Genomic DNA, 43,093 nt, shown 5'->3' with positions numbered 1-43,093 from the left:
ATAGTTTTGCGCTGCTCTCATGGCATATCGACCCATGCTTCCACAACCACCTATTGCAAGTATTTTCATAATTTACTCCAAGCCTTATTCACTTTATTATCAGGTAATAAATAACTCAACAATTTTTAATATGGAAAAAGATATAGATATCATTATTTATGGTGCCACTGGGTTTACTGGAAAGCTTTGCGTTAAATATTTTCAATCACTAGATACAACAGTCACCTGGGCAATGGCTGGCAGGAACTTAACAAAACTGAAAAAAGTTGCAGAAGATAATCAAACAAAAGTAGAAATTTTAATTGCTGATTCTGATGATGAAAGTGCGTTAGATGATTTAACCGCAAGAGCAAAAGTAATCTTGTCTACAACTGGACCCTTTCATAGATATGGATCTAAGTTGGTGGCATCTTGCATCAAAAACCATGCTCATTATGTAGATATTACTGGTGAAAATTTTTGGGTTAAGGGTTTGATAGAGAAGCATCATGCAGAGGCATTAGCAAAAGGTATCAGGATAATTCCATCATGTGGGTTTGATTCTATACCATCAGATTTGGGAACTTTCTTTTCAGCTAAAGCTATTGGAAAACCAATTAAAAGAATCGAATCATTCCATTCATATAAGGGAGGAGCATCAGGGGGAACGCTTGAAACAATGTTCTCAATGGGAGAATTAGATCTTGGAGATGATCTTACAGACCCATTCCTGCTTAACCCTAATGACTCTTATTCAAATGAACAAAAGCAGCTCAGTGGTGACAGAGTGGGAATTGCAAAAAAGCCTGAAATTAAAGCATGGTCAGGGCCATTTATTATGGCCGCTGCAAATACGAGAGTGGTAAGAAGAACTGAAGCGCTGTTGGCTTTGAGACAGGAATCTTATGGCACTAACTTCACTTACCAAGAACATGCATTTCATAGATCTTGGTTTAGCGCATTTAAATCACTGATACTTACCGGAATTTCTGTTTTAGTTTTAATGTCCCCTTTAAAAAAATTAGTTAAACCATTTTTACCTAAGCCGGGAGAAGGGCCTTCAGAAGCTGTCCAAGAAAACGGTTGGTTTGATTGTAAATTTATCGTTGAAACAGAAGATGGGCTGAAATCAGTTTTTACTATGCATGGTAAGGGTGATCCAGGATACAAAGTTACTTCAAAGCTAGTCTCAGAGTGCGCACTTTGCTTGATTGAAGATGCAGATAGTCTTCCTGGTGGATCTCATTACGGTGGAGTCTTAACCTCAGCGTCTGGACTTGGGCAGCCACTCATATCACGATTAATAAAAGCTGGCATCTCTTTTGAAAGCTCGCTTTCATAGATATCTAATTATTTCTTATAGCGTTCGTACCATTCAGTTAAATAGCCATATGTTCTAAACCAATTAGATGGTTTAGAACTTGTTCCATGCCATTCTTCATTCATTCTAATTAAAGCTGTATCAACTCCCGCTTCTTTTAGTGCAACATACATCTCTTCAGTTTGAGGCATAGGTGTTCTAATATCGAGAACGCCGGTCATAAACAATGTTGGTGTATTAATAAATCCAGTTCTCATGATTGGTGATCTATCAAGCCAGTTCAAAGGATCTTCCCAGAAAGGTTTGTCAAACCATTCAAATGTCCATGCGGGAATATCAGTAGTCCCAACCATAGATATCCAATTTGTCACTGGGCATAAGGAGGCAGCAGCTGCAAACCTGTCATCATGCCCAACTACCCATGCGGTTAATACGCCGCCGCCACTGCAGCCCTGAACATACATTCTAGATGTATCAATAATACCTTTGTCTGTAATATAGTCGACTCCTGCAAGTAAATCTGATAAGTCGCCAGCACCGGGATAATCGTTATCAATTACATTTGCAAACTCAGTGCCATAGCCAGTACTGCCTCTTGGGTTAGTAAATAAAACAACATATCCATCACTTGCAAATTGATGCCATGAATAATTAAAAGCTGGTCTATACATTGCGTGTGGACCCCCATGAATAATCAAAATCAAGGGATATGTTTTATTTTCATCAAAATCTGGGGGAGTTATATACCAACCCTGAATTGGAGTTCCATCTGGAGCTTGGTAATTAACCTCATGGGTTTTCCCCAAATTATATTCACCTAAGATCAGCTCATTAAATTCTGTCAGTCTAGTTAATCGACTATTCATTATTGAGGCAATTTCACCAGGTCTATTAGGCGTTGCATGAGTGCCATATAAAATATCTTTATGCACTGAGCTAAGAAAAAATTGATCAGTGAAACCAGAAATAACCTCTGTAAGATTTAAATTATCTATATCAAGTTTCATTACTTTTGATGAGCCTCTTGCATCTAAATCAAAAACCAGTTGATTTCCTGGCAGCCAAAATAAATTTTTAGGCGATGAACTTATATTTTTTGTAGATTGTTTATTTTTTCCGGAACTTATATCGTGAACATACACATCATGAGCCACTGAAGAATAATCTTTAGATGGATGACCTATAAAAGCAATTTTCTTTCCATCAATAGATGCCTTGGGCTTCATAAATACGCCTTTTTGATCAGAAATTTTTTCAAGTTTTTTATTTTGAACATTTAACAGAAAGACTGAAGTCTGCTTCCATGGTGTTTGTAAATCATCGAGGGAATTGTTGCCTGTAAATAATATTTGAGAATTATTTAGCCAGTGCAAATCATCTATATAGTCTAAACCCCAGTCTGAGACCTTAATTGCAGCGCCGCCACTAGAATCAACCAAAAATAAATGATTTTCACCGCTTTCTAATTCTCCAATTCTATCTGCACGCCAATGCATGGTTGTTACAACAGTTGGTTCTTCCGTCCACTCATATTCCTCGCCATCAACTTTCCCAGGTATATCAATGATCCAATTATCTTCATATTCCTGAAAAGCTGAGAAAGAAAAAAATTCTCCGTTTGGTGAACATGAAAAGTCTTTTACATTGTGACCAAAATTAGTAATTTTTGATTCAGATTCATTAATTAAATTTTTAACATATATTTGAGATGTGTCGTTCTCATCCTCCTTTACATAAGCAATTTTTTTACTTCCGGGGGACCACTTAAGATTAGAACCCTCTACAAAAAACCTCTTGTTAGAACCATCTTTGTTCATAATCCAATGTTCAGTTATGCGCTTATCATTTTTTTTATCAATAAATTTTTTTGTAAAAATTACATATGTTCCATCTGGGCTAATAAGTGGATTTGAAACGGACTGAATATCCCAATAACTTTCTTGAGTAAGACCACCCCCCATTACTAATATTGAAAACAGTAGGCTGATTGATATAAATGTTTTACGCATAATTTTTTACCCCTTAATTACCTAGGCTATACAAAAATACACTAAAGTTAAACCTAATGAGGGAAACTCAATTTTTTTAGATATAAATTTTCGGGGTAAAATAAAGAAAATTAAATATTCTTCCCTTAAATGCTAAGAACACTTCTATTAATTATTTTTTCATTGAATGCTTTTTCACAACCATTAAGTGATCCAAATACTTGGAGAGGTGTCACTGATCAGGTGATGGGAGGCGTCTCAGATCTTATTATCCAACATGAAGATGGAGTCTTTTATATGTCTGGGAATGTATCCACTGAAAACAATGGCGGCTTTGTAAGGCTCTCTAACTCAATCAAACTTTTAAGCAATGAAGTCCAAGGAATTAAATTTAAAGCTAAGGGCAACAATGAAACGTATGAAATTCATGTCACCCTCAAGGGTCTCAAAATACCACCATGGTCTTATTTCAGTAAATCATTTGAAGTAAATGATAGTTGGCAACAATACGAAATCTTTTTTAGCGATTTAAAATTAGCCACCGGTTTTACAGCTGCATCTTTGAAGGCAAAAAATATAAAAGACTTAAGTATTGCCGGTTATGGGCGAGACTTTAAAGTTGATTTAGCGATCAAAGACATAACTTTGTTTTAAAAATCACCTATTTATTTTTTTTACGTAACTCCTCAAGATAGTTTTCATAGTCTTCCCAATCATGAGGTGTGCCAGCCCTTGGCTTGCTAATATTACTGGCTCGTTCAAGGGCTTTAGTTGATAACTTATTGCGTTTTTCCTCTAATATTTTTTTAAAAAATTCTTTGATCGTGTCTTTCATCTATTCAGGATTTTTATCATTTTTTTCATAAATCTCTTTATATTTTTAGCAGCATCTCTTTCATTTGAAGACTCTATTATTTCTAATTGCGAATAACCATCCCAGAAAGTAATTATATATAAGTAAGTATCCTCTTTTATTTCCAATGATGCAGAATCAAAATTATCATCATCGATGACCTGAATTTTTATCTCATGATCCTGAAAATTGATTTTGATATTTTGGAAATCAGAAAAATATGATTTAAATAAATTCTCTATTCGTTGGTTAAATGTATAAATTTTCATTGATTAGACCAGAAGTAAGTCATTTACTTCTGGCAAAAGAATTAGCATCTATTAGTCACTAGAGACAGAGTCTCTGAGATCTTTAATCTTCTCCAGGCTAATTTTATCCTTAAGACTCATGACAAATGCTGCAATTGACAATACTAATATAGCCCCAGCTTCACCTAAGACAACTAAAGCTTCCATTTCTTTGCTTTGCATCACTATCAATCTACACAGAGCAGTAATGGCAATAATAATTGGAAGGGTAACCGGGATTCTATTTGTGCTATAAAAGGCTCCCACCATACCAATGATTTCTACATATATAAATAGCATAAAAAGATCAGGCAATGTAATTTCCTGAGCTACTACCATATCAAAAATATACATAGCAGAAGCAATACAGGTTGCTATCCCAATTATGGCTAAGAGCAGTTTTTCACTAGCAATTGTTGTCCAGTGCAAACTTTTTGTGAATTTAGAGTTTTTATCCATAAAATAATCATACCAAATGAATAGTAATTGAAATAATTTTTTTACTTATGGGTTAAAAATTTATTGTAGTAATTATAATAAGTTAAAATCAAAAATAAATTATCGAACTAAATTTAAAATGATACTTACTAATCAAAACAGAATTGAGGACTTTACCCGTCAAGGATGGTGGGGAGATGATACTTTGTATTCTCTTTTTCTCGATGCTCTAGACAAATGCAGTGCTCAAGAGGCCTTAGTAGATCCAAAAAATCGGCAAACAATTACTGGTGATGCTCCAAAAAGACTCACTTTTCAAGAAGTTAACGAAACCGTTGAAAGATATGCAAGTATATTTTTTGAACAAGGTCTAAGGAAAGATGACATTGCAATAATACAGCTCCCAAATGTTGTGGAGTTGCCAATGGTTTATTTGGCTTTGTCAAAACTTGGCGTAATCTCTTCACCAATTCCAATGCAATATGGCGCTTATGAGATTGAAGCTATTATTGAAGAGGTATCACCTCAAGCTTATATTACTATTCAATCTTTTAATGGAAATGCTCACGCTGAAAAATTCTCTTCGATATTTGTAAAAGGTGAAAAAAAGTTTTCTTTAGGTAAGGTTAATTCCTTTCTTAATATTGATAATTCTTACCCTGATAGTAACTCACACGAACTCCAGCAGTCTTATACCAATGAAAATCCTTGTTCAGCCAATGATATTTTTACAATTTGCTGGACTTCTGGAACCACCGGAACACCTAAAGGAGTTCCGCGAAGTCATAATCTTTGGCTGCCAATGGCTAAAGCTGCTGCTTTCGTATCAGAAACCAAGGAGGGAGATACTTTATTGAATCCATTTCCTATGATTAATATGGCAAGTATCGGAGGATTTTTATTTAATTGGCTGCTCTGTAAGGGGAAGCTTGTTCAACACCATCCATTTGACTTAAACACTTTCCTTGATCAAATTTCTACTGAAAATGTTAAATATACAATTGCTCCTCCGGCAATAATGAATATGCTTTTGAATAATCCAGTCATTCTTGATCAAAATGATTTGAGCAGCTTGAGATGTATTGGTTGTGGTGGAGCCCCATTATCTGAATGGATGGTTGAAACTTTTCAAAATAAATATAACTTAACTGTTCAAAATATTTTTGGATCAAACGAGGGTGCAACATTGCTGAGCTCTCGAAATGAAATTGATGATCCTCATTTACGAGCTCAATATTTTCCACGTTTCGGGGTAAAGGGTCTTGATTGGAGCAATCCAGTCTCAAAAATTATTAAAACTAAACTAGTGGATGTCGAGACCAATGAAGAAATCCATGAGCCAGAAAAACCTGGAGAATTATTAATATCTGGAGCAACTGTATTTGATGGTTACTGGAATGCACCTGAAGCAAATGCTGAAGTATTTGATGAGGATGGTTTTTTTAAAACCGGTGATTTATTTGAAATTTCACCTCAGGATACTCAAAAAAAATATTACAAATTTTGCGGGAGATGTAAGGATCTTATTATTCGAGGAGGAATGAATATTTCTCCAGAGGAACTTGATAACCTTCTTAGCTCTCATCCAAAAATGTTAGAGGTTGCTGTGACTGGCTATGATGATGAGATTTTGGGAGAGAAAGTGGGCGTAGTTGCAGTTCTTGCTGAGGGTGAAACGATAACTTTGAATGAGATCATAGAATTTTTAACAGACAAGAAGATTGCTAAGTTTAAAATGCCAGAGGACTTAAGAACTGTAAATACATTGCCAAAAAATCCAGTTGGAAAAGTTATCAGGCGCGAGCTAAAGGATCTTTTTAATTAGTTGGATCCAACCACAAAACTTACCACTGTCGTTGCGCTTCCACCAATATTGAGTGTAGAAATATTTTTTGCGTTCTCGATTTGATATTCCCCAGCACTATTAGTGCATTGTTTATAACAATCCAGAAGCATTCTAACGCCTGTTGCACCGACTGGATGACCTAAACCAATTAATCCTCCACTTGCATTAATTGGAATTTTCCCACCAATTTCAATATCACCAGACTCAATTGCTTTCCAGCTTTCACCTGGTTTTGTGATACCAAAATGATCTATGGCCATGTATTCTGTTGAAGTGAAACAGTCATGAGTCTCAATGCCGTCAATATCACTAACTCCCCTCATGTTTGCTCTCGAGAAGGCATCATCAATTGCCTTTTTAACATGCGGAAAGACATAATCTTTATTTTTACTAAAATCAATTTTTTCTTGATATGTAATTGGACCTGTTTGATGCCCCCAACCTTTAATGAATGGAATTGAATCAAGCTTGATTGATCTAGCTTCCGCATACTCTCTGGCTTTTTTCTCACTTGCTAGAAAGATAATCGCAGCTCCATCAGTGACTTGACCGCAGTCCATCTTCCTTGTTCTCCCCTCAATAACTGGGTTTGCAGAATCCAATCTAGTAAAAGTATCTGATTCAAAAGTCCATCCTCTAGTTTGTGAGTTAGGGTTTTTTTTAGCATTGCTAAAGTTTAATTCTGAAATTTTCGATAGATGATCTTCATTGATTCCATATCTTTTATCATATTCATTGGTAAGTTCGCTGAACATATGTGGCCAAGGATATTGAACGCCTTGGCATTCAAAACCTGATCGCATGGCAGGGCCTCCAATATTTTGAGCTGCCTGTTCTCCTGGAACATTCCGCATTTGTTCAATTCCTAACACTGCAGCTAGCTCGTATCTACCTGATTCAATTTCTGCACATGCTGCAAGAGTTGCAATACTGCCTGACGCACAGGCTGCCTCATGTCTTGAGGAAGGTAGTCCAAAAAAATCTGGGTGCGAAGAAACAAAAAAACCACCTAAATGACCTTGGTTGCAAAATAATTCAGCAGTGAAATTGCCTACATGGGCAACATCAATATCTTTTGGCTCTAAATCAACAGATGTTAATCCTTGATGAATCGTTTGTTGGAATACATCTAAAAGATCTAATTTATTTCTATGCCAATTTTGGGCAAAGTCAGATTGATAGCCCCCTAAAATATATACGCGTTTTTCCATTCTTCAATTATATGCATGATCTAGCTTTATTGACAAGAAAAAAACAAGTGGGTATAAATTGAAACTTGTACTAAATTTAAGTAAAACTTTTAAAAACATTTATATGCAAACAGATAAGTTAATTGATCAATTACGATTACCAATTATTGTTGCCCCCATGTTTTTAGTCTCAGGCCCCGAATTGGTTATTGCTAGTAGCAATTCAGGGTTAATTGGATCTTTCCCTGGTCCAAATGCTAGAACTACTGAGCAGCTTGAGCAATGGATGGGGCTAATTAATAACTCAACTTCTAATCCCTGGGCCTTTAATATGATTACTCATAAGACATATGATCGATTTGATGAGGAGTTAGAGTTGATCAAGCGGTTTCAACCGAAGATTATTATTACCGCACTCGGCAGTCCAGAGAAAGTGATAGAGGAAGTTCATGGGTACGGAGGCATAGTTATTGCTGATGTAAATAATATTGACTTTGCACGACGATGTTCTGATATGAAAGTTGATGGGATGGCCCTTATATGCCATGGAGCTGGAGGGCATACTGGGAATTTATCGCCCTTTGCATTTAGCTCATATGTTAGAGAGTTTTTTGACGGCATCATAGTTTTAGCTGGTTCAATTTCAACTGGGAGTCATATAAAAGCCACTAAATTATTAAATGCAGACCTATGTTATATGGGAACAAGGTTTATCTCAGCAACCGAAAGTAATGCAGTTGATGAATATAAAGCAATGGTAATTAATTCAAATTGTAATGATTTGAGAATGACTAATTTTTTTACAGGAGCCCAAGCTTATTACCTTAAAGATAGTATTATTAAAAATAATTTCGACCCTGATAATCTTGAGTCAAATCCAGATGGTTTTAATGTGTCTTCCTCGCAAGATAAGATCAAAGCATGGAAAGATATTTGGTCAGCTGGACAAGGTGTTGGTTTCATTAAAAAAATAGAAAGCGTAGAATCTATAGTAAAAGAACTTGAAGCAGAGTTCTTAGAGGAGTAGAGCATGAAAATTAAAAAAACGAATACTATCAAATCAACAATTAAAACGCATGATCATCCTTACCTTAAAGATGCTTGGGTCCCTAATTATGATGAATATCAAGTTACAGATCTTCAAGCTCTAGGTGATATCCCTGAGGATATAGAAGGGGCTTACTTTAGAAATACAGAAAACCAGGTTCATGAACCCATTGGGCGTTTTCATCCTTTTGATGGTGATGGAATGATTCATTCAATTAACTTTGATAATGGCAAGGCAAACTATGTCAATAAATTTGTTCGAACAGAAGGCTTTTTAGTTGAAGAAGAAATGGGAAAATCAATGTGGGCAGGTCTTATGGAAAGAACTGGATCATCCTCGCTTCCAGGTTGGGGAGCTCAAGGCGGAATTAAGGATTCCTCGTCTACTGACATTACGGTTCATGGAGGAGAAGCGCTATCAACTTTCTACCAATGTGGAGAAGGTTATCAATTAGATCCATATACACTGGAGACTGAAAACAAAGCATCATGGGTCCCTGCAGGAGGTTTATCAGCTCATCCAAAAGTTGATTTAGCCACGGGAGAGTTATTATTTTTTAATTACTCTAAGCAAGCCCCATTTTTAAATTATGGAGTGGTTGATCAGCATCAAAATCTAAAACATTTTATTCCTGTTGAATTGCCTGGTCCGAGGCTTCCTCATGATATGGCTTTTAGTAAAAATTATTCAATTATTAATGACTTACCTCTTTTTTGGGATCAGGAAATGTTAAAAAAGGGTTTGCATGCTACTAGATTGCATGACTTACCATCAAGGTTTGCGATCATCCCAAGATACGGAAACCCAGATGAAATAAAGTGGTTTGAAGCTGAGCCCACTTATGTGTTGCATTGGAATAATGCATATGAAGTAGGTGATGAATTAATCCTGGAAGGGTATTTTCAAGAACATCCTTGGCCAGAAAATTACGTTGATGCTCCTCCAGGTTTGGAGCGAATGATGGCTTTTTTAGATTTTTATTTGTTAAAGCCTAGACTTCATCGATGGAAATTTAATCTAAAAACAGGGGTCACGACTGAAGAAGATATTGATGAGGAAACAATAGAATTTGGAGTAATTAATCAACATGTTGCAGGGATTGAGCATAGATACACTTACAGCATGATACCGACTAAAGGCCATTTTACCTTTGACGGCATTAAAAAGCATGACCATCAAAGTAAATCTTTTAGCAAGTATATTTTTGAAGGCCATGTTTTCATAAGCGAGGTTAGTTTTGCTCCTAGAACAGGCGCTCAAGATGAAGATGATGGTTATTTAGTAACCATCAGTAATAACCTACAAGAAAAAAGTTCTTCTTGTTTATTATTTGATGCCAAAAATATTGAGCAAGGACCTATTTGCGATATTCCCTTGCCTCATCAAATCTGCTCAGGAACACATGCAACGTGGGCGCAAAAAAGTGATCTAAAAAAATAAATTCATGAAACCTGTTTACATTGTTGATTCGATAAGAACACCTAGAGCTCGAGCCAATGATAAAGGCGGACTCAATAAATTAAATCCGTATGAATTGTTGGATGTGTTATATAAAGATATAAACCAAAAGAATTTTCTTGATTTTAACTCTATTAATGAGGTTATTTTAGGTTGCGTAACTCAGCATGGAGAGCAAGCAGGCAACATTGCAAAAAGTTCAGCTCTTTTTTCTGGCTATCCTAATTCTATTTCAGGCCTTACTGTAAATAGATTTTGTTCCTCAAGCTTGGACGCAATTAATCTAGGGCATCTTAAAATTCAATCTCAGCAAGCGGATAACATTATTGCTGGTGGGGTAGAGATGATGTCCAGGGTACCCATGCTCTCTGACAAAGCAGCAATTTGGCATGATTTGGATATAGCCACTCAGTCAAAGATATTTTATATGGGAAGTGGAGCTGACCTTATTGCTAGTCTGTTTAACATTTCTAGAAATGACGTAGATATGCAAGCATTAAAGTCTCAACAAAGAGCAGCTAATGCACAAAAGAATAATTATTTTAAATCAATTATCCCGGTTATAAATGAGCGCAAAGCAATAAACTGTCATCAAGATGAATGTATAAGAACAGATACTTCTATTAAAAGCTTATCTTTACTGGATCCTAGTTTTCAACAATTGGGTGAGCAGGGCGTAGATAAAGCTCAGTTATATCTTTTTCCCGATCTCAAAGAAATTTCACATATACATACTGCAGGTAATTCACCTGCAATGGCTGATGCTGCGTCCTTAACATTGCTATCCAACAAAAAGATTCAAGAAAATGGAAAGAAAGCTAGAGTAAAAATAATTTCTGTTGCTACGGTGAATGATGATCCTTTATTAGTTCTATCTGGCTGTATACTGGCAACAAAAAGAATAATTGATCAAAATAATCTTCAAGTAAAAGATGTTGATTTATTTGAAATCCATGAGGCTTTTGCATCAACTCTGGTTCATTGTCAAAGAGAGCTAAAGATTGATGATGAAAAATTGAATGTGAATGGTGGTTGCATTGCATTAGGTCATCCCATGGGAGCAACAGGGTCAATAATGATGTCTACATTAATTGATGAACTTGAAAGGCGTGATGCAACCCTAGGCATTGTTGCAACAAGTGGAGCAGCTGGAGCTGGAACAGCAATATTAATTGAAAGAATTTAGTTTTTAGTTGTATGAGGCTAATTTAGGATAGGGCTTCAAAATACCCTTCTTAGTTGATAACCCCGAAGAATCAAATTTATTAATTGGAACTGAATCTGGAGTTTCATTTTTTTCAACCCAATTTTCTAAAATTGTTAACATACTCATTTGATCAGGAAGGGCTGAAGGAATTTCCCAACAATGTCCCATGCCTGGAACAAGATACAGCTTAAAAAAATCTGTAACATTTTCCTTACCCATAGTTTTTATAACCTCTTGATAATATTTAATAGACTGTTGTGGCAGTACGAGTGGATCAGCAAGCCCATGCCACATCAATAATTTTCCACCTAAGTTTTTAAACTTTGAAAGATCCGGTTTCATTGCATCTAAAAGACTACTTTGAGGAACTAATAACTCTGGATCTGAATCAAAATTAAAACTTAGAGCTAAAAAGGCTTCATCATCCTCCGGCAATCCAAGGTTCGGCAAAAACCCATTAGCAAGTAGTGTTCCTGGTCCTTTAGTATCATCACTATCCAGGTACCAGTGGGCAAGATATCTCTCACTTCCAGGATTAACGCCATAAAACAACTTATTATTTTTTGAATCAACTGGACCATCATAGATTTTTCTTAAAGCATTTTTTTCTTGTGAAGTTAAACAAGTACTATTACTTTCTTGTAAACAATTTGGAATATCTTCTAGAGTAATATTACATTTTTGAGGAGCTTGAATTATCCCATCCAATTTACCATCCCAGTGATCACATTGAGTAATTGCATTTTCTTCAAGCATTATAAGTTTGGATTGAAATGCTTTATTTAAAATTGGAAAACCTTGTTCATCCGTATTTGCCTGCACTAGCCAACTTCCAAAAATCCCTCCATTTTTTGTTAAATTTAAAACTGGACATCCTGCAATAATTCCATCAAATAGATCTGGGTATTCTTGTGCTGCCTTTGCTGCCAATCTCCCCCCATTCGAGCATCCTGAAAAATATGAGAAAGTGGGCTGAGCGTCATAAAAAACTTGAATTAATTCAAGCCCTGATCTATGAGTTAATGGAATTAATTTATGCGCATAAACTTCTTCAGCTTCAAGATTATTTTTAGCCCATGCTGCATCACCTAAATGTTTTCCTTGATGTCCTCCATTTGTAGTAATTGTTGCATAACCTTTTTTTAATGCATGGTTAATTGCATTTGATTGAGTTGACCTGTCTGGTTCTACAAGACCACAAAAGCCACCACAACCAGCTTGAAAAAATTTTCCATTCCATTGCCTTGGGAAGCGTGCTTCAAAGCCAATGTTCGGCTTTATTTCTCCAGTAATTTTGCAAAAGATTGGCAAGTTAACCTCCAAAGAATTGATGGACGCTTGAGAAATTATAAGGTTGCTTGAATGAAAATCATTAAGAGATTCGCATTGCGAAGAAAATAAAAAGTTCGTAAAAAAAATAAGGAAAAAAAAGCTAGTAGCTTTTTTAAATGTTCTAGATGACATTTAAAAAGACGACCTTACTATTTATAGTAAGGTCGAATTATTGATTAGAATTTGTAATCTAATTTAACAGTGATATTTCTAGGCCTATCGTAAATAGCATCATAAGCTGTCCCATCAAGAGCGCCACCAGAAGCTAGTCTTACAAATGTTCTAGCCAAGGGTATTGTTCCGCCAACAACTTTAATACGTTTATCTGTCAAGTTATCTCCAATAAGAGATGCTCTCCACTTACCATCTGAACTTTCTAAACCAAGCACTAGACCAATTTTTGTATAGCCATCTTCTTGTATGTTCTTATCAAGATTAGTAGTAATAAAATATTCTGAGGAGTAATCAATATTTAAGTTAGCATTAAAGACCCAGTTATTTGATAGGACAATTTCGTAATCAAAGCCAGCATTTGCTGTATCTTCAGGTGCAAGAATTACACTCGCGCCAGATCTATCACAATAAATTCCATTTGTAGGAGCTTCGCCATAAGCACATTGACTGTTTTTCCAGTCAGTAAATTCAAAGTTGAGGCTAGCCAAAGAGGCATAAAATTCTAAGCCATCTGTTATTAGATATCTTCCTTGCATTTCAAAACCATCTAGTTCTGCAGCTGCAGCATTTCCTACTTTAAAGCCTAATACACCATCATACACACTCGTTTGAAGATCCTCATACTCTGTACTGAAATAAGTAAAATCAAATTGGGCTCTATCAGATTTCATCTTATAGCCCCATTCAATATTAGTGGCTTCTTCTTCTTCAAACTCCCATCCACCTGCACTAGAGATAAGAGGTGTCCCAGGTATTGAATTACCTCGAATATCAAAACCCCCTGCTTTAGAACCTTGTGTGTATGAAACATACATTTGAGAGTCGTCAGATAGGTCATAACTTAATCGAACCATTGGATCAAAAGAGCTCTCGCTTCTGCTACTCGCTACGCTATGAGGACCAACATTCAAAACGGCTCCCCATAAAATATTTAATAATGGTGAATTTTCTAATGCTGATCCTGTTCCATCTATGGTCAAGTCTCTGCTTCCATCTTTGTCTTCGCTTGAATATCTTGCACCCACTGTTAATCTCCAATTATCATTTAGATTAAAATCAGCTTGACCGAAAACAGAATACATATCCGAGGATTGTGCATAAATCCTATCCCAATTTGTTCCAACTAAGAAAGATACTGGAGGCCCTGCCAGGGCAAGAAAAGATCCCAATGGTACATAATCAGTTACATCAACATCTGCAGTTTGAAAATATGCACCAACGATGTAATCTACATTTTCACCGCCAACTGAAGTGTATCGAATTTCTTGAGACCACTGATCATACTCTTCTGTTTGGTTTGTTCCATCCAGGATATTTAGACTCACATAATCAACGTCAAGCACTTCATATGAATCGTATTCAACATGTCCTGTGATTGAAGTCAGGGTGCCACCACCATCCATTGGATAGTTAGCAGTTAACACAAAATTATCCATAGAATTTTGACTGAAGGTTTCTCCACTCGATCTAACCCAGTTTTCAGTAGTTTCAACTGCAATCGGTCCAGCAAAGACTAGTCCATAGCCATCTTGAGCAGCAATCGCCTCCATGGCATAACCCACGGAATCAAAATCTGCTTGCTCAACTTTTAAGTTGAAATCCACATCTCCTGATGTCCAAGCGAGTTGACCTCTTATATAAGTCTCATCTCTTTGAGGCTCAATTCTTTTCATTTTCTCATTTGTAATCCAGCCATCCATTTCTCTGGTTGAAACAGTTAATCTACCAAGTAGGTTTTCTGATAGTGGTCCTGAAAGCACTAATAGAGTCTGAGATTCATCATGTTCAGACTCAAATGAAGTAGAAAACTTTCCTTCAAATTCTTCAGTAGGTTTTGCAGATGTAATACTTACAACCCCACCAATAGCGTTTTTACCAAAGAGGGTAGGCTGAGGGCCTCGCAGCACTTCGACTTGCTCTAAATCAACAAGCGGAGTTCTAGCAAGCTGGCTTCGAGGGTAACTAATTCCATCAAAGTTCAATGGTACTGATTGTTCAAACCCTTTGTTTGCACCAGAACGAACGCCTCGAATGGAAATAGAGGTATCGATTTGAGTTTCTGCAACTATGAAATTAGGCACCGACGTAGAAAGTGAACTGAGGTTATCAACACTTCTATCCTCAATAGCCTCACCATCAATTGCTGATACAGAAATTGGCACATCCTGAAGGCTTTGCTCTCTTATCTGTGCTGTCACTACAATTTCTTCAAGAATTTCAGTAAATGTAATGGGTGATGAAATTAAAAGTATGACACCTAAAGCTAAGTTAACTATATATTTGTTATACATATTTTTTCCTATTTGATGGATAATTACTATTTATAATAACTAAAGTTCATTATAAGTCCAAGCAAGGTAAAAATAAATAAAGATATATCTGTAAAAGAAACCAATGAAAGACTAATAAGTATTAAACAGCAACCTATTAGACCTTTTTAATTGCAACAGTATGATGAATTAAATAGTTACACAAATGTTACACACTTTCTTCGTGTTTATGAAACCTCTTATTTATAAGGATTTTAAATTGGGCTGTTATTGAGTGGGAATGATAAATCTCAGGAAATTCATAATATATAGTTCAATAGCATTATTAATTATTGTTTCCATCTATGGTTTGCAACCATTTAATCAATTCATAGATGCTGATAAAACTTTGGTTGAAGAGTCAGGAGTTTATGCTACTCAAGTTATTAGATTACCTGATGCAACCTATCTAGTTGCTGTGAGAACTCCAATGCCTGAAGTCACAGCAGGCATGGTTCGTTGGTGGTTTTCTGATTTCCTTCAGACAACAGAGCATTATAAGTGGTGGCATCCTAAAGATCACTTATGGATGGATTGGGAAAATAAAGAACCAGGAGAAATCAAAGGAGCTAGCCATTTGGTGCATGAATATATTGGAGAGGATTTATCACAGCTTAGAATACAGTTTGTTAATTCTTCTGAGTTCTTTGGTTATGACGCTAATGATGAGGAGACATTTGTTATTTGTGCAAGAGTAGGTTTACTTGATGAAGAAATGAATATAGCAAAAATGTGTCATGTTGTTAGAAATACACTAAATGGGGCAGAAATGAGATCTAGATTTTGGTTAGGACATATTGCTAAGCGTGAAGGTAACAAAACTATTTCATCGTTAATGGGCTTTATTGGAAATATGGCTTTAACTCGTCTACTTGTTCTTAATGAACAGAGGGCAAAAGATTTAAAGCGGCATGCAGAGGAAGAAATGAAATATTTAGCAGAATTACTCCCATCTCTCTATGGTTCAAACAATTAGATTTTAAGGATTTTGACAAAGATAAAGTAACATAGGAATTGCTGGTGTTGAAATTATCACAGATAAAGATGGAGTTATTTGGACTTATGATGTTAATACCAATACAAATTACAACTCTGCTGCAGAAGAAAAAGCAAAAGTAAGCGCCCCACTTAAAATAGCTTTGTACCTGCAGTCACTTCAATCTTAAAAAATAAATTAAACTTAAACCACATAGTTAAAGTGAGTTAAAAAAAGAGTAAGATATTATTTAATAATGAAAATACTTGATGTCAGATAAAGAATTTACTACCACAGACATTCTTAATTATAAGATTTACAGTGAACCTTCGGTATTTCAACCTACTAATCTTTTAAGAGAGTCAAGAAGACAGAATGGAATACCCTTAGGAGAGGTACCTAGAGTTTGCATTTTAGATCCAGATGGCAATTTGGTAGATTATCTTAGAAATAATAAAAGGGCTGTATTAAATAAATATTGGGCATGTTATCACTCGTTTTTATATACGTTTGAAATTAATGGATTAGCAGTAGGGATAATTCCTCGAGCCGTAGGGGCATCTTATGCAGTATTAATTGCGGAACAACTTTTTGTATCTGGATGTGAACTCTTAATCAGTATTACTTCTGCGGGTATTGTTAAGGATTTAAATGTAGAAAAGCAATTTGCTTTGATTACTGAAGCAATTAGAGATGAAGGAACAAGTTATCATTATTTACCTGGAGAGGAACCGTCTGATCTTTCTCAAAATTTATTTAATAAATTAAAAAATAGTGGGAATTTTTGGCAGGAAGCAAAAAGTTGGACTACTGACGCTCCTTATAGAGAAACTCAATCAGCACTAGATGCAATGAAGAAAAATAATGTAATCTGTGTAGAAATGGAGGCATCCGCGTTGTATGCATTTGCTAAAGCAAAAAATCATGATGTTATTTGCTTTGCTCATCTCACTAATAAGATGGCTCAAGAAGAAGGTGACTTCGAAAAAGGAGAAGATTTTGGAAGCTTAGAAATGGTGAAATTAATTGAAGAAGTTCTCAAAAAATTGAGCAAGTGATTATATTTAGATGCAAATTATTTTAGCCACTCATTAGGAGAAAAAAAGATTATAGATTTTAAATTAGATAATAGTTTTGCAAATAACCTAGAAGATTTTTATGTTTCTTGCAAGGCTGTTCCTGTTGTATCTCCAAAAATTCTTTATTTCAATTATCAATTAGCTAATGAACTAGGTTTTGATCTTAATGAATCAGAAGTTATATCAAGTCAGGCTATTTTTTCAGGACAGGAAGTTCCGCTAGGAGCAAAACCTATTGCTCAAGCTTATTCAGGTCATCAATTTGGGGGCTTTTCTCCTCGGCTAGGGGATGGGAGAGCTCTGCTTTTGGGGGAAGTAATTGATGCTAAAAAGAATCGTCGAGACATTCAGTTAAAAGGATCTGGCCCCACCCCATTTTCTAGAGGTGGAGACGGAAAATCTGCTCTAGGTCCTGTATTAAGAGAATATTTGCTCAGTGAGGCCATGCATAAACTGAGTATTCCAACGACAAGAGCCTTAGCCGCTATATCCACTGGTGAAAATGTTTATAGAGAAACTCCTTTGCCCGGAGGTATTTTAACAAGAGTTGCATCTAGTCATATCAGGATAGGTACTTTCCAGTTTGGAGCTACACTTGGTGATGTTGATAAATTAAGATCGTTAGCAGATTATTCAATAGCTCGACATTATCCTGAACTAGCAGAAGCAGAGAACCCATATCTTGGATTTTTAAAAGCAGTTAGTAATTCTCAAGCATTATTGGTTGCTAAGTGGATGAGCATTGGCTTCATTCATGGTGTAATGAATACTGACAACATGACTATCTCAGGAGAAACTATAGATTATGGGCCATGTGCTTTTATGGATTCATATTCAGCAAATACAGTTTTTAGTTCTATAGATGCTCAAGGTCGATATGCTTTTGCAAATCAGCCATTAATATTGTCTTGGAATCTCACTAGGTTGGCCGAAACTCTTATACCATTAGTTCATGAAGATGTTGATCGAGCGGTTGAATTATTAAAAGAAGAAATTGAAGATATTTATCCTCTTTATGAGAAATACTGGTTGTCAGAGATGAGATCAAAAATAGGTTTATCCACAGAAGATCCTCATGATCTAGAATTAATAAATGATCTTTTATTAATTATGGAGGAAGGTCATGCTGATTTTACTTTGGTATTTAGAGGCCTATCAAAGAGCTTACTCGGTAAAAAAGAGTCTTTACAAAACTTATTTGATAATCCTGCCCTTTTAACTCCTTGGTTGAAACGATGGTATAAAAGAATAGATGCAGATAAAATTAATTTGGAAAGTGTTGCAAAAAGTATGAATCAAGTTAATCCTTTATATATACCAAGAAACCATAAAGTAGAGGAGGCCCTAAGTGCAGCTTCTACTAATTTAGATATGGGTCTTTTTTCACAATTAGCAGATGTCTTGAATCACCCCTTTGATGAGATTAAAGGACAAGAGAGTTATGCCTTGCCGTCACCAATTTCAGATATTAAATATCAAACTTTTTGCGGAACTTGAGATTTATGCAAGCTAATTGGAAACATCACTTCGCTCAAATTAATGATATTCAGATGCATTTTGTCGAGGATTCTTCTAATCACAAAAGTGAATTATTACCTGTCATTTTCTGTCACGGATTTCCAATGTTATGGTTTAGTTGGCATCGCCAAATCCCTGTTCTTGCACAAGCAGGCTACAGAGTAATCGCCCCATCTATGCGAGGAATGGGAAGGACAGATAGTCCTCAAGACCCTGAAGAATATAGCATTAAGAAAATTACTGCTGATTTAATTGGTTTGTTAGACCATTGCAAGATTGATAAGGCAATTTTCGTCGGAATTGATTTTGGTTCCTTTGCAATTCAAGATTTAGCTTTAAGATATCCAGAACGAGTAAGTTCAGTAATATGTTTAGAAAATCCTGCAGCTCCGCATAATCCAAACAAATCACCTTTAACAGAATACGCAGAAATGGGCGCTGAACATTTTCTTCATATTGAGTACTTTCGAAATCCTCCTCGTGCAGATATAGAGTTAGCAGCTTCTCCTAGAGAATTCCTAAAAAAAGTTATGTGGATACTTAGTGGGCAAGCAAATTATTTTGACGTTTTTAAACATCCGCCAGGAACAAGTTATATAGATGCTATGCCTGAACCTCCACCACTTCCTTGGGATTGGCTAACTGAAACAGAGTTTGAATACTTTGTAGCAGAATATAGTCAATCAGGTTTTACGGGTGGTCTTAATTGGTACCGTTCTATGGACTTAAAATGGGAGGAACGCAAAGCCTTTGAAGGTGTTGAAAGTCAAGTAGATGCTTGGTTTATAGGCAGTGAAAAAGATGTTGATCTAGAAGGTTTTCATGGCGATGATCCTATAGGATTAATGAGAGCAATTTTTCCAAAATTACATGAGATAACTATGATACCTAGTGTGGGTCACATGATTTCATTAGAAGCTTCAGAAGAACTCAATAAAGTTTTATTAAGTTACTTAGAAAAGATTCATCAATTATGATCTTTAGAAAGGTTTACATTAAGATTACTTTTCTAAAATGTAATTAATTAAAACCTTTGTGTGGCTGATTAATATCATATAATCAAAGGAAATTGATTTAGAAAAAGGAGAGAAAATATGTCTACTATTATGATTGTCGGTGCATCACGAGGAATTGGTCTAGAACTTACTAAACAATATGCCGATGCAGGTGATAATGTTATAGCATGCGTTCGTGATAATGGAGTGGCACCTAAACTTGATGAGATAGCTGCTAATGCTCAAAATATTACTATAGAACAACTAGATGTTGCGGATCCTGATTCCATAGAATCTGCATCTAAGAGCATTGGTGATATAGCCATAGATAGTGTGATTATTGTTGCGGGTGCTTTAGGTGGTGAGCATCAATCAATTGATGACATAGATATAGAGGAGTGGCATAGAACACTCGATACCAACACTATTGGTCCAATGAAGATTGCCAGTAGTTTTAAATCTAATCTGGTTGCTTCAGGCAATGGAAATCTAATGATTCTTTCTAGTCAGCTTGCAGCATCTACCTGGCCTTTAGGTGGAAGTTATATATATTCCTCTACAAAGGCAGCAGTAAGCAAAGTAGGCCAGATTCTTGCAATTGATTGGGTTGAAGATCCTATTATTGTTTCAATTATGCATCCGGGATGGGTTCAAACTGATATGGGAGGACCTCATGCTGAAATAACAGCAGAAGAAAGTGCTTCAGGTATTCGTAATGTAATTTCAAGCTTAACCAAAGAAGATTCTGGTAATTTTTATAAATGGAACGGAGAAATTCATCCTTGGTAGTTCTTATTTATCTGCGTTGATCTAGAAAGCAGGTTCAATAAAATAATGATTTGATGGTACCAACCGCTAAAATTCTTCTTTTAGGTTCTGGTGAATTAGGTAGAGAGTTTGTGATTTCTACCAAACGCTTGGGTTGTTATGTCGTAGCGTGTGATAATTATGAAAATGCTCCTGCTATGCAGTTAGCCGATCAGTCAGAAGTTTTTTCTATGCTTGATGCCAAAGCATTAAGCGAAGTAATAGAAAAGCATCAACCTGATTTTATTGTTCCAGAGATAGAGGCTATCCGAACAGAAGTTTTAGTAGATTTTGAGTCTAAGGGTTTTTCTGTAGTTCCCTCAGCTCGAGCTGCACAATTGACCATGAATCGAGATGCTATTCGTGACCTAGCTTCCTCTCATCTGAACCTTGTTACCTCTAGTTATTTATATGCAGAAAGTTTAGAAGAATTGAAAGAGGTTGTTAAGGAGCTTGGCTTGCCTTTAGTCATCAAGCCTGTCATGTCATCTTCTGGCAAAGGACAAAGCACCTTAAGTCATGAGGAAGAAATAGAATCCGTATGGGAATATGCAGTTTCAGGAATGCGAGGAGATAGACTTCGAGTTATAGCGGAAAAGTTTATAGATTTTGATTATGAGATAACTTTGCTAACTGTTCGTGCTAAAGATGGTATTCATTTCTGCCCTCCTATAGGACATCGTCAAGAACGGGGAGATTACCGCGAAAGTTGGCAACCAGCTTTTATGAGCGAATCTGCACTGTCCTTAGCTCAAGAAATGGCAGCTAAGGTAGTTGATGAGCTTGGAGGTTATGGACTCTTTGGAGTTGAATTTTTTGTGAAGGGAGATGAAGTCATTTTTTCAGAACTTTCACCCCGTCCTCATGACACTGGGATGGTGACTTTAATTTCACAAAGTTTAAATGAATTTGATCTGCATGCTAGAGCAATATTAGGATTGCCTATTCCAGATATAACTCTTTTTGGAGCTTCCGCTAGCGCTGTTTTGCTCGGAGAGCAAGATTCAGAAAGCTTCACGATTTCAGGAATTGATTCGGCTTTATCTTTTAATAACCAATCTTCGCATATAGATATAAGAATCTTTAATAAACCCTTAACACGTCCATATCGAAGAATGGGAGTGACCCTTGCAAGAGTGGATGAAGGTGACATTGAATTAGCTCGGAAACTTGCTCTAGGGGCAGCAGAGAAACTAAAAATTAAATATTTCTAACAAAGAATATTAAAAATAAATTGAGATAAGAAAATGAAAACAAGAGCCGCCGTTGCCTTTGAAGCAGGAAAACCATTAGAAATCTGTGAAGTTGATTTGGATGGGCCTAAGGAAGGAGAAGTTTTGATTGAATTAAAAGCAACAGGAGTGTGTCATACAGATTATTTCACTTTAAGTGGCGATGATCCAGAAGGAGCTTTTCCAGCTATATTAGGACATGAAGGAGCTGGAGTTGTTCTTGATGTGGGACCTAATGTCAAAGAACTGAAGATTGGTGATCATGTTATACCTCTTTATACGGCTGAATGTCGTGAATGTGAATATTGTTTAAATCCTAAAACTAATCTTTGTCAGGCTGTAAGAGTTACTCAAGGTCAAGGACTTATGCCCGATGGGACAAGTAGATTTTCTATAAATGGCAAACCCTTACTACATTACATGGGCTGTTCAACCTTCTCAAATTATAGTGTACTTCCTGAGATTTCTTTAGCCAAAGTCCGTAAGGATGCACCTTTCGATAAAATTTGCTACATAGGATGTGGCGTTACGACAGGAATAGGTGCCGTAGTTTTTCAAGCAAAGGTTGAGATTGGTTCAACTGTGGCAGTATTTGGTTTAGGCGGAATTGGTCTCAATGTAATTCAAGGTGCTAAGTTGGCAGGAGCTAGTCAGATAATTGGTATTGATTTGAATGCAGATCGAGAAACTCTTGGCCGGAAATTTGGCATGACAGATTTCATAAACCCCAAAGACATAAATAATGTTCCAGATCATATCATTCAAATGACAGGGGGAGTGGATTATAGTTTTGAATGTATTGGGAATGTTGATGTTATGCGGCAGGCTCTTGAGTGCACTCATAAAGGATGGGGAGAGTCATTCATTATAGGAGTTGCTGGAGCTGGGCAGGAAATATCTACTCGTCCTTTTCAGTTAGTCACCGGACGGTCATGGAAAGGAACTGCATTTGGAGGTGCGAGAGGAAGGACCGATGTCCCTAAAATAGTAGATTGGTATATGGAAAACAGAATAAATATAGATGATTTAATTACTCATACCATGCCGTTAGAAGAAATAAATGATGCATTTGATCTTATGCATGCTGGAAAGAGTATTCGCTCTGTAGTGGTTTACTGATTCTTAATTTATGGATATAGAAAAAGTGAGTTTAAATGTTATGTTTGACGGAGAGCAATTAAAGTTCAAACATAAGTCTAGCTCCCTCGAGTGTTCGATGACTTTTTCTATCTACCTTCCACCCCAAGCTAAAATTCAAGATGTACCCATAATCTACTGGCTTTCAGGATTAACATGCTCTGATGATAATTTTGTTCAAAAATCTGGTGCTCAGAAATATGCAGCAGAGAATGGAGTTGCGATTGTTTGCCCTGATACGAGCCCAAGAGGAGACAGCGTTCCAAATGATCTTGAAGATTCGTATGACTTAGGTTTAGGAGCTGGTTTTTATGTTAATGCTACTCAAGAACCCTGGACTAAGAATTACCATATGTATGATTATGTAACCACCGAACTTCCTAATGTTTTAAAAAATAGTCACTTACCTTTACAAGATAATAACTGTTCAATTATGGGCCATTCTATGGGGGGTCATGGAGCGATAAATATAGCATTAAAAAATCCTGGAAAATATAAATCTGTTTCTGCAATGGCTCCTATTTGTAGTCTCATAAACAGCCCTTGGGGTCAAAAAGCTCTTGAAAATTATATAGGTCCTGATCGTAAAAATTGGGAGCAGTATGAAAGTTGTTTATTAATCTCTAAGTCTGAAGAAAAACTTTATTTATTGATAGATCAAGGGCAGGATGATGAATTTTTAGAGAATCAACTTAAGCCTGAGTTATTAAAAGAGGCCTGTAGACGGGCAAACTATCCCTTAAAATTACGTTTTCAGCCAGGTTATGATCATAGTTATTTTTTCATCGCTAGTTTTATAAATGATCATATTAAGCACCATCAAGAGTTTCTTTTTTAAATCCTTCTGTTTAATAAAATTAAAGTTAGAATAAGCGCAATTAAAAATTAATTTATTATGAATTTTTCGAATCCTGATTTACTAAAGAATCCTTACCCGCATTACAAAAAATGGCGAGAAGAGAAACCAATATGGTGGGCAGAAGATATAAATGGTTGGGTGCTAAGTAGGTATGAAGATGTAAGATTTATCCTTAAGGATGCAAAGAAATTTTCATCAAACTCTATGGGAGAAATGGATCAACAGGCTATGGCGTTACCTTTATTGACAGATGATCCTCCTAGGCACACTCAGTTAAGAGCTATTGTTAATAAAGCTTTTACCACTAAAACACTGAAAGATATGGAAGTTGAAGTTGTCAGTTTGGTGGATAAATTATTGGATGATATGGCTGGCAAGAAGCATATTGATATATCTTCTGATTTTACCATCCCCCTTCCAGTTCACATCATCGCTCGATTAATGGGGATACCTGAAGATAGAAAAGATGATTTTAAGAGATGGTCAGATGCATTGACTGGAACAGGACAAGCTACAGAACTGCAAGATAGACTTCCCGACATAATGGAGATGGCAGAATATTTTCAGTCTCTAATCCCAGAGCGTCGAAAGAATCCAAGTAATGATCTTTTTAGTAAGGTAGTAAATGCTGAACTAGATGGAGCAGGTATTAGCGATCAAGATATAGTAGGTTTTAATATTCTATTATTAATAGCAGGCAATGAAACTACAACTAACTTGCTTTCTAATTTATTAGATTATCTTTCTTTGCATCCCGAAAAGTGGAAAGAACTTCGTGATAATCCAGAAAAAATCGACGCGGCAGTAGAAGAAACTCTTCGGTTTGATGCACCTGTGCATTGGGTTAATAGAAAGGCAACCGTTGATATAGATTTTCATGGGCAGAAAGTTAAAAAAGGAGATATTGTTTATGCAATCCTTGGTTCTGCAAATAGGGATGCTAATCATTATGATCAACCCGACACTTTCCTACTGAATCGAGGTAAAAGTGATCACCATACCTTTGGTTATGGTATTCATTTTTGCATCGGTGCTCCTTTAGGAAGAATGGAGGCACGTTATGCTTTAGAGGGTCTGTTTAAAAGATATAAGAGCATAAAACCTAGTGTTTCTGGGAAGAATGAACGTACTCATTCAAATATGCTTAGAGGTTTCCATCATCTTTGGTTAGAAGTAGAAGAAAATTAAATTGTCAAAAAAAACTCAGGTTCCAGTAATAGATTTCAAGGAGGCTAATAACAGTGATTCTCAGCTCAAGTTACTAAATTTAGCTTGCAGAGATCATGGTTTTTTTCTTTTAAAGAATCATGGCATGCAAGAATCCATAGATCGCATGTGGACCGCTTCAGAAAGGTTCTTTTCTTTGCCGAGAAACGAGAAATTGAGGATTCTTAGAACAGAACATAAACCTCTAGGATATTATGATAGAGAGTTAACAAAAAGGAAAAGAGATCTAAAAGAGGTTTTTGATTTTATGGATCCGAAATCAAATAAGGATGATTATAATCAATGGCCTCAAGATGAAAGTTTTAAGCAAGCTATGAACTTTTTTTTTAACGATGCTTCTTTAGTAGCTAATCAAACCTTAGATTTAGTATTTAGGTCCTTAGTGCATAGTAAATTAGACCTTCCATCAGGCAACTCTGATATGAGCACAGTTAGATTGAATTATTACCCAGTCAGCGATCCCTTAAAGGACGATAGTATTGGTGAAATTTCAGAATTAGGTGAAATGGCTCTTAATCATCATACAGATCCTGGGATTCTTACTTTACTTCTTCAAGATATGACCGGAGGATTGCAAACATTTTCCCGCCAAGATGGTTGGATAGATATTGTCCCAAAAAAAGATACCATTGTGGTTAATTTAGGAGATGCAATGCAAGTTTGGACAAATGATCAATATTTAGCTGCTATGCATAGAGTCTCAAAAAGAACTAATAAATCTAGATACAGTACTCCTTATTTTTACAACCCATCAAGAGGTGAAGTCTTAAAACCTATTAAAGGAATTTCAGAAGAGGAAGACCATTATAGCTCTTTCATATGGAAAGATTATATACAGGGAAGAGTTGATGATAACTATTCAGATTTAGGAGAGGATGATATTCAAATATCAAAGTTTAGGATCACTTGAATGACAGTCTTACAGTAAACATTGGAGTTAAAATGAAAAATATTTTTCCTGGAAGATATACTGCAGAATTTAAAGAAAAAATAATAGTTTTTGTCATAGGTATGAGAGTCAACAGACTATTTGCTTTGCATAAGTGGTTATTACCTACATTTAATACATTGAGGTTATGGGTTCATTTAAAAACAAACCCACCAAAAGGTTATCTTTATGGTTATTTGTACTTATACTGGAGAGGAATTGGTATGATGCAATATTGGCAAGACTTCACTGCCCTGGAAACCTTTTCCCATGATAAAAATCAACCCCATTATAAAGCTTGGAGTCAATTGGCGCTTCAAACAGAATGTGATAATACTTTTGGCTATTGGCATGAGACTTATGAAATAAATCCAAGCAGTACAGAAGCAATATATGGCAGTATGCCTAGGTTTGGTTTAGGGGCTGCTAGTAAACATGAAAAATTAAAAAAAGAAGAAGATTCAGCTAGAAGTAGATTAGAAAAATCATAAAATTCTTAGATGGATGTTTTGTTATATTTAAAAAATGAGGACTAAAATATGAAAGCTGTAGGAATTATGGAACATGGAGGGCCTGAGGTGCTAGAGGTTATTGAAGTGCCAGAGGTGAAAGCAGGTCCTGGGCAAATGAGAATTCGTAATTATGCAGCAGCAGTTAATCCCACGGATATTGTTGTTCGAAATGGAATGTTAGCAGAGTTACAAAAGAAAAACCCACCTCCTTATGTTCCGGGAATGGATGCAGCAGGAATAGTAGATCAAATTGGAGAGGGGGTTGAGACCGATATTAAAGTTGGTGACAAAGTAATGGCTATGGTTGTACCAAGAGGTAATTATGGAGCTTACCGAGAGCAAATAATCTTAGACCAGAACGCAGTAGTTAGAGCTCCTAAAGATACTACTTATATAGAAGCTTGTACGCTTCCTATGAATGCTTTAACTGCAAGATTATCTTTGGACTTACTTAGCCTTAAGGAGGGGCAGGTACTTGCTGTTACTGGCAGTCCAGGAGCTTATGGGGGTTATGTTGTTGAGCTTGCTAAGGCAGATGGATTGATAGTAATTGCTGATTCTAGTGAGTCAGATGAAGAGCTTCTTAAGTCCCTCGGAGTAGATCTTATAATTCCTAGAGGAGAAGGTTATGCAGAAAAAATAAGACAAGAATTTCCAAATGGCGTTGATGGGATAGCTGATGGAGCTTTACTAAACGAGCTAGCTATTGATGCAGTAAAGGATGGAGGTTCTTTTACATCTGTTAGAGGTTTTCAAGGCAAGCCACAAAGAGATATAGAATTTACAGCCACTTGGGTTACCACATATGATTGTAGAATCGATCTTCTAGATACCCTCAGACAACAAGCAGAAGATGGTATTCTTACTCTGAGAGTCGCTGATTCAGTCTCTAGTAACAATGCTTCTGAGGCACATGAAAGGCTAGAAGCAGGTGGGACAAGAGGTAGAATGGTAATCGAATTCTAAAAAAATTGACATTACCTATGAGTATAAAAAAATTAAACATATTAACTAAGTTAGTATTTTTCTCTTTCATTTTTTCATTATCATTGGAAGGTAAAGAAATATTAAAGATAGATTATTCTGGCCCTGTAACTGATTGGAAATCTTATGGATCTAGTTCAGGAGGTGGTCATTTTAGTATTGCCAATCAAGTGACTAAAGAAAATGTTCGTATGTTGGAAAAGGCATGGGAATATAGATCCGGTGATTTTAAGAAAGCTTCAGATGGTGGACTCCCAAGTTACTGGGGAGTTACCCCTATATTAGTTGAAGATACTCTCTTTGCCTGTACTACTTTGAATAGAATGATTGCTCTTGATCCTGCAACTGGAAAGGAAAAATGGAGTTTCAACCCTAAAGTAGATGTTAGTAAAATAGTTGTAGTTAATTGTCGAGGAGTTAGTAGTTGGCAATCTAAAGAATCTAAAGGAAATATTTGTGACCATCGAATTGTTATGGGAACTTTAGATGGTCGTATTATTGTTGTTGATGCAGAAAATGGAAAACCTTGTGAAGATTTTGGTAAAAATGGTCAGGTAGATTTAAAGGAAGGGCTTGGTCAAGTATCTGCAGGGGAGTATTCGGTTACTTCGCCACCAGCTATAATTGGTAATAAGATTATTGTAGGAGCTAATGTTTTAGATCGAATTCATAATAACATGCCAAGCGGTGTGGTGAGAGCCTACCATGTAGTAACTGGAGAACTTCTTTGGTATTGGAATGCAATACCTCCAGGCACAAAATCTACTTTTGACGAGCAAGGTAAGCCCTTATTCATAAGAGGGACTCCTAACGTATGGTCTATCATTTCTGTTGATAAAGATAGGGATCTAATCTTCTTACCCACTGGCAATACTTCAACAGATTTTTTTGGAGGAATGCGTGAGAATTTAGATTTCTTTTCTAGTTCTGTTGTCGCTTTAAATGCAACTAATGGTGAACTTGTTTGGCATTATCAAATGGTTCATCACGATATTTGGGATTTTGATACTCCAGCACAACCAACACTTTTTAATTTTGAAAGAGATGGAAAGATTATTCCAGCATTAGCGCAACCAACTAAAATGGGATTACTTTTTTTATTAAACAGAGAAACAGGCATCCCCTTATTTCCTGTTGAAGAAAGGCCAGTTCCTCAAAGCGGTTTTGTTGAAGGAGAATACCTTTCTCTAACGCAACCTTTTCCTACAATTCCAGAGCCTTTACATCCATTAACCCTCGAAGCTAATGATGCTTTTGGCTTTACATTCTTGGATAAAGGATCGTGCAAAAAACAAATCTCTTCTTTGTTAAATGAAGGAATTTATACTCCTCCATCTCTTCAGGGAAGTTTATTTTATCCAAGTGATTATGGAGGAAATAATTGGGATACTCCGGCCATAGATCCAGAGCGTAAACTTATTATTCTTAATACAAGATTAGTAGCATCTAATCTTAAATTGATTCCGCGAAAAGATTGCAAAGATTATCCTAATGCTGGTATTCAGGCTGGAACTCCATATTGTGTTTCCATAACTCCTCTTCTGTCACCATTAGGGGTACCTTGCGCTCCACGACCTTGGGGAAAGCTTAGTGCAATTAATTTTAATACTGGAGATTTAGTATGGGAGCGTCCTTTTGGAAATTTAGAAGGATTAGCACCTTGGCCGATATCAAAATTAAAAGGACCTCCAAATATTGGTGGAGCTGCTTTAACATCCAGTGGTTTAACATTCATTGCTTCTACTACGGATTCTTATTTTAGAGCTTTTGATACAGATACTGGAAAAGAGTTATGGAAAACGAAATTGCCCACTGGTGGTCATGCAAATCCAATGACTTACAGAGCAGGTAAAAACCAAAAACAGTATGTAATTATTACTGCAGGAGGTCACCTTAATCCTGCTTTTAAAGAACCAATGGGTGATTATTTGATTGCCTATGCTTTGCCTGATGATTAATTTCTATGAAAATATCAATTGGTATAAAATGGCTAACTATCGGAATAGTGATGTTCAGTTCTTTAATTATTCCTATGGTTTTATTAGAGAGTCCTCTTGCGCAATATGGAGAAAAAGTCTTACTTTGGTCTAAAGACAACTATTTTTTAATCTCTCTAGTAGTTATTTTTGCTCTTACCGCAGATGTCTTTTTACCAGTCCCAAATGGACTAACAAATACACTAGCTGGAGCAACTTTAGGCTGGACTTTAGCTTCTTTTGTAGTTTGGATAGGTCTAAATCTTGGCGCTATTTTTGGCTATCTGATTGGACGTTTTGCGGCCAGACCGTTAGTTATAAAACTGATAGGCAAAAATAATTTATTAAAGTCAGAGGGATTATCGAAAGAATTTAGTACTTTTGGTTTAATCATATCCAGACCAATACCTGCTGTAGCTGAAATTATAACTTTAGCTGCGGGAGTTAGTAAGGTGCCTTTTACTAAATTTTGTTTTGTTGTAGGAGTAACAAATATAGGTGTGGCTATAGTTTTTTCAGGTTTAGGTGCAGCTGCATTAGCTTCAAATTCAGCTTCTTTAGCTTTTCTCGGCGCAGTTTTTTTACCTTTAATACTGTATTTTATGTACAGAAAATTTTTTTAAAAAGAAAAAATTATTGTCAGAACACTAAAAAAGAGTTAATTTTGTTCTACTGTCTTGCTGAATTGGACGATATTATCGGACACGATATTGGAGATTGATGATTCGGACGCTCAGTTTTATTATTAATTTAATTATTAAGTTAACAAATTTAACTTTGGAGCAAGATATGAAATTATTTCTAATATTATCAAGTTTAGTTGCAGGCCCTTTATTTGCTGCTTCTGGAGGAGATTTAAATGCTAGCGATTATGTTGGCGTATCATTTTGGCTGGTTACAGCTGCACTTTTGGCTTCTACCGTTTTCTTTTTTATTGAGAGAGATAATGTTGGTGATAAATGGAAAACGTCTCTTACGATTGCAGGCCTTGTAACTGGTATAGCTTTTTGGCATTACCTATATATGCGTGGAGTTTGGATCGATACTGGAGAGACGCCGACGGTATTTAGATATATTGATTGGCTTTTAACTGTCCCTTTATTAATGGTGGAGTTTTATCTAATATTAAAAGCTGTTACGGATGTTGCAGCCTCTCTATTCTGGAAATTGTTTGTGGGATCATTAGCAATGCTAATTTTTGGGTACATGGGAGAAGCAGGACTAATGTCAGCTCTTCCAGCATTTATTATTGCTAGTTTATTCTGGATTTATCTTATCTATACGTTATGGATGGGAGAAGGAAGATCAGCTGTAAGTACAACAAGCCCATCTGTTCAAACTACTTATAACACTATGATGTGGATCATAGTAGTTGGTTGGGCTATTTATCCGGCGGGATATGTTTTTGGATATCTTTTAGGAACTGTTGATGCTAGCTCTTTAAATTTAGTATATAACCTTGCAGATTTTGTTAATAAAATTCTATTCGGATTGGTTATTTGGGCTGCTGCTATAGACGATAAACAGAGTGCTTATGGTTAAATAATAGCAATTATTAAAAAGAGGATCTATGATCCTCTTTTTTTATCTCGTTATTAAAAATTTATTTTATAAATTCTCTGGTGATCTTTCCTTAAATAGTAAAGAATTACACTGTGTTTATTTAATGTAGGAAAATCTAATGGGAGATTATATCTATCCGGGAATTTTAAGCTGTATAGCTTTATTAGTTTATTATTTTACTTTATTAAAATCGGGTACTTCCCGAAAGAAGTTTGAGATATCTGCTCCTTTACATGAAGGTCCAGATGAATATCTAAGGATTGTAAGAGCTCATCAGAATACTCTTGAACATTTAGCCATCTTTCTCCCAGGATTATGGTTATTTGCATTTTCAGTGGACCCAATTTGGGCTTCAGTCATAGGGATATTTTGGCCAATTGGAAGGTTGTCTTATGCTTTAGGGTATTATCAAGAAGCAGAAAAAAGGATTCTAGGTTTATATATCAGCATGCCGCCAATCTATATTTTTATAATTGGATCCTTAATTAGCTTTTTGATGGATATCTTTTTATTATAATTATTTGACTTCTATTGAACTCTAACTATATATTGCTGCGAAAATCTAAATATAAGGGGAAGAAATGGACAAAGTACTAGTTACTGGTGGAACAGGTTTTATTGGTCTGCATTGCATACAACAACTTTTAGATCAGGGGTATTTTGTAAGAACAACAATTAGATCAGAAAGCAGAAAAGAAGAAGTTATGAAATCTATGAAGAAATATTCTTCAAATTCTGAAAACCTTGAAATAGTTATAGCAGATCTTTTAATAGATCAAGGTTGGGATGAAGCTGTTAATGGTTGTAAATATGTCTTACATGTAGCTTCACCTTTTGTATTGGAAGTTCCTGAAGACGAGGGTGAATTAATTAAACCCGCTGTTGAGGGTACACTAAGAGTCCTTAAGGCTTGTAGGGATAATAAAATAGATAAAGTTGTGCTAACTTCTTCTGCTGCGGCTATTGGATATGGCCATGAAGAGAAAAAGGAATTTGATGAAAGTGATTGGTCTAAAACCAAAGGGTCAATTAGTGCTTATGCAAAAAGCAAAACTCTGGCAGAGAAAGCTGCATGGGATTTTATGGACAATCTTTCATCTGAAGAAAAGTTTGAACTTTCAGTGATGAATCCGGTGGCAGTAACTGGTCCTATGCTTACAGATGATATTGGCACTTCTAATTCTCTTCTTTTACAGCTCGTTAGCGGAACTATGCCGGCTTGTCCTAAAATTCATTTAGGATTCGTGGATGTTAGAGATGTAGCTAAAGCTCATATTTTTTCCATGACATCAGATCAAACAAATGGGCAAAGAATTATTATTTGTGAAAAAGAAATGTTCTTTGTAGAGGTAGGAAAAGTACTAAAGGAGGCAGGGTTTAAAAAATCTCCTACTAAGGAACTTCCTAATTTTCTAGTTAAAATTATGTCTATTTTTATTAAGCAGCTTGGTGGTATGGTTCCATCATTAGGAAGACAAATTCATTATAATAGTAAAAAAGCTCAAGATATATTTAACTGGAAATATATATCTGCTGAGGATTCAGCTATAGAGTCTGCTAAGCAATTAGAATCTATGGGTTTACTTCCATAGTTGTGTTTGATACATAAATGGAAAAAAGAAAATTTAAACCATTCGGAGAGATAAGTTCTCTTTCGCTAGGCGGAGGTGGACTCGGCCAGATTTGGGGTGAAACTACTAGAAAAGAAGCTATAGAGACAGTGAACTCTGCAATTGAAAATGGAATAACTCATTTTGATGTTGCGCCAATGTACGGAAAAGGGGAAGCTGAGAGGGTAATTGGAGAAGTCTTCAAAGGAAGATCTATAGACAATGTTTTTTTTACAACAAAATGCAGATTAGGGAGACTTCCAGATAATCAAGTTTATGATTATTTTAATAAATCATTAACACGAAGTCTTGATGAGATGAACATGCAAAGAGTAGATTTATTTTTGCTTCACTCACAGTTAATAGAAGACGATTTCGTACTTTTTGCTAATAATGAATTTCGAGATCATAACTCCACTACTCTAAGCTCTTATTATAATGCTGTAATACCTGCACTTGAAAAACTTAAGAAAGAGGGGAAGGTTGGAAGTTGGGGAATTGGAGGAATTGGACAAAATAAGGCACTAATTCAGGCTATAAACTTTGAAGTGCCTCCAGAGGCTATACAGTGTGTGATAAATCCACTTAATTCGGCCGGCGCCATAGGTTATGCAGATGAAGCATACAACCCTAGTCGTATATTTAAAGAAGCCTGCAAGAATGAAATACCTACTTTGGCAATTAGAGCAGTCCAGGCAGGTGCACTAACCACATCAATGGATAGAGATCCTCATGAATCAGGATATGATCAATTAGATTTTGATGATTATCTAAAAGCTCAACCCTTTAGAGATATTTCTAAAGAATGGAATGAAACTCCAGCTAAATTAGCACACAGATATGCATTGAGTATTGAAGGTCTTTCTTCAGTGATCCTGGGAGTAAAAAATAGAAAAGAGTTATATGAGTGTCTTGATGCTGAGAAAGATAAGAAACTTACCTCAATAGAAATACAAACTTTACAAAATTTATTTCGATAAATGAAAAAATTTCTAGTAGGTATTCTATTTATATCCAATCTTTTAATGGCAAGTAATGCCTTTGTAAATACTAATAATGTTGCACATGATAAATCTTTTCAAGATTTTATTAAATGGACTTTCTCCGGTAAAAACCCTAAAAGAGTAAAAATAGAAACCTCTCAAGAATGGAAATCTTTAGATGAGAGCTCTAAGGATTATGCTGTTTGGATAGGACATGCTACGTTTCTCCTCAATTCAGGAGGCATAAATATACTTACTGATCCAGTTTTTTCAAAGCGAGCATCCCCAATAAGGTTTGCAGGACCAAAACGTTTAATACCGCCAGCAATTTCATTAGAAGAATTGCCAAAGATAGATGTGATTACAGTCAGTCATAATCATTATGACCATCTAGACATAGCAAGCTTAAAAAAGCTTTTTAGGCTAAACCCAGATGTTGTTTTTTTAGTTCCTAAGGGAGATAAAAAATTGCTCACTAAAAAAGGAATAAAGAATATTCAAGAATTTCTTTGGTGGGAGAAAACTGAAGTTAAGGGTACTGAATTTATTTTTACGCCTGTCCAGCACTGGTCTTCTAGAGGTATTAGAGACAGAAATAAAAGCCTTTGGGGTGGATGGTTTATGAAGTCCTTGGAGCGTAGTTTGTACCATGCTGGAGATACAGGATATTCTCAAGATTTTAAAGAAACTCGAAATAAATTAGGTTCTCCTGATATTGCTATGATTCCAATTGGAGCTTATGACCCTCAGTGGTTTATGAGTTTTAGTCATGTCAATCCATCTGAAGCAATTAAAATAGCTAAAGATTTAGGAGTCCCTAGATCCTTTGGGATGCATTGGGGCACTTTTATCTTAACTGACGAAGATGTTTTAGAGCCAAGTGAATTGCTTAAACTTGAGAGAGAAAATTTAAATCTTTCAGAAGATTTTTTCAGCACGCCATTGCCAGGGGAAATAATCCTGTTATAGATTATCTTCATAGATGAATTATCATTGATTAATATTTAAAACCTAATTAAGTTTAAGAGGAGATTATGAAAGGAATAGATTTTGCTAATAAGGTTGTTTTAGTAACTGGAGGTGGTGCAGGAATCGGACGTTCAATTTCAGAAACATTTAGTGAGTTAGGTGCAAAGTTAATCGTAGCCGAATTAGATAAAGACAGATGCCAGGATATTGAAATAAATTTCAAGAATAAAGGAGTAGATGCCTTAGTGTCTAATACTGATGTTAGAGATGCAAAAGCAGTAAAAGAATTGTTAAAAGAGGTTGAAACTCGATATAAGAAGCTAGATGTCTTAGTTAACAATGTCGGAGATTTCTTGGGACTAACAAAACCTTTCACAATGTTTACTGATGAAGAAATTGATGCACTTTATGCCACTAATCTTAAATCTATGTTTTTTGTTACAAGGTCAGCAATCCCATTGTTAAAGAAGCATGGTGGGCTAGGTGCAAGCATTATAAATATCTCTTCTATAGAAGCTTTTAGAGGAATACCAATGGCAACAGTTTATTGCAGTTTCAAGCATGCAATCACTGGATTCACTAAGAGTTTAGCTGTTGAACTCGCTCCTAGTAAAATACGGGTTAATGCGATAGCTCCTGAAACAACTGAAACAGCTCAAGTAAGTCCTTCACAATTAGTTGCTGAGGAACACCAAGATCATGAAAAGCGCTGGATTCCCTTGGAGAGATTTGGAAAACCATCAGATGCAGCTGGCTGTGCCCTTTTTTTAGCTTCTGAATTATCAGCTTGGGTTACAGGGACAACAATTAATTTAGATGGAGGAGCTCTTGCTGCCGGAGGTTGGTATCGTGACCCAAATAATTTCTGGACAAACGTCCCTGTTATTACAGGTAACGGATTTAATTTTTAAATGAAGACATCAAACAATCAGGTTTCAATTCATTGGTTTAGACAGGATCTTAGATTGTTAGATAATCCTGCACTTTTTTCTGCTGTGCAATCTGGAAGGGTTCTTCCAATATATATTTTAGATGATGTGAATTCTGGAGATCATAAAATGGGTTCAGCTAGCAGGTGGTGGCTTTATAAATCTTTAACTAATCTTAATTTAAGCTTAAGCAATAACTTAGAATTTTATAAAGGTAATCCTCAAATAATATTGAATGAGTTAATTTCAAAATATCATGTGAAAGAGATTTTTTGGAATAGATGTTATGAACCTTGGAGGATAAAAAGGGATGCAGAACTAAAGCATATTCTTGAGCAGCAAGATGTTTTGGTAAGAACTTTTAATGGATCTCTTCTTTGGGAGCCATGGAAAATATTAAAAAAAGATGGAAGTCCTTATAAGGTTTTTACGCCTTTTTATAAGAAAGGCTGTCTCTATGCTAAAGTTCCTAGGACTCCATTACCATGCGCATCCATAGATTCTTTAGTTGCAGATAAAGATAATCAGATCACGATAGATGATTTAGACTTATTGCCAAAAATAAAATGGTATCAAGATATGGAAAAGCTTTGGGAGCCAGGTGAAAAGGGTGCAAAAAATAAAATTAATACTTTTATTTCTGAAGGTCTTTCAGAATACAAAGAAGGTAGAAATTTTCCTTCAAAGAAAAATGTTTCTCAATTATCCCCGCATCTTCACTTTGGAGAAGTATCACCCAACCAAATTTGGTATGATGCTAGATCTCAAGAATCTAAGCATGGGATTGAAGATAGTCTAAACCATTTCTTAAGCGAATTGGGTTGGAGAGAATTTTCATATAATCTTCTTTACCATTTTCCAAAACTTCCTACAGAAAATTTACAAAAGAAGTTTGATAACTTTCCATGGACAGCTAATGGGGAATTTATAAATAGATGGAAAAAAGGTTTAACTGGCTATCCTATAGTAGATGCAGGGATGCGAGAACTTTGGAAAACTGGATATATGCATAATCGTATTAGAATGGTTGTAGGTTCTTTTTTAGTAAAGAATTTATTATTGCATTGGCATGAAGGTGAGAGATGGTTTTGGGATTGTTTAATAGATGCTGACTTAGCAAGTAATAGTGCTAGTTGGCAATGGATTGGAGGATGCGGAGCTGACGCTGCTCCTTATTTCCGTATCTTTAATCCTGTAACACAAGGACTAAAATTTGATGCAGAAGGAGAGTATACAAAGAAATATATTCCTGAGCTAGAAGCCATGCCAATTGAGTTTTTATTTAATCCATGGGAAGCACCTAAGGATATTCTAGAAGAAGCTAATATTGTTTTAGGTAAAGATTATCCAGAGCCTATAGTTGATTTGAAAGAGTCTAGAGAAAAAGCACTAGAAGCTTTTAAAAGTATCAAAGTAAACTGAATATTTATGGATTATGTCCCTTTAGCTGTGCCATTCTTTTTACTAGCTATCATAGTAGAAAGTATTTATGGATGGATAGTTAAAAAGAATACTTACCGTTGTAACGACAGTATAAGTAGTCTTTTTATGGGCTCTCTTCGCACAACTAGTAAGGTCCTTGGAATTAGCATAGGAGGATATTTCTTTTATTGGATTGAGCAAGAATATAGTCTTTGGAGATGGAATGGCAGTTCAGTATTTACTTGGATATTTGCTTTTTTAATTTATGATTTTTTTTATTATTGGTTTCACAGGGTGAGTCATGAGCGCCAGATATTTTGGGCATCACATGTAGCACATCATCAGAGCGAAGATTACAATTTATCTACTGCTCTAAGGCAAACAGGAACGGGTTTTCTGTTTACTTGGGTCTTTTATATTCCTCTCTTTTTAATTGGCATTCCTTCTTATATTTTTATATCTGTAGCATCGATTAATTTAATATACCAATTCTGGGTACACACAGAGCATATTCCCAAACTGGGATGGTATGAACTAGTATTTATTTCCCCTTCTAATCATAGAGTACATCATGCACAAAATGATGAGTATATTGATAAAAATTATGGGGGTGTTTTTATTATCTGGGATCGCATCTTTGGGACTTTTCAAGAAGAATTAGAAAATAAGCCATGTCTTTATGGCATAAGAAGTCCAATAAATACTTTTAACCCAATAACGGCTAATTTACATATATATAGAAAAATTATTAAAGATATTTGGTATTCAGAGACTTGGAAAGAAAAATGTTATGTATTATTGGCCAAAACTGGTTGGTCTCCAGGAATGCCATTAGGGGAATCTTTTAAAGAAGAGTTTATTTCCTCAGATTTTAATAAATACAATCCTAAGACTAATACTTTGATAAATGCTTATGCATTTATTCAGCTAATAGCCATATCAAGTGTCGGATTATTATTTTTAGAAAGCGGAAATCTAAATTATATTCAAGGCATCATTGCATTAGGAATGATGATCTTTACTATGTTCTGTGTTTCTAGATGGTTAGACTCTAAACCAGCCATAGGCACTGAAATTTATAGGTTGATAGGCTTAATTGTTTTGGCCACTTTCTTATACTATTTCGATGTTAATTTTTTAATTATCCTTGGTTTATTAAGTTATACTTTTTTTAATTTAGCATCCTTACCTTTTTTAAGAAGAGCGAACTAACTAGATTTTGAGAATTATTGTTGACCAATTTTGGATAGAACTTTTAAATATGTAAATGCTTAGGAAAATTACAGCTATAACTCTCGCAGTTTCTTTTGTGGCTATGTCTACAAGTGGTTTAATGATGTTTGTTATAGAGAAACCTTCTTTTACTATACAAATGCATCCTGTGCATAAACTATTTGGATTAATTTTAATTCTTGCTGTTATTTTTCATTTATTTTTTAATTACTCTAGTTTATTGGGATATTTGAGTAATAAATTGAATATAATTTATGGATTATTTCTAGTCGCATTGCTAATAGTTTTATATGGAGTTGTTTTAAATAATAAAGTACCAGATAACTTAGCTCAACAAATGGATAATGCAGCGGAAGAGGCTGAAAAATAAATTTATAGGATTTTAGTTCCCAAAAAGTATATAAAAAGGAGATAGATATGTTAAAACTTCATTTCGCACCAAATTCTAGAGCTGGGAGAGTATTGTGGCTTTTAGAGGAGTTAGATTTGCCCTATGAACTTAACAAAATGGCTTTTCATCCTAAAGATTTAAAATCAGATGAACATCGCGCAAGACATCCCTTGGGAAGAGTACCAGTTTTAGATGATGGAGATATACAAATATGGGAATCAGGAGCAATTGTTGATTATATACTTGAAAAACATAAAAATGGAGGTTTAAAGCCAGCCGTTGAAACTTCTGAATTTCCAGAATATCTCCAATGGTTTCATTATTGTGAAGGTATGGTTATGCCACCAATGAATACAATAGTTGTCCAGACCATATTACTACCAGAAGATAGGAGAGATGAGGTAGTACTTGGACAGGCACAAAGGTTACTAACCAAGGCTTTAGAACCAATAAACAAATCTCTAGAAGGGAAGAATTACCTGATAGGCAATTTTTCTGGAGCTGATATCATGCTAGGTCATGCATGTTACATGAGCAATAACTTAGGTTGCGTCCCTGATGAGATGGTTAATATTAAGAATTATGTTCAAAGGATTTTAGATCGCCCTAGTTTTAAGAAGGCTATAGAAACTTAATAATTCTTCTTAACACCTAAATTTTAAAATTAAATATTTAACATGAAATCTGTTTGCTTATTCTTAGGAGATTTCTTCAGCAGTATTTGGTGGAACCATTGAACCAAGAAATTAATAACTCATATTCTTATTCACCTTTAGACAGGGTAATTTGGGATACATCTTCTTCCAAGGCTATTTTAAGTGAAGTAGGCAGATTAAATTATAATAAAGTATTTATAGTCTGCTCCTCATCCTTGAAAAAAAATACTGATGAGATTGAAAAGGTATCTAATGTCTTAGGGTCTAAGTTAGTAGGGGTTTTCAGCAAATGCCTTGAACATTCACCCATAGATAATGTCATAGAATGTGCTCAAGAAGTTAGATCTATGAATCCTGATATTATATTAACAATCGGCGGAGGAACTCCAATTGATACGGTTAAAGTCGTGCAATTATGTCACTCTTTAAACATCAATTCCGAGGAGGAGCTAAAGAAAATAGCTAATAAATTCCAAAATAAGAATTCAAAAATAAGGCAAATAGCTATTCCAACAACTCTTTCGGGAGGAGAATATTCTAATATGGGTGGCGCCTTAGACACCAAGAAGCAACTTAAAGAAAGATATTTAGGTAAAGATCTATGCCCTAAAGTAGTAATTCTAGATCCTGAGATAACTCTTCATACCCCCGACTGGCTTTGGTTATCTACAGCAATAAGGTCTGTAGATCATGCTATAGAAGGGCTTTGTTCATCTTCTACTAATCCTTTAATTTACCCTATGGCCCTTCATTCATTAGGAGAATTTGCAGCATCCTTAAGGGGAACCTTTAAGGATAGGAATGATTTAGAGTCCAGATCAAGAGCACAAAAAGCTGTATGGATGATTGCTAAGAATCTAGGGAATGTTTCAATGGGAGCTAGTCATGGACTAGGTTACCTTCTGGGATCTATCTGTTCCATCCCTCATGGCTATACATCGTGTGTTTTATTGCCCGCGGTCTTAAAATGGAACGAATCAGAAAATTTAGAGAAACAAGATCTTATATCTAAAGCTCTCGGAAAACCTGACTTATCTGCTTCTCAAGCTGTAGCTGAATTGATATCAGATTTGGAATTACCAAAGAATTTAGGAGAAGTTGGAGTTTTAGAAGAGCATTGGCAAAAAATTGCAGAATATGGATTGAAACATCCTACCGTCCTATCAAATCCTAAACCCATTAAATCTGAGCAAGATATTTTAGAAATTTTAGAATTAGCTAGTTATTAAATAAATCATATTGAGGAATAAATTGGAAAAGAAAAAAATACTAGTATTAGGGGCTTCAAGTTTTTTAGGTAATCTTTTCTTAAAAGAGTATTCATTTGGAGAAGTTCTTGGAACTTATAACAATAATAAAGTTAACTCTTCCATATCCTTCGATAGCACTTTAGAAGACATATCAAAATTAGAAGTAAATTGGAATGATTTCAGTCATGCACTTATCTTAGTTGGTGATACTGATCCAGACAGCTGTTATAGGAATTCCGAACTTTCAAACCTCATTAATATTGTATCTATTAAAAAAATAATTGATTTTTTAGTTTTTAAAAATATTTTTATCATTTTTACTTCATCAGAATTTGTTTTTGATGGACTAGGCGGACTCTATAAAGAAACCGATAAAGCTAATCCTATTCTCTTGTACGGACAACAAAAATTAGAAGTAGAGAATTACCTTAAAGGCATTGAGAAATGTTGTATTTTACGACTAGCTAAGATCTACGGTGATTCTGAACATGACGGCACTCTTTTTAGTAACTGGATGAAGGCTTTAAATAAGAATAAAAAGATATATTGTGCAAATGATCAATATTTTTCACCTGTATATGTTCAAGATGTAATACGAATTATTCATCTTGTGATAGTAAATAATATTACCGGTCTCTATCATGTTTCATGCGGAAAAAAGTTTAGAAGAGACATGCTTTTAGAGGTCTTATGCCTAGCTTTAGAAATAAAACCGGAGATTCATCTTTGCGGTATAAATGATTTTAATTTACCTGAGAAAAGGCCTCTTGATGTATCTTTGGATTCCTCAAAAATTTCTAAATCATTGAATTTTACTTTTACAGATACGGAAGTTTTCATTAAAAACCGATATATTAATTTAGAGAAATCTTAATTGTTTTTTTTGTATAAAGTTTCTTATTTTCTTGTATAGTACTTTTTACTTAAGTTATTTAAGTTTGTAAAAAATTAATAATTATTTTTAATCCAATCAATTTTAATTGGACTCAATGAAGCAAATAAGATTAGACAATGATTCTCTTAGAGAGGACAGTAAGGCAAAGAGCACTTCCTTTTTTGTTAAAAATGAACCAAATTTTTTCTCCAATGAGTTGATCTCAGACATAATAGAAATTGGGCGGAATAGAAAAACTAATTCTAGAGTATGTATGCACCCTAGTTCTGATTCTAAAATGCATGAAATGTTAATATATCAAACCCAAGAGAATTTTTTTCCTCCAAAGAAGCAACTTACAATAGAAAAATCATTTTTAGTTATGCAAGGAGAAATTGCACTTTGCATATTTGAAGAGACAGGGCAGTTAAAAGATTATGTAATTCTTGGAAATTCCTCAAATTTATTTTGTCGCATTCCACCTGGAATTATTCATATGGACTTAACAATGTCAGAATTTTCAGTCCATTTAGAGTCAGTTCCTGGTCCATATAAAAAAGAAGATTGTCTATTCCCTGACTGGTATGACGAAAAGAGTAGAGTTGATTTTCTTTCAACTTTAAAGTCAAAATTGAAATAAGCCTTGCGCTTAAAGAGTTCTAAACCTTTCTGTATTTTTATATTATTTGTAAATTAAAGTTGTATGAGTATTGAAGAAAATAAGAAATTAATAGAGAAATGGTACTTAGCCCTGGCAGATGGAGATTTTGAGACTATCTTTGATATGCATCACGAAAATGTTATTTACAATATGGTCGGTAGTACTCCTGTTTCAGGAAGGCTCTATGGGAAAGAAGCTTGCTGTCATAACATGATAGGTCAAAAATTAATTGAGAAATTAGTTCCTAGCAAGATTAAGTTCTCAAAAAAATGGAAAATTATAGCGGCTGAAGGTGACAGGGTAGTTGGTCTTATGGAAGGAGGAGGCCCCACTAAGAACGGAGAAGAATATAATCAAACTTACTGTGAAATCTTTACTTTAAAAGATAGTAAAATAATAGAGTTACATGCCTTCTTTGATACTGTTCTTGTGGAGCATTGTCTTTTTGAGAATTCATTAGAAAAAAAACCTCAGGAAATCTTAGATCCTTTTCAGATTAAATAGTTTTTATAAATGATATTAAAATTTTGGTCAGTAAAAATTCTTCGTTTTGTAGTTATTTTTTTTATATTTTCAGTTGTAGTAGCAAGCTATTTTTATCCCGGAGGAAATATTCTTGATCCAAGTCAAGAAGGTTATTCAATAGCGTTGAACTTTTTAAGTGACTTAGGGGGTTATAAATCTCATTCAGGTGAGGTTAATTTTATTTCAGCATTTTTTTTTAATATGGCAATGTTTCTATTTTTATTAGTAGGAATTAGTTTTATATTTATTCCAAGATTATTTAAAGAAAATTCTTTAACTCATAATTTAGCTTTAATAGGATCTGCTTTTTTCTTTTTAGGAACTATATTCTTTGCTGCTATTGGATTAACACCTCATGACCTTTATA

Annotated in this window: 42 protein-coding genes (1 of these 42 running past the window's edge); 35 read left to right on the top strand and 7 right to left on the bottom strand. The window is 35.2% G+C overall.

Features of this window, described 5'->3' with window-relative positions; all coding sequences use genetic code 11:
* Positions 1–130: 130 nt before the first annotated feature.
* Positions 131–1,321, top strand: coding sequence for a saccharopine dehydrogenase NADP-binding domain-containing protein (locus P8J93_02290; GenBank protein MDG2060630.1), 1,191 nt, complete (start codon positions 131–133; stop codon positions 1,319–1,321).
* 8 nt (positions 1,322–1,329) lie between these two features.
* Here the strand turns inward: P8J93_02290 and P8J93_02285 are convergent, their stop codons facing one another.
* The gene (locus P8J93_02285; protein ID MDG2060629.1) at positions 1,330–3,309 is read right to left on the bottom strand and encodes a S9 family peptidase; all 1,980 of its coding nucleotides are present in this window, start codon (positions 3,307–3,309) and stop codon (positions 1,330–1,332) included.
* 129 nt (positions 3,310–3,438) lie between these two features.
* Between P8J93_02285 and P8J93_02280 the strand changes: the two genes are divergently transcribed.
* The gene (locus P8J93_02280) at positions 3,439–3,942 is read left to right on the top strand and encodes a CIA30 family protein (protein MDG2060628.1); all 504 of its coding nucleotides are present in this window, start codon (positions 3,439–3,441) and stop codon (positions 3,940–3,942) included.
* Positions 3,943–3,949: 7 nt separating this feature from the next.
* On the opposite strand, the gene P8J93_02275 is transcribed toward P8J93_02280, so the two are convergent.
* The 3 genes from P8J93_02275 to P8J93_02265 are packed head-to-tail and all read right to left on the bottom strand — an operon-like array spanning position 3,950 to position 4,887.
* Positions 3,950–4,123, bottom strand: a complete 174-nt coding sequence (locus P8J93_02275; GenBank protein ID MDG2060627.1) for a hypothetical protein — start codon at positions 4,121–4,123, stop codon at positions 3,950–3,952.
* On the bottom strand, positions 4,120–4,410 hold the full coding sequence (locus tag P8J93_02270) for a hypothetical protein (protein ID MDG2060626.1): 291 nt from the start codon (positions 4,408–4,410) through the stop codon (positions 4,120–4,122). Before P8J93_02270 ends, P8J93_02275 begins: the two co-directional genes overlap by 4 nt.
* A 51-nt stretch (positions 4,411–4,461) precedes the next feature.
* Positions 4,462–4,887: a phosphate-starvation-inducible PsiE family protein gene (locus tag P8J93_02265; GenBank protein MDG2060625.1), complete on the bottom strand. Its 426-nt coding sequence runs from the start codon at positions 4,885–4,887 to the stop codon at positions 4,462–4,464.
* Positions 4,888–5,005: 118 nt separating this feature from the next.
* Between P8J93_02265 and P8J93_02260 the strand changes: the two genes are divergently transcribed.
* Complete coding sequence (locus P8J93_02260; protein MDG2060624.1) at positions 5,006–6,691, top strand: class I adenylate-forming enzyme family protein; 1,686 nt, start codon at positions 5,006–5,008, stop codon at positions 6,689–6,691.
* Here P8J93_02260 and P8J93_02255 read toward each other — a convergent pair.
* Entirely contained in the window at positions 6,688–7,923 is a 1,236-nt protein-coding gene (locus tag P8J93_02255) for an acetyl-CoA acetyltransferase (protein ID MDG2060623.1), read from the bottom strand. The two genes, P8J93_02260 and P8J93_02255, sit on opposite strands and share 4 nt — an antisense overlap.
* A gap of 103 nt (positions 7,924–8,026) precedes the next feature.
* Here P8J93_02255 and P8J93_02250 point away from each other — a divergent pair, with 103 nt between their 5' ends.
* Genes P8J93_02250 through P8J93_02240 form a run of 3 tightly spaced genes read left to right on the top strand, consistent with a single transcriptional unit; the run spans position 8,027 to position 11,594 of the window.
* A complete protein-coding gene (locus tag P8J93_02250) occupies positions 8,027–8,929 on the top strand; it encodes a nitronate monooxygenase (protein MDG2060622.1) in 903 nt (300 codons plus the stop codon).
* A gap of 3 nt (positions 8,930–8,932) precedes the next feature.
* Entirely contained in the window at positions 8,933–10,390 is a 1,458-nt protein-coding gene (locus P8J93_02245) for a carotenoid oxygenase family protein (GenBank protein ID MDG2060621.1), read from the top strand.
* Between the two features lie 4 nt (positions 10,391–10,394).
* The gene (locus P8J93_02240) at positions 10,395–11,594 is read left to right on the top strand and encodes an acetyl-CoA C-acyltransferase (GenBank protein ID MDG2060620.1); all 1,200 of its coding nucleotides are present in this window, start codon (positions 10,395–10,397) and stop codon (positions 11,592–11,594) included.
* A 3-nt stretch (positions 11,595–11,597) separates the two neighbouring features.
* Here the strand turns inward: P8J93_02240 and P8J93_02235 are convergent, their stop codons facing one another.
* Positions 11,598–13,079, bottom strand: coding sequence for a tannase/feruloyl esterase family alpha/beta hydrolase (locus P8J93_02235; protein MDG2060619.1), 1,482 nt, complete (start codon positions 13,077–13,079; stop codon positions 11,598–11,600).
* 44 nt (positions 13,080–13,123) lie between these two features.
* Positions 13,124–15,412 carry a TonB-dependent receptor gene (locus P8J93_02230; GenBank protein MDG2060618.1) on the bottom strand — a complete coding sequence of 763 codons (2,289 nt, stop codon included), beginning with the start codon at positions 15,410–15,412 and terminating at the stop codon, positions 13,124–13,126.
* Between the two features lie 259 nt (positions 15,413–15,671).
* Between P8J93_02230 and P8J93_02225 the strand changes: the two genes are divergently transcribed.
* The 29 genes from P8J93_02225 to P8J93_02085 form a co-directional block, all read left to right on the top strand.
* On the top strand, positions 15,672–16,406 hold the full coding sequence (locus P8J93_02225) for a hypothetical protein (GenBank protein ID MDG2060617.1): 735 nt from the start codon (positions 15,672–15,674) through the stop codon (positions 16,404–16,406).
* Between the two features lie 269 nt (positions 16,407–16,675).
* A complete protein-coding gene (locus P8J93_02220) occupies positions 16,676–17,464 on the top strand; it encodes a nucleoside phosphorylase (GenBank protein ID MDG2060616.1) in 789 nt (262 codons plus the stop codon).
* Between the two features lie 48 nt (positions 17,465–17,512).
* Positions 17,513–18,982 carry a YdiU family protein gene (locus P8J93_02215; protein ID MDG2060615.1) on the top strand — a complete coding sequence of 490 codons (1,470 nt, stop codon included), beginning with the start codon at positions 17,513–17,515 and terminating at the stop codon, positions 18,980–18,982.
* A gap of 5 nt (positions 18,983–18,987) precedes the next feature.
* Positions 18,988–19,980 carry an alpha/beta hydrolase gene (locus P8J93_02210; GenBank protein ID MDG2060614.1) on the top strand — a complete coding sequence of 331 codons (993 nt, stop codon included), beginning with the start codon at positions 18,988–18,990 and terminating at the stop codon, positions 19,978–19,980.
* Positions 19,981–20,097: 117 nt separating this feature from the next.
* A complete protein-coding gene (locus P8J93_02205; GenBank protein ID MDG2060613.1) occupies positions 20,098–20,787 on the top strand; it encodes an SDR family oxidoreductase in 690 nt (229 codons plus the stop codon).
* Between the two features lie 53 nt (positions 20,788–20,840).
* On the top strand, positions 20,841–22,019 hold the full coding sequence (gene purT, locus P8J93_02200; GenBank protein MDG2060612.1) for a formate-dependent phosphoribosylglycinamide formyltransferase: 1,179 nt from the start codon (positions 20,841–20,843) through the stop codon (positions 22,017–22,019).
* A 33-nt stretch (positions 22,020–22,052) separates the two neighbouring features.
* Positions 22,053–23,156, top strand: a complete 1,104-nt coding sequence (locus P8J93_02195) for an S-(hydroxymethyl)glutathione dehydrogenase/class III alcohol dehydrogenase (GenBank protein MDG2060611.1) — start codon at positions 22,053–22,055, stop codon at positions 23,154–23,156.
* Between the two features lie 10 nt (positions 23,157–23,166).
* Positions 23,167–24,012 carry an S-formylglutathione hydrolase gene (gene fghA, locus P8J93_02190; protein ID MDG2060610.1) on the top strand — a complete coding sequence of 282 codons (846 nt, stop codon included), beginning with the start codon at positions 23,167–23,169 and terminating at the stop codon, positions 24,010–24,012.
* Positions 24,013–24,069: 57 nt separating this feature from the next.
* On the top strand, positions 24,070–25,221 hold the full coding sequence (locus P8J93_02185; protein MDG2060609.1) for a cytochrome P450: 1,152 nt from the start codon (positions 24,070–24,072) through the stop codon (positions 25,219–25,221).
* Between the two features lies 1 nt (position 25,222).
* A complete protein-coding gene (locus tag P8J93_02180) occupies positions 25,223–26,170 on the top strand; it encodes a 2-oxoglutarate and iron-dependent oxygenase domain-containing protein (protein ID MDG2060608.1) in 948 nt (315 codons plus the stop codon).
* Between the two features lie 32 nt (positions 26,171–26,202).
* Positions 26,203–26,679: a DUF4188 domain-containing protein gene (locus P8J93_02175; GenBank protein ID MDG2060607.1), complete on the top strand. Its 477-nt coding sequence runs from the start codon at positions 26,203–26,205 to the stop codon at positions 26,677–26,679.
* 48 nt (positions 26,680–26,727) lie between these two features.
* Positions 26,728–27,666, top strand: coding sequence for an NADP-dependent oxidoreductase (locus P8J93_02170; protein MDG2060606.1), 939 nt, complete (start codon positions 26,728–26,730; stop codon positions 27,664–27,666).
* Between the two features lie 17 nt (positions 27,667–27,683).
* On the top strand, positions 27,684–29,642 hold the full coding sequence (locus tag P8J93_02165; protein MDG2060605.1) for a pyrroloquinoline quinone-dependent dehydrogenase: 1,959 nt from the start codon (positions 27,684–27,686) through the stop codon (positions 29,640–29,642).
* 5 nt (positions 29,643–29,647) lie between these two features.
* Entirely contained in the window at positions 29,648–30,283 is a 636-nt protein-coding gene (locus P8J93_02160) for a VTT domain-containing protein (protein ID MDG2060604.1), read from the top strand.
* Positions 30,284–30,449: 166 nt separating this feature from the next.
* A complete protein-coding gene (locus tag P8J93_02155; protein MDG2060603.1) occupies positions 30,450–31,202 on the top strand; it encodes a bacteriorhodopsin-like in 753 nt (250 codons plus the stop codon).
* Between the two features lie 139 nt (positions 31,203–31,341).
* On the top strand, positions 31,342–31,740 hold the full coding sequence (locus P8J93_02150) for an MAPEG family protein (protein ID MDG2060602.1): 399 nt from the start codon (positions 31,342–31,344) through the stop codon (positions 31,738–31,740).
* Between the two features lie 64 nt (positions 31,741–31,804).
* Positions 31,805–32,815: an aldehyde reductase gene (locus tag P8J93_02145; protein MDG2060601.1), complete on the top strand. Its 1,011-nt coding sequence runs from the start codon at positions 31,805–31,807 to the stop codon at positions 32,813–32,815.
* A 17-nt stretch (positions 32,816–32,832) separates the two neighbouring features.
* The gene (locus P8J93_02140) at positions 32,833–33,813 is read left to right on the top strand and encodes an aldo/keto reductase (GenBank protein ID MDG2060600.1); all 981 of its coding nucleotides are present in this window, start codon (positions 32,833–32,835) and stop codon (positions 33,811–33,813) included.
* Entirely contained in the window at positions 33,814–34,785 is a 972-nt protein-coding gene (locus P8J93_02135) for an MBL fold metallo-hydrolase (GenBank protein MDG2060599.1), read from the top strand.
* Positions 34,786–34,850: 65 nt separating this feature from the next.
* Entirely contained in the window at positions 34,851–35,696 is an 846-nt protein-coding gene (locus tag P8J93_02130; protein ID MDG2060598.1) for an SDR family NAD(P)-dependent oxidoreductase, read from the top strand.
* The gene (locus tag P8J93_02125; protein MDG2060597.1) at positions 35,697–37,136 is read left to right on the top strand and encodes a deoxyribodipyrimidine photo-lyase; all 1,440 of its coding nucleotides are present in this window, start codon (positions 35,697–35,699) and stop codon (positions 37,134–37,136) included.
* Positions 37,137–37,142: 6 nt separating this feature from the next.
* The gene (locus P8J93_02120) at positions 37,143–38,348 is read left to right on the top strand and encodes a sterol desaturase family protein (protein MDG2060596.1); all 1,206 of its coding nucleotides are present in this window, start codon (positions 37,143–37,145) and stop codon (positions 38,346–38,348) included.
* A 55-nt stretch (positions 38,349–38,403) separates the two neighbouring features.
* Positions 38,404–38,739 carry a DUF4405 domain-containing protein gene (locus P8J93_02115; GenBank protein MDG2060595.1) on the top strand — a complete coding sequence of 112 codons (336 nt, stop codon included), beginning with the start codon at positions 38,404–38,406 and terminating at the stop codon, positions 38,737–38,739.
* Positions 38,740–38,786: 47 nt separating this feature from the next.
* Positions 38,787–39,395 carry a glutathione S-transferase family protein gene (locus P8J93_02110; protein ID MDG2060594.1) on the top strand — a complete coding sequence of 203 codons (609 nt, stop codon included), beginning with the start codon at positions 38,787–38,789 and terminating at the stop codon, positions 39,393–39,395.
* 98 nt (positions 39,396–39,493) lie between these two features.
* Positions 39,494–40,645 carry an iron-containing alcohol dehydrogenase gene (locus P8J93_02105; protein ID MDG2060593.1) on the top strand — a complete coding sequence of 384 codons (1,152 nt, stop codon included), beginning with the start codon at positions 39,494–39,496 and terminating at the stop codon, positions 40,643–40,645.
* Positions 40,646–40,667: 22 nt separating this feature from the next.
* Positions 40,668–41,540, top strand: a complete 873-nt coding sequence (locus tag P8J93_02100) for a sugar nucleotide-binding protein (protein MDG2060592.1) — start codon at positions 40,668–40,670, stop codon at positions 41,538–41,540.
* Positions 41,541–41,655: 115 nt separating this feature from the next.
* On the top strand, positions 41,656–42,180 hold the full coding sequence (locus tag P8J93_02095; GenBank protein MDG2060591.1) for a WbuC family cupin fold metalloprotein: 525 nt from the start codon (positions 41,656–41,658) through the stop codon (positions 42,178–42,180).
* 63 nt (positions 42,181–42,243) lie between these two features.
* On the top strand, positions 42,244–42,705 hold the full coding sequence (locus P8J93_02090) for a nuclear transport factor 2 family protein (protein ID MDG2060590.1): 462 nt from the start codon (positions 42,244–42,246) through the stop codon (positions 42,703–42,705).
* A gap of 9 nt (positions 42,706–42,714) precedes the next feature.
* On the top strand, positions 42,715–43,093 hold the 5' portion of the coding sequence (locus P8J93_02085; GenBank protein ID MDG2060589.1) for a hypothetical protein. Its footprint extends 317 nt past the window's final position; the window shows 379 of its 696 coding nt (coding positions 1–379); it begins with the start codon at positions 42,715–42,717; its stop codon lies off the right edge, out of view.

Source organism: SAR86 cluster bacterium (genome assembly GCA_029268615.1).
Lineage (GTDB): Bacteria > Pseudomonadota > Gammaproteobacteria > Magnimaribacterales > Magnimaribacteraceae > JAQWNM01.
Note: the sequence above shows the minus strand (reverse complement) of the source record. Positions and strands in the feature narration are given on the sequence as shown.

What these genes read in the sequence shown, in the direction of transcription:
- P8J93_02095 (MDG2060591.1), top strand. Translation starts at nt 41,656, where the DNA reads ATGAAGCAAATAAGATTAGACAATGATTCTCTTAGAGAGGACAGTAAG.
- P8J93_02170 (MDG2060606.1), top strand. Translation starts at nt 26,728, where the DNA reads ATGAAAGCTGTAGGAATTATGGAACATGGAGGGCCTGAGGTGCTAGAG.
- P8J93_02115 (MDG2060595.1), top strand. Translation starts at nt 38,404, where the DNA reads ATGCTTAGGAAAATTACAGCTATAACTCTCGCAGTTTCTTTTGTGGCT.
- P8J93_02290 (MDG2060630.1), top strand. Translation starts at nt 131, where the DNA reads ATGGAAAAAGATATAGATATCATTATTTATGGTGCCACTGGGTTTACT.
- P8J93_02195 (MDG2060611.1), top strand. Translation starts at nt 22,053, where the DNA reads ATGAAAACAAGAGCCGCCGTTGCCTTTGAAGCAGGAAAACCATTAGAA.
- P8J93_02175 (MDG2060607.1), top strand. Translation starts at nt 26,203, where the DNA reads ATGAAAAATATTTTTCCTGGAAGATATACTGCAGAATTTAAAGAAAAA.
- P8J93_02235 (MDG2060619.1), bottom strand. Translation starts at nt 13,079, where the DNA reads ATGTCATCTAGAACATTTAAAAAAGCTACTAGCTTTTTTTTCCTTATT.
- P8J93_02260 (MDG2060624.1), top strand. Translation starts at nt 5,006, where the DNA reads ATGATACTTACTAATCAAAACAGAATTGAGGACTTTACCCGTCAAGGA.
- P8J93_02135 (MDG2060599.1), top strand. Translation starts at nt 33,814, where the DNA reads ATGAAAAAATTTCTAGTAGGTATTCTATTTATATCCAATCTTTTAATG.
- P8J93_02120 (MDG2060596.1), top strand. Translation starts at nt 37,143, where the DNA reads ATGGATTATGTCCCTTTAGCTGTGCCATTCTTTTTACTAGCTATCATA.
- P8J93_02205 (MDG2060613.1), top strand. Translation starts at nt 20,098, where the DNA reads ATGTCTACTATTATGATTGTCGGTGCATCACGAGGAATTGGTCTAGAA.
- P8J93_02245 (MDG2060621.1), top strand. Translation starts at nt 8,933, where the DNA reads ATGAAAATTAAAAAAACGAATACTATCAAATCAACAATTAAAACGCAT.
- P8J93_02225 (MDG2060617.1), top strand. Translation starts at nt 15,672, where the DNA reads ATGATAAATCTCAGGAAATTCATAATATATAGTTCAATAGCATTATTA.
- P8J93_02285 (MDG2060629.1), bottom strand. Translation starts at nt 3,309, where the DNA reads ATGCGTAAAACATTTATATCAATCAGCCTACTGTTTTCAATATTAGTA.
- P8J93_02250 (MDG2060622.1), top strand. Translation starts at nt 8,027, where the DNA reads ATGCAAACAGATAAGTTAATTGATCAATTACGATTACCAATTATTGTT.
- P8J93_02280 (MDG2060628.1), top strand. Translation starts at nt 3,439, where the DNA reads ATGCTAAGAACACTTCTATTAATTATTTTTTCATTGAATGCTTTTTCA.
- P8J93_02165 (MDG2060605.1), top strand. Translation starts at nt 27,684, where the DNA reads ATGAGTATAAAAAAATTAAACATATTAACTAAGTTAGTATTTTTCTCT.
- P8J93_02155 (MDG2060603.1), top strand. Translation starts at nt 30,450, where the DNA reads ATGAAATTATTTCTAATATTATCAAGTTTAGTTGCAGGCCCTTTATTT.
- P8J93_02140 (MDG2060600.1), top strand. Translation starts at nt 32,833, where the DNA reads ATGGAAAAAAGAAAATTTAAACCATTCGGAGAGATAAGTTCTCTTTCG.
- P8J93_02185 (MDG2060609.1), top strand. Translation starts at nt 24,070, where the DNA reads ATGAATTTTTCGAATCCTGATTTACTAAAGAATCCTTACCCGCATTAC.
- P8J93_02150 (MDG2060602.1), top strand. Translation starts at nt 31,342, where the DNA reads ATGGGAGATTATATCTATCCGGGAATTTTAAGCTGTATAGCTTTATTA.
- P8J93_02240 (MDG2060620.1), top strand. Translation starts at nt 10,395, where the DNA reads ATGAAACCTGTTTACATTGTTGATTCGATAAGAACACCTAGAGCTCGA.
- purT (MDG2060612.1), top strand. Translation starts at nt 20,841, where the DNA reads ATGGTACCAACCGCTAAAATTCTTCTTTTAGGTTCTGGTGAATTAGGT.
- P8J93_02125 (MDG2060597.1), top strand. Translation starts at nt 35,697, where the DNA reads ATGAAGACATCAAACAATCAGGTTTCAATTCATTGGTTTAGACAGGAT.
- P8J93_02265 (MDG2060625.1), bottom strand. Translation starts at nt 4,887, where the DNA reads ATGGATAAAAACTCTAAATTCACAAAAAGTTTGCACTGGACAACAATT.
- P8J93_02210 (MDG2060614.1), top strand. Translation starts at nt 18,988, where the DNA reads ATGCAAGCTAATTGGAAACATCACTTCGCTCAAATTAATGATATTCAG.
- P8J93_02160 (MDG2060604.1), top strand. Translation starts at nt 29,648, where the DNA reads ATGAAAATATCAATTGGTATAAAATGGCTAACTATCGGAATAGTGATG.
- P8J93_02090 (MDG2060590.1), top strand. Translation starts at nt 42,244, where the DNA reads ATGAGTATTGAAGAAAATAAGAAATTAATAGAGAAATGGTACTTAGCC.
- P8J93_02270 (MDG2060626.1), bottom strand. Translation starts at nt 4,410, where the DNA reads ATGAAAATTTATACATTTAACCAACGAATAGAGAATTTATTTAAATCA.
- P8J93_02255 (MDG2060623.1), bottom strand. Translation starts at nt 7,923, where the DNA reads ATGGAAAAACGCGTATATATTTTAGGGGGCTATCAATCTGACTTTGCC.
- P8J93_02230 (MDG2060618.1), bottom strand. Translation starts at nt 15,412, where the DNA reads ATGTATAACAAATATATAGTTAACTTAGCTTTAGGTGTCATACTTTTA.
- P8J93_02275 (MDG2060627.1), bottom strand. Translation starts at nt 4,123, where the DNA reads ATGAAAGACACGATCAAAGAATTTTTTAAAAAAATATTAGAGGAAAAA.
- P8J93_02145 (MDG2060601.1), top strand. Translation starts at nt 31,805, where the DNA reads ATGGACAAAGTACTAGTTACTGGTGGAACAGGTTTTATTGGTCTGCAT.
- P8J93_02110 (MDG2060594.1), top strand. Translation starts at nt 38,787, where the DNA reads ATGTTAAAACTTCATTTCGCACCAAATTCTAGAGCTGGGAGAGTATTG.
- fghA (MDG2060610.1), top strand. Translation starts at nt 23,167, where the DNA reads ATGGATATAGAAAAAGTGAGTTTAAATGTTATGTTTGACGGAGAGCAA.
- P8J93_02130 (MDG2060598.1), top strand. Translation starts at nt 34,851, where the DNA reads ATGAAAGGAATAGATTTTGCTAATAAGGTTGTTTTAGTAACTGGAGGT.
- P8J93_02220 (MDG2060616.1), top strand. Translation starts at nt 16,676, where the DNA reads ATGTCAGATAAAGAATTTACTACCACAGACATTCTTAATTATAAGATT.